Here is a 55681-nt window from a genome sequence, read left to right as displayed (position 1 = left end):
AGGAAGTTCCCGCGGCCATCGCGAAGGGCGTCGAAGAGGCCAAGAAGTCGTTCTTCCGCGTCCCCCGCGTCGGCACGACTGTCCCGCACCGTGTGCAGGGTGAGGCCGCTGCAGGCGTCGTCATGCTGCGTCCGGCTGCCCCGGGTACCGGCGTTATCGCCGGCGGTCCGGTGCGCGCCGTCCTCGAGTGCGCTGGCATCCACGACGTGCTCTCGAAGTCCCTCGGTTCCTCGAACGCGATCAACATCGTCCACGCGACGATCGAGGCGCTCAAGGGTCTCGAGGAGCCGCAGGCTGTGGCTGCCCGCCGTGGTCTCCCGCTCGAGGAGGTCGCCCCGGCTGCCCTGGTGCGCAACATCGAGAACCAGAAGGCAGGTGTTTGAGTCATGGCGAAGAACCTGGCTCCCTCCGACGCCACGTTGGAGATCACCCAGATCAAGGGCGTCATCGGCGCCAAGCAGAACCAGCGCGAGACGCTGCGCTCCCTGGGCCTCAAGCGCATTGGCCACACTGTCGTCCGCAAGGCCGACGCTGTGACCGTGGGCATGATCAACACGGTTCCGCACCTCGTGAAGGTTGAGGAGGCGAAGTAATGGCTGAGAAGGAAACCGAGCAGAAGGCTCACGCCCTCAAGGTTCACCACCTGCGTCCGGCCGCCGGCGCCAAGACCGCGAAGACCCGTGTCGGTCGCGGTGAGGGCTCCAAGGGCAAGTCCGCTGGTCGCGGTACCAAGGGTACGAAGGCCCGCTACCAGGTCCGCGCAGGGTTCGAGGGCGGGCAGCTTCCGCTGCACATGCGTCTCCCGAAGCTCCGCGGCTTCAAGAACCCCTTCCGGGTCGAGTACTCCGTGGTCAACCTCGAGCGGCTCGTCGAGCTGTTCCCCGAGGGTGGCACAGTGGGTGTCGAGGAGCTCATCGCGATGGGCGCCGTTCGCAAGAACCAGCCCGTCAAGGTGCTCGGCAACGGCGACCTGGCTGTGAAGTTCGACATCACCGCGCACGCGTTCTCCGCGTCCGCGGCTGAGAAGATCGCCGCAGCGGGCGGCTCCACGACCGTCCTCTGACGATCCCCGGAGCCCAGCCGAGGCTGTGAGCTGAAGGCCCCTGCCGCCGTCGTGTGCTCTAGCGCACATGACGCGCGGCGGGGGCCTTTCGCGTGCGCCGGCAACGGGCGTGCAACCCCGGAATTATCCTCCGGGGACGGCCAGCCGGTAGACTCGGTAGCTGTACTCGCTCGCGCAGCAGTCTGCGCGCGAGCCCTGACCCTACGTTCCTCGTGATCGGGGAGGAGAAGCGTGCTCTCTGCCATTGGCCGGGCATTCCGAACGCCGGACCTGCGGCGCAAGCTGCTGTTCACGCTGGGCATCATCGCGATCTTCCGTCTGGGCGCGTTCATCCCCTCACCAGGGGTCAACTACAGCAACGTCAAGACGTGCCTGTCGCCGCTCGTGAGCGGCCAGGACCAGCAGCAGGGCATCTACCAGCTCATGAACCTGTTCAGCGGCGGCGCGCTGCTGCAGGTCTCGGTATTCGCGCTGGGGATCATGCCCTACATCACGGCCAGCATCATCGTGCAGCTGCTCCGTGTGGTGATTCCGCGGTTCCAGGAGCTGTACGAGGAGGGCCAGGCGGGGCAGACGAAGCTCACGCAGTACACGCGGTATCTGACCATCGCGCTGGGCCTCCTGAATGCGACGACCCTCGTCTCGCTCGTCCGTTCGGGCCAGCTGTTCCCGAACTGCCAGCTGCCGATCATCCCCGATCAGAGCATCATCACGACCCTGCTCGTCATCATCACGCTCACGGCGGGCACCGGGCTCATCATGTGGATGGGCGAGCTGGTGACGGAGAAGGGCATCGGCAATGGCATGTCGCTGCTCATCTTCACGTCGATCGCCGCGAACTTCCCGGCGTCGCTCGGCGCGATCTGGTCCTCGAAGGGCCCGGGCACGTTCTTCATCGTGCTGGTGATCGGCCTCGTCACGATGGCTCTGGTGGTGTTCGTCGAGCAGTCCCAGCGGCGCATCCCTGTGCAGTACGCGAAGCGCATGATCGGCCGCCGCACGGTCGGCGGAACCACCACCTACATCCCGGTGAAGGTCAACATGGCCGGCGTCATCCCGGTGATCTTCGCGTCGTCGATGCTGTACCTGCCGGCGCTCGTGGCCCAGTTCAACACTCCGAAGGACGGCTCGAACATCCAGCCGTGGGTCGAGTGGATCAACAACAACCTCACGCGCGGCGATCACCCGGTCTACATGGTGATCTACTTCGTGCTGATCCTCTTCTTCACATACTTCTACGTCGCCATCACCTTCAACCCTGAAGAGGTTGCCGACAACATGAAGAAGTACGGGGGCTTCATCCCGGGCATCCGGGCCGGGAAGCCGACTGCGGATTACCTGCAGTACGTACTTTCGCGCATCACGCTGCCGGGCTCGCTGTACCTCGGCATCGTGGCCCTCATTCCGCTGATCGCGCTCGTGCTGGTGCAGGCCAACACGAACTTCCCGTTCGGCGGCACGTCGATCCTCATCATGGTGGGCGTGGGCCTCGAGACGGTCAAGCAGATCGATGCACAGCTCCAACAGCGACACTACGAAGGACTACTGCGATGACGAGAATGCTGCTCATTGGCCCCCCTGGCTCCGGCAAGGGCACTCAGGCCGAACGGATCTCCCACGGACTCGGCATCGTCGCCATCTCGACCGGGGACATCTTCCGCTTCAACGTCAAGGAGGAGACTCCGCTCGGCCTCGAGGCCAAGAAGTACATAGACGCAGGCGACTTTGTCCCGGACAGCGTGACGAACAGCATGGTGCGCGACCGCCTCGCGCAGGACGACGTCCGCGACGGCTTCCTCCTCGACGGCTACCCGCGCACCGTGGCGCAGGTGGAGTACCTCGACGAGATCCTGGCGGAGTCGGGCCTGAGCCTCGACGTGGTCCTGCAGCTCACCGCGGACGACGAGGAACTCGTCAAGCGCCTCCTGGGCCGCGCCCGGGAGACGGGCCGCAGCGACGACAACGAGACGGTGATCCGTCACCGCCTCGAGCTTTACCACACGCAGACCGAGGCGGTCGTGTCGCGCTACGAGGAGCGCGGCATCCTCACCAAGGTCGACGGCATCGGCGCCATCGACGAGGTCACCGAGCGCGTTCTGGCCGCCATCAAGAACGGCGCGCCGGATCCCGCCTGAGCCAGATCTGCACAGCAGCAATTGACGACGACGGCGCCACTCGCCTTGAGCGGGCGGCGCCGTTGTTCTGCGGGGAGAGGAATCCTGTGATCGGACAGCGCAAGATCGAGTACAAGAACAACGGACAGCTGCGCATCATGGCGGAGGCCGGGGTGCTGCTGAGCCGGGCTCTGGACGCGGCCGTGGCTGCTGTGGCCCCGGGCGTCTCCACTGACGAGCTGGACGCGGCGTTCGCCGAAGTGGTCGATGCGGCCGGCGCCCAGTACAACTTCCTCGGCTACTTCGGCTATCCGAAGCACATCTGCGTCTCCGTCAATGACGAGGTGGTGCATGGGATTCCCGGCCAGCGGAAGCTGCGTGACGGCGACATCCTCTCGATCGACGGCGGCTGCATCGTCCGGGGCTGGAACGCGGACTCGGCCCGCACGGTGATCGTCGGCGAGGGCGACCCCGAGGACGTGCGGCTCTCCGAGGTCACCCGTCAGGCGATGTGGCACGGCATCGCCGCGTTCGGCCGTGGCACGCACGTGGGCGACATCGGCGACGCCATCGACGATTTCGTGACCGCCCAGCCCGGCGCACCGCTCGGGATCCTCGAGGACTACGTGGGCCACGGGATCGGCTCCCAGATGCACATGGCGCCGGATGTGCTCAACTACCGCACGGGCCATCGCGGCGCGAAGATCAAGCCGGGCCTGGCCCTGGCCATTGAGCCGATGCTGGTCCGCGGTTCCATCGATACGAAGGTGCTCGATGACGAGTGGACCGTCGTGACGACCGACGGCGCGCGTTCGTCGCAATGGGAGCATTCGGTCGCCCGCCACAGTGATGGCATCTGGGTGCTCACCTCCGAGGACGGCGGGGCCTCTGAGCTCGAGCCCTTGGGCGTGACCCCGGTACCGATCCCCGCCTGACGGCCTAGACTGTCCGGGAGGCAGGCCGAGGGGCACGAGGGGGCACCGTGAGGCGTGAGCTGGACGCTGTGGGGGAGGTCCGCGAGGGGGCCACGCCGGTGGCTGGGTGGGCCTCGGAGGTGGCTGGATGGTTGGTCGCCGTGCTGCTGGCGCTCGTCGTCGTCGTGCATCTCACCGCAACTGACCGCTCGTGGATGCTCTACTACGATTCCGAGACTGTCCTTCCCGCACTCGTCCGCAGCTCGGTCGTCGCGGGCCAGCCTCAGGACTGGGCCCTCTCTGCGGTCCTCTTCATTCCCGAGATGGGGCTGTATTTCGCGATCGCGGCGCTGGGGCTCGGGATCAAGGGTACGTTCGCCGCCGTCGGGGTGGCCAACTTCCTCCTGCTGTACGGTTCGCTTCGGCTCATGAGCGGCCTCCTTCGGCCCGAGTGGGCGCGCGGCCGCCGCATCGCCGGGGCCCTCGCGGCGTTCGGCCTCGTCGTCCTCCTGACGCTGTTCGAGGACTCGTCGCGGTGGGACTCGTTCGAACTGGCGTCCCTGCTGGCCACGAGCACGTTTTACAGCATGACCGTCATCGCGTCCGTGCTCTCGACGGCCCTCGCCGCTCCGCTTGCACGGGTGGCCACGCGACGTCGCCGTACGTTTCTCGAATTCGGGCTCCTGGGCGTGGCTGCTGTTTCGACCCTGACCAACCCCCTCTATCTGGGGTGGGAAGCGATTCCGCTCGTGCTGGTCTTCGGGCTTCTCGCGTGGAGGCGGGCCGTGCCGTGGCGCTCCTTCGGTCGGGTCGCGACGGTCCTCGCAGTGGGCGCGGCCTTGGGCCTTCTCGGGAGGATCCCCTTCGCGCCAATGATCACGAAGGACGGCCCGGCCTATGCGAATCCCGGCAATCCCTCGGGAACCCTGATCTACTATGCCCGGCTTCTTCTGGACCGGACGTCGAACCTCCTGGGCTCCCTCGAGCTGATTGCTGTTCTGGTGCTTCTCCTCGTGGCGATCTTCGTCTTCCGCCGTTCGGTGGCAGTTGCGGACGGTCCGGCCGGAGTCGTTGCCGGGGTGGCGTGGGTGGCGCCGCTCGTCGTCGTCGTGGGGATGGTGGCACTGGGCGGGGTGGGAACGCGCTACTTCCAGCCGGTGTTCTTTGCACCGCTCGGCGCCGTGGTCCTTGCGCCCGGGCTGTTCTCCGAGGGGAGCCTTGTTCGGAGGCTGCCGCGACGGGTGCTGACGGTCTTGGTTGCGGTGGTCGCCGCGGCGTCCCTCGGAGCATCGGCCTTGGCGGCCCTCGCCGTGCGGAGCTCGGCCGAAGCGATGGATCCCGACGTCCGCTGCGTGGACACGTGGATCACAGCGAGCCACCGGACAGGGGCCGGCCGATTCTGGACGATTCGCGGGCCGAAGGCATATCTCGCGGATCCGCGGCAGCTCGTCCAAGTCGACAACTCGTTCGGAGCCTATCCCTGGCTCACCGATCGGTCCGACTACCGCTCGCAGAACGTCTCTTTCGTGCTGAGCGACGCCCAGTACCCTGCCCCGGCTCTCCCCGCCGCAGTCACGGATGCGCCCCGCCAGACCGTGCCATGCGGTCGGTACACCATCACTGACTTCGGCTCGGAGGTGCTGACCCTCGGGGCGGTCAATCCGAACGCCACCCCCTAGGGAATTCTCGTCAGGGAATTCTGCCCGTTGACTGCACGTTCGGGACACATGTGAAGGCGATAACGTACGAACGCTTCGGCGATGCAGACGTTCTTGAACTGAGGGAAGTCCGGGATGCCCATCCAGGCTCGGATTCCGTGCTCGTGCGGGTCAAGGCCGCCAGTCTCAATCCCGTTGACTACAAGATCCGGCAAGGTCACCTCAGGGGTCTCATGGATGCGGTGTTCCCGGTGATTCCCGGATGGGATGTGGCGGGGGTCGTGGTGAAGACCGGGTTGGACACGCCGGAATTCGAAGTGGGCGACGAGATCCTTGCCTATGCCCGCAAGGACGTCGTCTCAGGCGGCACTCTCGCTGAACTTGTCGAGGTCCCTGTCCGGACGGCAGCCCACAAGCCGAAGGAGTTGAGCTTCGAGGAGGCGGCCGCGCTGCCGCTTGCGGGCCTCACCGCACTTCAGGCGGTGCGGCGCGCCGACGTCTCTGCTGGCCAGACCGTGCTCGTCCACGCCGCGGCGGGGGGAGTGGGCTCGTTCGCGACCCAGCTCGCCGTGCTCGCGGGTGCGCGGGTGATCGGCACTGCCTCCGAGCGGAACCACGAGTACCTGCGCTCATTCGGGGCCGAGCCGCTGGCGTACGGACACGGTCTGGTCGAGGCGGCCAAGGCGCTCGCGCCGGAGGGCTTCGACGTCATCCTCGACTTCGCGGGCCACTCCGCACTCGACACGGTCCATGCTCTTCTTCGCGACGGCGGCATCGTCGCGTCCATCACAGACCACAGGGCTCGGGATGTTTACGGCGGCCAGTACATCTGGGTCCGTCCCGATCGCGCCAACTTGGCCGAGCTCGCAGGCCTTGCCGCGCGGGGGAAGCTCAAGGTCGAGATTGCCGAGATCTTCGACCTCGCCGACGCGGCCCAGGCCTATCGGAAGCTTGAGAGCGGGCACGTTCGCGGCAAGCTCGTGGTTCGGGTCTAGCTAGCTAGCGACAGACGACGACGGCGCCGCTCGCCTCTGAGGTGAGCGGCGCCGTCGTGCTTAACCCAGGCGGGCTAGGCTCAGGCGGACTGGGCTTGGGCAGACTCGGTTCAAGCGGTCAGCTTCGGCCTGACGTCCTTCTCGTAGATGCCCGTGAGGGTCTTCTTGAGGTCCGCCATGATGGCCTTGACGTCACCCTGCTGGGTCACGATCTTGGCGACCGACTTGGCCATCTCCTGGTCGGCGCCCGGCAGGAACACGCGCGCGTTGTCCTGGACCTTGGTCACGGCGAGCTGGTCGATTGCGGTCTGGATCTGCGGGGTCTTCGCGAGGACGGCGGTCATATCCGCGGACTTGCGCACAGGCATGTAGCCGGTCGCGGCGGAGAAGGCGGCCGTGTTCTCCGGCTCTCCGACGAACTTGATGAACATCGCCGCGGCAAGCTGCTGCTCCTTGGTGATCCCAGACGGGATGCCGAGGCCGGCGCCGCCGGTGGGGCAGACGTTCGTGGACGCCTTCGGGCCGCCCGGGAGGAAGCCGACCCCGACGTTGAACTTGGCGTTCTTCAGGATGCCGACGAGCGAACCGGTCGAGGAAATGGTCGCTGAGGCGATGCCCGCGGCGAAGTCATCGGCCGACTCCTTCGAGGAGACGCCCGCCCACTTGTCCTTGTACACCGAGTCCTGGACCCACTGCATCGCAGCGACGGCGTCGGCGGAATCGCAGGTGATGTCCCAGCTGTTGGACCAGCCGGAGCCCCAGCCCCACAGGTTGTTCTGGAGCGTCCAGCCGGCATAGCCGGCGAGGGCCGGGTACATGTAGGCGTACTGGGCGCCCGAGGCTGCCTTGAGCTTGGGGGCCCAGTCGTCGAACTCGTCCCACGACTTCGGCGCGCGGTCGGGGAGGCCGGCGGCCTTGAAGTGGTCCTTGTTGTAGTAGAACAGCGGCGTGGAACGGCCGTACGGCAGGGCCCACTGCTTGCCGCCGTACTGGTAGTCCTTGACGAGCGAATCGCGGTAGTCGCTCAGCTGGACGCCGAGCTGCTTGGCGAGCGAGTCCAGCGGAATGATGTTCCCGTTGACGTAGTAGCGGAACCACCAGACGTCGGAGAGGACCACGACGCCCGGCAGACCCGACTTCGCGGCCTGCGCCGTCTGGAATTTCTGGGCGATCTCCTCGTAGTTCGCGCCCGCGGTGACGAGGTTGACCGTGATGCCCGGGTTCGCCTTCTGGAACTTTTCGATGATCTGCTGCTCGACAGCCTGCGACTGGCCGGGGTGGTTCGTCCAGAACTCGATGCTCGAAGCGGGCTTGACGTTGGAGAAGTCGGTGTCGGGACTGGCGCCCGCTTTGGCGGCCGTACCGCCGGAGGTGTCCGGGCCGGCGCAGGCGGCCAGGGCGAGGGCGCCGGCCCCAGCTCCGGTGAGGGCGAGGAAGCCGCGACGGTTGACGGGGAATGCCATGGTGGGGCCTTTCGTGCGGTGGGTGCGGGTGGGTTCAGTTGGAGACGCTGCCCTGCGTGAGGCCCGCGACGATGTAGCGCTGGAGCATCGCGAAGACCACGAGGACGGGGAGGATGACGAGGACGGCGCCGGCCATGAGGATTCCCCAGCCGGAGCCCGTGTTGCCCTCGGAGTTCTGGAGGAGCGTGAGGCCCACGGGGAGGGTCATCGTCTCGGGCCGGTCGGTGATGATGAGCGGCCAGATGTAGTCGTTCCACTCGTTGACGATGGTTACGAGCGCTACGGTCGCGATGGACGGGAGCGAGACCGGGGCTACGATCCGCCAGAGGCGCCGCCAGTGGCCGGCGCCGTCGAGTTCCGCGGCCTCGAGGATCGAGGCGGGAAGCGTCTTGAAGTGCTGGCGCAGGAGGAACGTGCCGAACGCCGTCCCGAGGCCGGGGAGGATGATGCCCCACAGCGTGTTCTTTCCGCCCATTCCGGCGATGAGCACGTAGTTCGGGAGGATCGCGACCTGTGGGGGCACCATCAGTGCCACGAGGATGAGGACGAAGATGGCGTTCTTGAAGGGGAACCGCACGAACACGAGGGCGTACGCCGTGAGGATCGCGAGCGCCACCTTGATGGCCGAGCCCACGAAGGTCACGATCGCGGAATTGAGGAAGAACCTGCCGAACGGCACGGTGGTGGTCGCCTCGGCGTAGTTCTGGGTGTAGAGCTGCTGGGGCAGGATCCTCAGATCGGTCGTGACGATCTCGCCCGGCGTCTTGAACGAGCTCAGTGCCATCCAGGCGAGCGGGAGGAACACGATGAGCGTTGCGAGGACGAGCGGCACATAGCCGCCGGCCAAGGTCTTGACCAGATTGGATCGCGAGAAGGCGCTTCTCATGAGTAGTGGACCTTCCGCTCGACGAACCGGATCTGGACCACCGTGACGATGAGCAGGATTGCGAACAGGATCACCGAGATCGCTGCGGAGTAGCCTGCGCGGTTGTAGGCGCCGAACGCCTGGAGGTAGGCCTCGTAGATGAGGGTGCTGGTCCCGGTGCCCAGCGGCGTCATGATGCGGATGAGGTCGAAGGCCTGGAGGCTCGAGAGGATCGTGGTGATGAGGAGGAAGAAGGTCGTGGGGGAGAGGAGCGGGAGCGCGATGCTCCAGAACCTCCGAGCGGATCCCGCGCCGTCGAGTTCCGCCGCCTCCATGACGTCACCCGGAAGCGACTGCAGCCCGGCGAGATAGACGACCGCGCAGTACCCGAGGTTCTTCCAGACGTAGACGATCGTGACCATCGTGAGCGCAAGCTGTGGATCGTTGAACCACTGAGGGCTGCTCTGGCCGAGGCCCCGCAGCACCCAGGCGAGTACGCCGTAGCCGGGGTCGAAGATGAACATCCACACGAGTCCGACGCCCACTCCCGAGAGCACGTACGGCGCGAAGACGGCGGAACGGGCGAACGTCGTGCCCCGCACCTTCGAATTGAGGGCCAGGGCCACGAGAAGGCCCAGCACCATGGAGAGGCCCACGGTGAACAGGGTGAAGGCGGCCGTCGTGCCCAGGACCCGGGGTGCGTCGTCGCTCGTGAAGAAGTCGACGTAGTTGGCGAGGCCGACGACCCGGGCCGTCGACGCGCCGAGCGTCCAGTCGAGCGTCGAGTACTGGAGGTTCGCGAGGAGTGGCCGGTGGGTGAACACGGCGATGAGGGCCAGATTGGGGAGTGCCATCGCGAGGAACACAAGGAAGTCGCGGCGGCTCCTGAGCGACCAGCGGGGGCGCGTCCGGGGCGCACGGGCAACGACCGCGGGCTGCGGTCTGTCCAGATCGAGTTTGGTCATAGCGGCATTAGTCGACCACGCCGTACCGTCGCCCGGAGGCGGGAAAGGGCGTTCTGAGAGAGAGTTCCCGATTGGTTGCCCAAGAGTTAACTCTCTGTTGGAAGAGCGGCCATCCTCGCTGAGAGGTACGGCACAATGTCCCCATGGGTTCCCTCCTCGACGTCCCAGGGATACGCGTGGGCCATGCCCAGCGCGTCGGCGATGGCTGGCTCACGGGCGTGACGGCCGTGCTCGCGCCTCCGGGCTCCGCCGGCGGGGTCGACGTGCGGGGCGGGGGCCCGGGGACAAGCGAGACCGACGCCCTCGACCCCTCCACGCTCGCCCAGAACGTGGACGGCGTGGCCCTCTGCGGCGGGAGCGCGTACGGCCTCGCCGCAGCGGCCGGCGTGCAGCAGTTCCTCGAGTCGGAGGGGCAGGGCTTTGCCGTCTTGGGGGGCGTGGTGCCGATCGTGCCCGCGGCCGTGATCTTCGACCTTGGCCGCGGCGGAGACTTCGCGAAGCGCCCCGACACCGCGATGGGTTTCGAAGCGGCGGCCGCTGCCGTGCCCGCGGGGGAGGCCGACGACGGCGCCCTCCGCGGCTGCGTCGGCGCCGGCACCGGGGCGGTCTTCTCGCGCGGAAGGTACAAGGGCGGTGTGGGGATGTCCTCGGTTTCCATCCCTGCCGGTCCGATGCAGGGTCCCCCCGGCGCTCCCGAAGTCGTTCTTCCGGAAGGGCTCGTGGTCGGTGCCCTCGCCGTCGTCAACGCGGCGGGGACCCCGGTGTTCCCCGGCGAGCCCCCGACCGGCCTCAGCCCGACCGTCGTCGGTGGGGCGGCGCCGTCGTCCGCCAACACGACGCTCGCCGTCGTCGCCACCAACGCCGCGCTCACGCCCGCGGAGTGCAAGCGCATGGCAACGGCCGCTCAGGCCGGGCTTGCGCGTGCCCTTGACCCGAGTCACACCCTCGTGGACGGCGACACGGTCTTCGCGCTCTCGACGCGCGCCGTCGAGTTCGAGCGGGAGCCTGACTTCGCACGGCAGTTGGGGCTGTTCGTGGTGCAGACAGCCGGGGCGGAGGCGGTGCGGCTGGCGATCCTGGACGCCGTCCGCTCGGCGACGGCCGTCACCACCCCGGCCGGGAGCTGGGAGCCCTATCCGGCGCCGCCGGCGGGCTGACGCTCCGGGTCATCCCGCCGTCGGACTTTCACCATCTTCAGCGGGCCCGTCACGGCGTGCCCTCGAACGCGCCGGCGATTCGCGCCGTCGTCCTCCCGAAAGTCGGTGAGTCTCCGACCGCAAGTTGTCCACATAGCTCGCCACGGGCCGGAATCAACGGCTCTCGTCCCGGCACGATGACCCAGTGGACTCTGTTCAGCGCCTGCATCGCCTCGGCGGCGTCGCGCGCACGCGGCAGCTGCTCGCGGCAGGTGCCTCGGAGCGCGAGCTGTCGCGGGCGGTGAAGGCCGGCGTCGTTGAACGCCCGAGGCCCGGCATCTACGCGCTCCCGGGAACGGACCCGCTCCGCCTCCGCTGCGCCGCCACCAACTCGCGCCTCACCTGCGCCTCCGCGGCGGAGCACCACGGGTTATGGGTGCTGCGCCGCCCGAAAGAAGTGCACCTACTGCGAGCGGACGGCACCTTCTCCTCCGAGCGTGCCGTCATCCATCGCCGGAGCTGGCTCCCGGGGGAGCCGGACGGATGGATCGCGTCAAAGGCGGACGTCCTGCTCCACGCGCTGCAGTGCCTTCCCGAGCTCGAAGCCCTGGTCATGGTCGAATCGGCTTCGCAGCAGGGATTCTCGATGGAATTCCTCCGCGATCGCCTGTCGGGCCGTCGCAACGCCCCCGCCCGGCGCATCCTCGATCTCGTCGATGTCGGGGCCGAGTCCCTCCTGGAGACGCTCGCGCGCACACACCTTCGCCGTGCGGGCCTTCGCGTGCAGCCCCAGGTCGATATCCGTGGGGTCGGCTCGATGGACTTGCTCGTGGAGGACTGCGTCGACGTCGAGACCGATGGCAGGGAGCACGAGGCGCCGAAGCGCCGCCTCAAGGACTATCGACGCGACAATGCTGCCCAGACACTCGGCTTTGCCGTGGCGCGTTTCGGCTACGCGGACATCGTGCATCGGCCGGAGGAGATGGTGAGGCAAGTCCGGGCCATGGTCGAGGCGCGACTCGCGCTCGGCGGCCTCCCACAGCTCGATTTGCTCTAGGGTTTCGCGCCGGACTTTCACCAGCTCTTGAGCGGACGACGGCGGCACTCGTCGGCGCGGCGGGGGAACCCGCCGCAGCGGAGCGGCAGATGATGGTGAAACTCCGACGTCCGGGACCTGTATGGGCCAAGGCCGTGTACGATAGGCCGATTTAACTTCCGGACCGAATCGGCGTACAGTTATCTGTTGGCTGTCGGCCCCGCCGTGCCCATTTCGGGGCGGCTGTCGCCGGTCGAATCAACCATAGACGACCACCGGGCGCAACCGTGCCCGGCGGCACAACAGATAGCGGAGGCTATGGCCAAGAAGGACGGTGTCATCGAGATCGAGGGCGTCGTGACTGAAGCGCTGCCCAACGCGATGTTCCGCGTTGAGCTGACGAACAAGCACGTCGTGCTCGCACACATCTCCGGGAAGATGCGTCAGCACTACATCCGTATCCTCCCGGAGGATCGCGTGGTGGTGGAGCTCAGCCCTTACGACCTGACCCGCGGCCGGATCGTCTACCGCTACAAGTAAGCAGCGCGGCCGGGGGCACCCGGCCGGACATGCTGACCACCTGCAGAACACGCAAAGGAATGCCATGAAGGTCAAGCCGAGCGTCAAGCAGATCTGCGACAAGTGCAAGGTGATCCGCCGTAACGGCCGGGTCATGGTGATCTGCGAGAACCCACGCCACAAGCAGCGCCAGGGCTGATTCCTCCTTCCGAGGAACCAACCCGGGCGGCGCCCACGCAATAACTAGAGAAGGCAGCACAAGCTGCGCTGGGACGAACAGGGCCCGGACAGCTAACCCCCGGCCCGGAGGCTGGGGCCGCACGGACAGTGCGGGTGTACTGCCTACGACCTCCGGACAACACAAGGAGAACCGCCACTATGGCTCGTCTCGCTGGCGTTGACATTCCCCGCGAAAAGCGGCTGGAAATCGCGCTCACTTACATCTACGGCGTGGGTCGCACCCGTGCGAAGGAGACGCTCGCTGCCACTGGCATCAGCCCGGACGTCCGCGTGAAGGACCTCTCGGACGCTGAGCTCGTCCAGCTGCGTGACTACATCGAGGGCAACTACAAGGTTGAAGGTGACCTTCGCCGCGAGGTGGCCGCCGACATCCGCCGCAAGGTCGAGATCGGCAGCTACGAGGGCCTGCGCCACCGCAAGGGCCTCCCGGTCCGCGGCCAGCGCACCAAGACCAACGCCCGTACCCGCAAGGGTCCGAAGCGGACCGTCGCCGGCAAGAAGAAGGCCGGCCGCTGATCGCGGCTAGCGTCACCAAGAAGTAGGAGTACTCATGCCCCCGAAGACTCGTGCGACCTCGGTCCGCAAGCCGCGTCGCAAGGACAAGAAGAACATCGCGCTCGGTCAGGCGCACATCAAGAGCACGTTCAACAACACGATCGTTTCGATCACGGATCCCTCGGGCGCTGTGATCTCGTGGGCCTCGGCCGGCGAGGTCGGCTTCAAGGGCTCGCGCAAGTCGACCCCCTACGCCGCGCAGCAGGCCGCCGAGGCTGCCGCGAAGCGCGCGCAGGAGCACGGCCTCCGCAAGGTCGACGTGTTCGTCAAGGGCCCGGGCTCGGGCCGCGAGACCGCAATCCGCGCTCTGCAGGCCGCCGGCCTCGAGGTTGGCTCCATCCAGGACGTCACCCCGAGCGCGCACAACGGCTGCCGCCCGCCGAAGCGTCGCCGCGTCTAACTGGTTGTCGAAGGGCCGGGCCGGCCGGGGGAGACCCTTGCCGGCCTCTGGCCCGTACTTAGTCAGACCGTTTTCCATCCATCTGTGTTGCGTCATATAGCGGATGCTCGCTGAAAGGAAACTACGTGCTTATTGCACAGCGCCCCACACTGTCTGAAGAAGTGGTGTCCGACAACCGCAGCCGATTCGTCATCGAGCCGCTGGAGCCCGGTTTCGGATACACGCTCGGCAACTCGCTGCGCCGCACTCTGCTGTCCTCGATCCCTGGGGCTGCAGTCACCAGCATCCGAATCGACGGCGTGCTGCACGAATTCACCACGGTTCCTGGGGTCAAGGAAGATGTCACTGAGATCATCCTGAACCTCAAGAGCCTGTCCATCTCCTCCGATCAGGACGAGCCGGTCGTCGCCTACCTGCGCAAGCAGGGCCCGGGTGTCGTGACCGCCGCGGACATCGCTCCGCCGGCGGGCGTGGAGATCCACAACCCGGATCTGCACATCGCCACCCTGAACTCGAAGGGCAAGTTCGAGCTCGAGCTCACCATCGAGCGCGGCCGCGGCTACGTTTCCGCGGCGCAGAACAAGTCCGCCGACGCGGAGATCGGCCGCATCCCGGTCGACTCGATCTACTCGCCGGTCCTGAAGGTCACCTTCCGGGTCGAGGCGACGCGTGTCGAGCAGCGCACCGACTTCGACCGCCTGATCGTGGACGTGGAGACGAAGCCGGCCATCAAGCCGCGCGACGCCGTCGCGTCTGCCGGCACCACGCTCGTTGAGCTCTTCGGCCTGGCCCGCGAGCTCAACACGGCTGCCGAGGGCATCGAGATCGGCCCGTCCCCGACGGACGCTGCGCTCGCCGCGGACATGGCCCTTCCGATCGAGGACCTGGACCTCACCGTGCGCTCGTACAACTGCCTCAAGCGCGAGGGCATCCACACCGTGGGTGAGCTCGTGGCGCGCTCCGAGGCCGACCTGATGGACATCCGGAACTTCGGTGCCAAGTCCATCGACGAGGTCAAGGCCAAGCTCACCGAGCTCGGCCTCTCCCTCAAGGACTCGCCTCCAGGCTTCGATCTCGCCGCTCGCGCTGCCGCGATCGACGAGGACGAGGCCCCGTACGGCGACGACGACCTCTAAGCCACCATGAATTGACCGCTTCCGGGCCAACCCCGGAAGCGGCTCACCCGAGGAGAAACTACTATGCCTGCACCCGCCAAGGGTCCGCGTCTGGGCGGAGGCCCGGCGCACGAGCGCCTCATGCTCAACAACCTTGCCGCCGCGCTCTTCGAGCACAAGCGGATCACGACGACCGTGACGAAGGCCAAGCGCCTCCGCCCGGTCGCCGAGCGCCTCATCACGTTCGCGAAGCGCGGCGACCTCGCCTCGCGCCGCCGTGTCCAGGCCGCCATCTCGGCCCGCACCAACACCAACAAGGGCATCATCCACGAGCTCTTCACGGAGATCGCGCCGCAGCTGTCCGACCGCGAGGGCGGCTACACCCGCATCACCAAGATCGGCAACCGCAAGGGCGACAACGCCCCCATGGCGGTCATCGAGCTCGTGCTCGAGCCGATCTCGGCGAAGCAGGCTGTCGTCCGCGAGGCCGAGGGCGCCGCGGAGCGCGCTGCCGCTCCGAAGGCTGAGCCGGTCGTTGAGGCGGAGGCCCCCGAGACTGAGGTCGAGGAGACTGAGGCTGAGGTTGCCGAGGCTCCTGAGGCCGAGGCCGCTGAGACCGAGGCTCCCGCGGTTGAGGAGACCGAGGAGGCCCCTGAGGCCGAGGCCAAGGACGACGACGCCAAGTAAGTCGCGCTGCCGGCGCCAGTAGAATTCGGCGCCGGTAAAGTTGGGCTTATGACAGCTGAGAAGACCCCCGTTCCCGCTTCTGGGAACGGGGGTCTTTCTGTGCCCGAGACAGTTCGGGTGCGGTTGGATGTCGCGTACGACGGCGGTCCCTTCAGCGGGTGGGCGGTCCAACCGGGACTGCGGACGGTGCAGGGCGCGCTCGAGGGGGCGCTCGCCCTGATCTTGCGCCGTCAGATCCGCGTGGTGGTGGCGGGACGGACGGACGCCGGCGTGCATGCGCGCGGGCAGGTCGTGCATGTGGACCTGAGCACGGACGAGTGGGAGGCTCTCCCGCGACGTTCGGACGCGGGTCCGGAAGATGTCCTGGCCCGTCGGCTCCGCGGCGCCCTCAGCCGGGTACTCGGAGAGGAGACGGGCGCGCTCGAGGTGCGGGGCGTCGTCGTGCCTCCCGCGGGCTTCGATGCGCGGTTCTCCGCTCTGTGGCGCCGCTATTCGTACCGGATCGCGGACCGCCCCGAGCACTGGGACCCCACGCTCCGCGGCATCACGCTCTGGCACAAGGCGCCGCTCGACGTGGGCCGGATGAACGGCGCCGCCGCCCAGCTCCTGGGGCTGCAGGACTTCCTGGCGTTCTGCAAGCCGCGCGAGGGCTCAACCACAGTGAGGGAGCTGCAGGAGTTCGCGCTCGAACGCACGCATGAGGGCGTGGTGGTCGTGCACGTGAAGGCGGACGCGTTCTGTCACAACATGGTGCGTGCGCTCGTCGGCTCTGCGCTGCGAGTCGGTGAGGGCCTCGAACGGCCCGAGTGGCTCCACGAGCGGATGCTTGCGCGGGTCCGGGACGCGAAGACGCGGCTGGCTCCGGCACATCCGCTGGTCCTCGAGGAGGTCGGCTATCCGGCGACGGCGGAGGAGCTCGCCGCTCGGGCGGAGCAGACCCGGGCGCTGAGGGACCCGGCCTGAGCACCGTCCGCTAGACCGGGGCAGACTCGGGCGCCGGCAGCAGGAGCGTGAAGACGCTGCCTTCGCCGGGTTCGCTGTCGCATTCGAGGCGCCCTCCGTGTCGCTCGGCGATCCAGCTGCTGATGGCCAGGCCGAGGCCGACGCCCGGGATGTCGGAGCGCCGGGCCTGCGAGGTCCGGAAGAAGCGTTCGAAGACGAGCTCGCGCTCGTGCGGTGCGATGCCCATGCCGCTGTCCCGCACCTCGACGCGGACCCAGCCATCGTCCTGGCATGCGCGGAGGGTCACAGTTCCCCCGTCAGGCGAGTACTTGATGGCGTTCGAGAGCAGGTTGTCTACGGCTTGGCCGATGCGCAGCGGGTCGACGCGCACCCAGAGCGGGCCTTCGACCTCGAGGCTGAGGCGGACGCCGGCGGCGACGGCGGCCAGACGGGCTGCGTCGACACGGGCGCTGAGGATGCTGCCGAGCTCGGCGGCCTCGAGGCGCACGGGGATCGCGTTGGAGGACGAGGCCACGAGATCGGACGCGAGGTCGAGGAGGCGTTCGGCGCTCCGCTGCGCGACTTCGAGCCGGAGGCGATCGCTCTGCGGGATAGCCTCGGATTCGAGGACGAGGTCGAGATTGCCGAGAACCGCGGTGAGCGGCGAGCGGAATTCGTGGGCCACGGTGCGCACGAGTTCGGCCTTGTCCTCGACGGCGCCCGCGAGGGCCGTGACGTCGCCGAACGCGACGACGGCTCCCCCTTCGGGACCCGCGAGGGGGCGCGCCACGACCGAGAGGGCCACGGCGTCCTTGCCCTGGCCGAGCCAGAGGACCTCGCCGTCGATCCGCTCGCCCGCGGCGGCGCGCCGGAGCGGTCGCTGCTCGGGAGGGATCGGGGTCCGCCGGTCCTCCGCGAACACGGGCAGTGCGGCCTCGCCTGCGTCCCCCCGCGAGGACAGTTTCCAGCCGAGGGGTTCCACCAGTTCGCCGAATCGCCGGTTCCAGCGACTGGGCACGGCGTCCGGGCCGACGGCGACGATGCCCACATGGACGGCGTCGAGCGTGGCGGTCAGCAGCCGCTCGGTGGAGAGCGACTCGACGAGGAGGTCCCGCAGCGCTGCCTGCTGTGAGCGCAGCAGGCGTTCCTGCAGTCGGAGGCCGGCCGTCGCGGCCCGGATCGCGACGGCGACGATGAGCAGCAGGATCGGCAGGAGGAGCGCGCCGTTCGCTCCGGCAGGTACGCGACGCGCGATCGAGTCGATGAGAGTGGGGGAGGCGATGATCAGCGGAGCCACGAAGCACACCGCCAACGCCCACGCGCCGGACCGCATCGACGCCGCGATCCAGATGACCGGGAAGACGCTGAGTGTGCCGAGACCTTGGAGCAGGCCGCCGGGGGCATTGCGGAAGAGGCCGATGGAGACGAGGTCGAGCAGCGGGATCGCCAAGGCGACCTGATCGGAGTACTTCTCCCACGGGACCGCCAAGCATGCGACGCACGCGACGCTCTGCACCACCAGGCCGGCGAGGACGAGTGGTCGGTCCGGCGCGGTCTCCCATCCTGCGGGAGAAGCGAGCGCTGCGAGGACGATGGCGAGGACGAGCGGCAGCTGCCAGAGCGCTATTCTGGCCCGTGGTCCGGCGCGATTGAGGTACCGATGAGCACGGTCGAAGACAGCCTGTTCCTGGGATGACACGCGCAGCTCCTTCCCCGTATCCCCCAATTACAGTGCCGACAGTGTGATATTCGTGCCCGTAATGAGAATATGACAACGTCAAAGCTTCAATGACAAGACTGTCGATAGACATGTGCGTTAGGGGTGGCGGAGATGGACGAGCTTGGTCTTGCCCTGGTTGTCGAGGATGACGACGACGTTCGGCACCTTGTGGAGGACGTCCTGCGGCAGGCGGGATTCGAGGTGCTGAGCGCCGCGACCGGCCGCGAGGGCGCCGAAATCGCGCGGCGAGAGGACCCCGCGGTGGTCACCCTTGACCTCGGTCTGCCGGACATCGACGGCTTCGAGGTACTACGGCGGATCCGTGCGTCCAGCGACGCGTACGTGGTGATGCTCACGGGCCGCGACGAGGAGCCGGACACGATCCTCGCGCTGCAGTCAGGCGCGGACGACTACCTGACCAAGCCGTTCCGGCCGCGCGAGCTCCGTGCGCGCATCGCGGCGATGATGCGCCGTCCCCGGGCCGGAAGCGGCGAGCCTGCGCTCGCTCGGACGGGAGCCCGTGTGCAAGCCGCCGCCCCTCCGCCTCAGGAGGCCCCAGCCCCGCAGAGGCATCCGGAGATGCTCCTGCGCCACAGCGGCCTGACCTTGGATCCGAGAACCAGGACGGCGTCGCTCGCTGGCAGGACGCTTGACCTGACCCGCACCGAGTTCGACCTCCTGCACGCCCTCCTCCGCGCGGGCGGCGCCGTGATCCCGAGGGCCGAGCTCGTCCGGATTGCGCGGGGGGACCGCTACCGCGAGGACACTTACGTGAGCGAGGCGGACGAGCGCGCCGTCGAGGTCCACCTGGGCAACCTGCGCCGCAAGCTCGGCGATGACCCGCGGCAGCCCCGCTGGCTCGTCACGGTCCGGGGCGTGGGCTACCGGCTCGCGCCGGCCGCCTAGGCTCCGCCCCCTGGAGGCACCTAGGCAGCGTGCGGCGGGGCGCCGCCGTCGTACTCTTCGAGTTCGACGATGGTCAGCTCGCCGCACGCGTTCACCGCGGGGACGAGCGCCGCTGCGGCCACCGGGCCGTCGGCGCGCAGGCGCCGTTCGAGTTCTTCGGTGAGGGCCGCGAGCCGCGCCGCCCCGACCATCGTCGAGGACGTTCGCAGGCTCAGAGCGGCGTCGAGCGCGACGGTGAGGTCCGTGCCGGCGAGGGCGGCGGCGAGCGCCTCCCGTCGGCGAGGCCAGATCCGGGTGAAGTCCCGGGCGAACGACGACGCCGAGCGCGCCCCGACATCCTCGGCGAGGAGGCGAAGGGCCGTGGGGTCGACGAGCGGCAGGAGTCTCCCGGTTTCTTCGGGGACATCGGGTGCCGTCATGACCGTCTCCTTCTGGTTCATGTGACCCCTACCGTCCTGACAATGTAGCAATTGTATTGATCACGGCGGGCCCCAGAATCGCGATGAACAACACGGGGAAGATGAAGAACAGCAGGGGGAACAAGACCTTCACGGGAAGCTTCATGGCCTGCTCCTCGGCGCGCTGACGGCGCTTGACGCGCATCGCCTTCGCCTGCACCCGCAGGACGCGGGCGATCGCGATGCCGTAGGCGTCCGCCTGCACCACGGACTGGACGAAGCTGCGGACCTCGGGGGTCGTGGTGCGTTCGGCGAGGCCGAGGTAGGCCTCGCGGCGAGACCGGCCCACCTGCATGTCCTGCAGCGTGCGGACGATCTCCTCGGCGAGCGGGCCCTTGCCCGTGGTGCTGGCCCGCGCCAGGGCTGCCTCGAACCCCAGTCCGGCCTCGACGGAGATGAGCAGCTGGTCGAGCGTGTTGGGGAGGTCCTGCTGGATGGTCTTCTGCCGTTCCATGCCCTTGCTGAGCAGCATGAGGTCCGGAACCATGTAGCCGAGTCCCACGAGGAAGATCGCCACGAGCCGCAGGGTCGGCGCGGCTCCGGCGGAGAGCATGAGTGCCCCGAGTGCTGCGCCGAAGAGCCCGAGCGCGGGCTTGGCTGCGAGGAGTCGGCCGAGGGGCATCGAGGACGGGCGCCCCGCGAGGGCCAGGAGCCGGTCGAGGCGGCGCACGTACGACTCGGGGGTGAGGCGGCGCGCCACTGCCTCGAGGGCGCGGAGCAGGCCGGAGGGCCCCCCAGGTGCTTGGGCGGTCGCAATGCCGCGGCCGAGGTTGGCGCGGATCGCGCGGGCTTCGCGGCGGTCAACGGAGAGGAGCGTCCAGCAGAGGAACGCGAGGGCGGCGGCGACGAGCGCTGCGGCGAGGAGTGGAATGGTCATGGTTCCTGCCTGGACGAGATGGCCTAGAACTTGATGGCGATGATCTTGCGGAGCCAGAGGCCGCCAATGGTCATGAGGATCGCTGAGGCCGCGATCATCGCCCAGCCCAGCGGATTGGTGAACATCGGGGTCATGTACTCCGGGTTGATCATCATGAGCATGACGACGATCCCGACCGGCAGAGCCATGAGGATGTAGGCGGACATCTTGCCTTCCGCGGCGAGCGCCGAGATGTGGCCCTTGATCTCGCTGCGCTCGCGGATGGTCTCGTTGACCTGATCCAGCACGTCCGCGAGATTGCCGCCGACTTCACGGTTGATCTGGATGGCCTGAGCCACCCAGACGAAGTCCTGACTCGCCATCTTGGTGGCGGTGTCCTCGAGCGAGGCCAGCAGATCCCGACCGAGCGAGGTTTCCTGCACGATCCGGCGCATCTGCTGCGCCGTCGGTTCGGGGCTCTCGGCGGCCGCGGCGTCGATGGCGCGCAGGATGCTGTGGCCCGCGCGGAGGCCGCCGGAGAGCAGGTGCAGGCTGTCGCCCAGCTGGGCGTCGAACTTCTTGCGCCGTGAGGAGATCCGGAAGCGGACGACGACGTGCGGCACCAGGGGTGCGATGATCGCCAGGAGCAGGCCGAGGCCAAGGCTCCCGGCGACGAGGCCGAGCACGATCGCGAGGGCCGCGCCGCCGAGGACGAGCAGCAGGAGGTCCGCCTGGCGGATGTGCAGCCCGGCGAGTTCGAGCGAGTCCTGCGAGACGATGCGGATGCGGTGGCTCGTGACCCATTCCTGCAGGCGGTCCGTCATGCCCGTCGCGGCGCGGCCAAGAGCCGACTCGCGGTCCGTCGTCGTCGGTCGCCGCCGAGATGCCGGGAGCGAAGGGTGACCGGGCCGCAATGCGAGGACGGCGCCCGTGGTGCCTGCGCCCAGGATGAGGGCGGAACCGAGGATCACTGCTTCCATGGATGCTCCTGGTGTGCGGAGGCCGGCGTCTGGAAGATGCCGGGGCGGACGTGGATGCCGAGGTCCTCGAAGCGTTCGAGGAAGCGCGGGCGGACGCCGGTGGCCACGGCGCTGCCGAGGAAGCGGCCGTTCGCGTCCACGCCTGCGCCGTAGTCGAAGACGAATGCGTCCTGAAGCGTGACCACGTCGCCCTCCATGCCCTGCACCTCGGTGATGTGCGTGATGCGGCGGGTGCCGTCGCGGAGGCGCGAGATCTGCACGATGAGGTTCACGGCGGAGGCGATCTGCTCGCGGATGGCGCGCAGCGGCAGGTCCATCCCGGCCATGAGCACGAGGGTCTCGAGGCGCGCGATAGCGTCGCGAGGCGAGTTCGAGTGCACGGTCGAGAGCGAGCCGTCGTGGCCGGTGTTCATGGCCTGGAGCATGTCGAGCGATTCGCCCGAGCGGACCTCGCCGACCACGATGCGGTCCGGACGCATACGGAGCGAGTTGCGGACCAGGTCGCGGATGGTGACTTCGCCCTTGCCCTCGGTGTTCGGCGGCCGGCTCTCGAGACGGACCACGTGCTCCTGCTGGATCTGGAGCTCCACGGCGTCCTCGATCGTGACGATGCGCTCGTTGTCCGGGATGAACGCGGAGAGGACGTTGAGCAGCGTCGTCTTGCCGGTGCCCGTACCGCCCGAGACGATGATGTTGAGCTTGGCCTTGACGCAGGCCTGCAGGAGCTCGGCCATTTCCAGCGTCAGCGTTCCGAAGCCGATGAGGTCGCGCACCGTGAGCGGCACCTTGCCGAACTTCCGGATGGTGAGCGAGGAGCCGCCGACGGCGAGCGGTGGGATCACGGCGTTCACACGGGAGCCGTCGGCGAGGCGCGCGTCGACGAGGGGGGAAGACTCGTCGATGCGGCGGCCAACGCGGGAGACGATCCGCTCGATGACTGTGCGGAGCTGGGCCTCCGAGCTGAACCGCAGGCCCGAGAGCTGCAGCCGGCCCTTGCGCTCGATGTAGATCTGGTCGTGGCGGTTGACCATGATCTCGGTGACGTCGTCGTCGTCGAGCAGGCGCTGGAGCGGCCCGTAGCCGAGGACGTCGTCCTCGATCTCGCGGAGCAGGCGCGAGCGCTCGGGGCCGCTCAGCGGAACGCGCTCCCCGTCGATGACATGGGTGAGCTCGTCGCGCGCGGCGGCGCGGAGCTCCTCCTCCGTGGCGCCCGAGTCGCCGAAGCGGGCGCCCATGCGCTCGAACAGGGCCTCGGCAGCGCGCTGCTTGAGGCCGGAGAGCGCGTCCGAAGCCAGGGCGGCCGGGGCGGCGGGAGTGCTCAGCAGCCCGGCTGCGGCCGGGGCGGGCTCGGCAAGGTCGACGGCGCTCGCGGTCGCCGCGGGAGCGGCAATCGGGCGGCCTTCGGCGAGTTCGACGCGCTGGGAGAGCTTCATGAGACCACAACCCTTCGGTGGACACGGCGGCGGGTGCGAGCCGCGCCGTCGGGGGTGAACCGATCGACCACATCGCCGAGGGCGTTCGCGGCCTTGTCGCCGCGCCGCGGTGCCTGGAGGACCGGGACGCCGCGGTTGGTCGAGTAGGAGACGAGTCGCGAGCGGGGCACGCTCACGTCGACGGGAACGCCAACGGTGGCCTCGACATCGCGGACGCTGAGGCCCGACTTGGGATCCGCCATGTTGAGGACGAGGTGCCGGGTCTCCGGGAGCAGGCCGAGCCGGCCGAGCACGTCGAGGCTCGAGCGCAGGCCCCGGACTCCGGGGACGTCCATGCCCGTCACCCAGACGCCGTCGGTGCACTCCTCGAGGGCCGAGAGCGTGCACTCGCCGAGCCCGGGCGCCGTGTCGACCACGACGTAGTCGAACTGCTCGGCGAGCTGGCGGATGAGTCGGCTGACCTGCTCGGGCGTGATCATGTCCGCCTCGACGGGGTCCCTAGGGGCGCACAGCGCGTAGATCCCCGCGGGGTGGAGGGTGAGGAACGCCTTGAGGACGAGCGCGTCCTGGGCCGCGGCGCGGGACACAGCGTCGGTCACCGTGTGCTCGGGGGAGAGGTCGAGGCCCGAGGCCACGTCGCCGAACTGGAGGTCGAGGTCCACGATCACGACCTTCATCGGCGCGGTCTTGCCCAGCCCGACGGCGATGTTCGTCGCGAGGGTGGTCTTGCCCACGCCGCCCTTGGGGGAGAACACGCCGATGACGCGCCCGCGGTGGCTCTCCGCCGTGGTCGGCTCCGCCTCGCGCCGCCGCCCCTCCGTCGCCTGGACCGAGCGCTGCAGCACGATGCGCAGCTGCTCCGGCTCGACGCCAGGGGAGACGACGTCGCGCACGCCGGCACGCATCGCCTGGAGCATGAGTTCCGCGTCGGCGTCGGCCGCCAGCAGCACGGCAACGTCGGGGAAGCGGACATCGAAGACCGTGGCGAGGCGCAGCGCGCCGTCGAGCGGCACGTCGGGGCCGAGGACGACGACGGCGGGCCGGGTGCCGCCGAGGTGCTCGAAGATCTGCTCGGGCTGCTCGGGTAGTTCCGCGGTGGCGACCGTGTGGAGGCCGCCCGGGAGGGCGCCGTCGACCGCGCCCTTCATGCGTTCGGCGAAGTCCTGGTTCGGCGTGATGAGGACGAACCGGCTCACTGGTACACCTTCCCTCGGTCGATCGTGGTCGTGGGTCCCTGCGCGTTCTGCTGTTCCTTGCTCAGCCAGATCGTCCCGAACTGCGCGGCGAAGACGATCTTGGTGGCCTGCGCGTCCGTGACGGCTGCAGTGATCAGGAGCGGTGCCGTGGCCGGCTTGCCGGAATTGTCGGAGGAGGGGGCTTGGCCGCCCTGGACCGACGTGATGAGCACGGTGTGGTACGTGAGCTGGGTGCTCTCCGGGCCGCCCGAGGGCAAGGCACCGTGGTCGAACGAGAGGAAGATTCCCACGACGTCGCCGGCCTGGATCCGGCCGCCGACCGCCCGGTCAGGGCCGAGCTGGAACGAGACTTCCTGGAGGCCCGCCGGCACGGGGACCGTGCCCGGCGCTGAGAGCGAGTTCGGGGCCACGAGGCGGTCCGAGAGGACCTGCTCGCCTGGCTGGAGCGCCGTCGAGACGACCTTGCCCGAGGTTCCGTCGAGGGAGTGCAGGGCGGTCGAGGCGATAGCGCTCGCGGGGAGGGTCTTGAGCTGGACGAAGTCCCCGAGCTGTTCCGCCGTCGTGCCGGCGGGGACCGGCTTGGCGACGACCAGGACGTCGGTGGGCTTCATCCCGGCCTGGGCGCGGGCGTCCGCGCCGCCGGCGTAGGAGATGACCAGGGCGACGCCGATGATGGCCGCGACGAGCGCGGCAGCGCCGGCCACGAGTCGTGACTTCATGCGATTGCTCTCCTGGATCTACTGGGTCATGCGCACGATGGTGGCGCCGAAGTTGTTGGGAGCCCCGACTTGGTACGTGCTGTCGAGGGTGACGAAGGTGATGAACTTGCCGATGATGCCGCGGCATCCTGTGCTGCAGGCGACCAGCGGCTGCCCGACGGGCTGGTTGTTATAGACGTAGTACGGCGGGGTGGTCGTCGAGTTGCCGCCGCTGAACTTCCAGCCGAGGACGCTGAACGCCGCGAAGCCCTTGAGCGTGTAGATCGCTGAACTGCCGGTCCCGCTGACTGCCGTGAACACCGGGAGGAGGACCGTGGGCGACTTGCCGCTCTGGAGCGAGGTGTACCACTGCGCGAAGACCGAATCGCAGTTCGACGGCGGGTTGTTGCCCGGGTCGCTGCCGCCCTCCGACTGAGCGATGTTGATCGTGGCGCCGCACTGGCCCGTGTCCTGCTTGAGCCAGCCGAAGCCTCCCGGGACCAGCAGACCCGAAGTGCCCCATGTGCAGCCGAGGTTGTAGCCCGTGCCGTGGTCTTGGAGGAGCTGGTACGCCCCGTCGATCAAGTTCTGCACCTGGCACACCGAGATGGCGAGCGGGAAAGGCGCGATGCCCGTGCTCGGGCTGCCCCACGCCGCTTGGGCCGTTGCCCCGAGGCTCACGCTCGAGATCCCGAGCGTTTGTGCGAGGAACGTGGACACCGAGCCGGTCTGCACCCCGGGCTGAAGCGGTTGGGTGGTGGCCGTGACCGTACGAGCCGTCGTGTCCACCGCGAGGGAGGCGATGCCGGCTTGGGCCGCAGCCATGTTGCCCTGGGCCAAGGTGCTCGCCAGGGTGGAGGTAGTCGAGCACAGAGGGTCCGTGAGGCTCGCCGCGCACTTCTGCGCTACTGCCAACGCTGCGGCGTCGGCCCCGCTCTGCAGCTGGGCGCGCTTCGCGTAGAGCATGCCGCCGTCGACGGCAAGCGCGCCCGCCGCAAGCAGCACCACCATGAGAAGGGCCACGACGACGGCGACGGCTCCGCGCTCGCGGTGCTGCCCGCCGTCGTGCCCTAAAGTGAGGTACCGCCTTAGCCGCCGCATAGCATGACCCCCTTGGCCGTCAGAGGAAAGGTGCCGAAGAAGCCGGTGGTCGGCACGGTGTAGGTCACCGTGACGGTCACCTGCACCCCCGACGTGCAGGTTGAAGGCGAGACAGTGAAGGCGGACGATGCGATCTGTCCGAGGGGCGCGGCCGCAGTCTGAGCCGCGCTGATCGCCGCGGTCTGATTGTTCTGGATCGCCATGACTCTGGCTCCGGCGCGGGTTGCGTAGGTGAGGGTCTGCTGGGCGTTGAACACCCGGCCGAAATCGATGATCCCGAGCACCAGAGCGAGGAGCACCGGCAGCACGAGGGCGAACTCGACTGCGGCGGCTCCGCGTTCGCGGTCCTGGCGGGACATAGGACACTCCTGGTTGATCAGATCAGGTCTTCGGCGCATTTGTGCCCGGGCCGGCAGAATGCCTGGCCCGGGCACGGGCGCGGACTCACGGGTTGGTCGTGGGGACCTGGGTGGCGACGTTGTTGAACATCGCTTGGAGATTGCCGCCAAGAAGGGTGACGGCGACGATGATGACGACGGCGATGAGGGCAACCATGATGCCGTACTCGACGGCGGTGGCACCCTTCTCGCCCGAGAAGAGGCGGCGGATCATGTCGCGGCTCACGGGTTGGTGGTGGGGACCTGGGTGGCGACGTTGTTGAACATCGTCTTCAGGTTGCCGCCGAGGAGGGTCACCGCGACGATGATGACGACCGCGATGAGGGCCACCATGATGCCGTACTCAACAGCGGTGGCGCCGCGCTCGTCGGACAGGTAGCGTTCCTTGGCCTTGATGCCGAGGACGTGGAGGGAGGCGATGAGAGAGAGCATTGTGTCTAACTCCTGTATTCGGGTGGGCGGTTCGCTGGCCCGTCTGCCAGCTCCACTATCGAAGTTACGGGCGTGCACAATGCCGCGGGGGCGATCTCGCGGAAGCCTTGGGGAAGGCTCACTGAGGTCTGGGGAATGGGGGAATTCTTGAGGGTTTCTTGAGGGTTTGATGGGGATTATGCCGCTCTGGACTCCAGCATCTTGCTCTCGCGTCGGGAAACCCACCGCTTCCGCCACCGCTGTGCTGGCTGTTCAATGAAGACGCAACTCAGGAGTCCCAGAGGCGCCACGGCGACGAGCGCTACGGCCGCGTAACCGAGGGGTGGGAGGACTGAGGGCAGGTGCACTGCTTCGAGGAGCTGTTGCACCGGCCAGCCGTAGATGTAGACGCCGTAGGAGATGTCGTACTTGGAGCCGACTCGGGAGAAGGTTTTGAGGGAGCCGGCGCAGAGGATGAGGTACGTGAGGGGGAGAGGGGCCAGCGCAGGGCCGAAGCCCGAGGCGAGGGCGGCCCATGTAGCGGCCGCCGCCGCGGCAACGGGAACGAAACCTACAGGGATGTGTCCGCGGAAATGCGCGACGACGGAGCCTGCAAGGAAGCAGGCCATGAGGGGCATCGCGAAATCAACAAGGCTCAGAACGGGCCCTCCTTGGAAGATCCGCGCTGCGACCTGAGAGCTTACTGCCACGAAGAGGAAGGCGCCCGCAACTGGAGCGCTTTTGGCGTTGTCGGTGCGGCGTGCAGCGATCACGACTACTGCGAGGATCAGGTAGCCAAGCGCTTCCCAGGTAAGCGTCCACAACGGCGAATCCCACTCGCCCGCGTTGGGATTTCCTTGCAGAGACGTGCCGATTGGAGGCGTACCGATGACTCCAACTGCAAGTGTTAGTACTGCGGCGAGGAAGGCGAGCGCCCCACAAACGTCGTATTGGCCGGCGGTGATAATTGCCCCGATGGGAGCAGCTACTACGGATATGAGGAGTGCCGCCATGGCCAGTGCCGGGTACACCCGAATAAAGCGAGCGAGCAGGTAGTCTTGGACGAATCGCGCTCGCTGGGCGCTGATAGTGATGAGGTAGCCAGAGATGCCGAAGAACCCCATCACTCCGGCGCGCCCCAGATTGATGCCAAAAAGGCTTGGTTCAGCGCCGTAACCTCCAAGCACCCACGCATGGGACACGATGACAGCGGCCGCAAGAAGAAGCCTTAGAGCATTGAGGGAGTTTCGTGAGGGATCGAGTGCGACAGCGATCGAGAAGTTGGATTGGAGTCCTCTCCTGGCTCTGGGTACCAGGAGAGGACTCCGGTCATTGGGGTTCATCTAGGGCAGAACCGATGTGATGTTGCTAGCCAGCGACACATAGTAGCTGTTGAGCGCACTCCCGAAAATGGTGACCGTTGAAATGAGCGCGAGCGCGACGAACGCGACAAGCATCACATACTCGGTAGCTGTTGCACCTATTTCGTCAGGAGCCGTATGGTTCGGATCATCAGCAGAGCCTGTTAGTTTCATGAGAACATCCGAATCACGTTGAGGACGGGAGGGCCAAGAATGATCACGAACATGGCTGGAAGAATCGTCATAACGAGCGGGAAAAGAACCTTCACAGGGATCTTCATAGCGTGCTCTTCTGCCTTCTGTCGCCGCTTGAGGCGCATCTCCTTTGCCTGAGTCCTGAGAACATTGGCGATCGCAATGCCATACTGATCTGCTTGCACGACGGCACGAATAAAGGACCGTAATTCAGGAAAACCGGAACGTTCCGCGAGATCGAGATAGGCTTCGTGTCGAGACCTGCCCACTTGGATGTCCTGGAGCGTCCGCACGAACTCGTCCGCCAGCGGACCGCTCCCGTTGTCCGCTGCCTTGGCCATGGCACCCTCGAAGCCGACGCCCGCCTCAACTGAAATCAGCATCTGATCAAGCATGTTCGGGAGAGCGAGTTGCATGGCCTTCCGCCGCTTCTGGGCTGTGTTATTCAGGAGGAGGTCCGGCAGAAAATACGCGGCCGCACCCAGGGCCAGAATCACCAGAAAGAGCTGGGGATTCAGTATCCTTCCGAAGATGAGCAGTTCCAGCGCAACGAAGCAGAGAGCTATGGCTGGCTTGATAACCAGTACTCGTTCCATCGGCCAGCTCTTCGGGCGCCCGGCCCCCGCTAGCTTTTTGTCTAGCCAAACCACGTATCCGCCGGGGAGGAACCTTCGTGAGATCCCGACAAACATCTCAGGAACAGACGAGGGCGCCTTCTTGGCAGCAGCTTTGGCGATTCCGAGATTCAGATGGATGCGTTTGCGAGAGGAGCGGTCGGTTGATACTAAGCTCCACGTCAGATAGCTAATGGGAGCCATGATAGCGACAATCGCGGCAAGCGGAATTAGTGACATGTGGCGCTCCTTCAGAACTTCGGCTTGATGAGCCGGCTGAGCCAGAATGATCCGAGCCCGAGCATTGTTCCCGCGCCTGCCAGCATGAGCCAGCCTGGAATAGTCCCGAAGAATGTAGGACCATAGGTTGGATTGATCAGGCACAGGATGAAGAGCATGATGATGGGCAAACCGACAAGAACGTACGCGGAGACGCGCCCTTCGGCACTCAGCGATCGCACTTGACGGATGAGTGCTGCTCGTTCCCGAATCGTCTCATTGACGTTTTCGAGGACCTCGGCGAGATTTCCGCCGATCTCGCGCTGGGTCTCGATCGCCTGGGCGGTCCACAAGAAGTCTTGGGACTTCATCCGGGCTGCGGTATCGATCAGCGAATCATTGAGGTCACGGCCGATTCGAGTTTCGTTTACAACCCTTCGTAGCTCTTCACTCATGGGCGCCTCGGCTTCATCGGATGCTGCGTCCAATGCCCGCATAAGGCTGTGTCCGGCACGCATGCTTCCAGCCAGCATCTGAAGGGTGTCGGGAAGCTGTTCACCGAACTTGGACTGCCGTCGCGAAGCCTTCAAGTGTAGCCAAAACACCATCCCCGCAGGCGTCAGGAGTCCAAAAAGAAGTGCCAATCCGACTCCCGCAAGAATGAAACCGACGATGCCCGAGACGAGGAATCCCGCCCCACACATGAGGACGAAGTCCGCGGCACGGATCTTCAGGCCAGCTTGCTCGAACTTGTCCGCCCTAATAAGCCGGAGTTGTCTCCCTCTAAGGCTCTTGTTGATCGCGCCGAGGGCAGACTCAGTTACCTTGGTGAGCGCTGACGCCGAAGCAGTAGCCTCGGGCCGTCGTCGATTGAGGGGTACGACGCGACGGGACTTTAACAGGATGAGTGCGGCAACGCCAATAGCTGCATAGACGCACACAAGGCCCAAAGCCAAGATGATGGGCGAGTCCACGACCCTCACCGCTTCCCGGCCTGGAGACCGAATATCGAAGGGCTGATCTTGATTCCGAGATCCGCGAAGCGCTCGGTGAACCGGGGCCTAACTCCCGTCGGCACGGGCTTCCCCAAGAACCGGCCGTTCGCGTCGATTCCCGCCCCAAAATCGAATACGAATGCATCCTGCAGCGTCACCACGTCGCCTTCCATCCCCTGCACCTCCGTGACGTGCGTGACCCGACGAGTGCCGTCGCGAAGACGGGTGAGCTGCACAATTAGATTGACTGCGGAGGCAACCTGCTCGCGGATGGCGCGCAGCGGAAGGTCCATTCCGGCCATAAGAACCAGGGTCTCAAGGCGAGCGATGGCGTCACGCGGTGAGTTGGCGTGCACGGTCGAGAGCGAGCCGTCGTGACCGGTATTCATCGCCTGAAGCATGTCGAGCGTCTCACCGCCGCGAACTTCACCGACAACGATGCGATCAGGGCGCATGCGGAGGGAGTTGCGCACCAGATCGCGAATCGTGATGGCGCCTCGTCCCTCGATGTTAGGCGGCCGGCTCTCCAGTCGGATCACGTGATCCTGCTGGAGCTGAAGCTCCACGGCGTCCTCGATGGTCACGATGCGCTCGGATCTCGGAATGTATCCGGACAGCACGTTCAAGAGAGTTGTCTTGCCCGTGCCCGTGCCGCCCGAGACGATAACGTTCATACGCGCTTCGACGCAAGCTTGCATGAGTTCAGCCATCTCTGGATTGAGAGTGCCGAGCTGGATGAGTTTCTCGACGCTCAGGGCTTCACGCGAGAACTTACGGATTGTGAGCGCGGCGCCGTTGACGGCGAGCGGGGGAATGATGGCGTTGACACGCGATCCGTCTGCTAGGCGAGCGTCCACCAGCGGCGACGATTCGTCGATACGACGGCCGACCCGCGATACGATGCGGTCGATGACTCGCCGCAACTGCTCTTCCGATGTGAACGTGGTTTCCGTAGCGAAGAGCTGACCGTGCCGTTCAACGTAGACCTGATCCGCCCGGTTCACCATGACCTCAGTGACGCTCGGGTCATCTATATAGCGCTGAATCGGACCGAGGCCCAGCACGTCGTCCATAATCTCGTCGATAAGGCGATCACGTTCGCTCGACGTCAGCGGAACCTGCTGCTCTGATACCACTGTGCGAAGCTCACCGCGGACAAAGTCAGCGAGGTCAATTTCGCTCAGGCTGGAGTCGGTGATCCGGCTGCCGACGCGCTCGAAGAGTTCCTCAGTGGCTTTCTCTTTGAGCTCTCGGAGCGCCTGGCTTGCCCGCACGCTCCCGTGAGTCGGTTCGTTCTCCGTGAGGCGGGCCTCCGCCTCTGCCGCTATTTGGGCTGTCAGGCGGACGCCTAGTGTTGCGGATGGCGAGTCGCCGGAGGTGTTATCAGCTGGGGCGGAAATTGCGGGTACAACGACAGAAGAGTCGCTGGATTGCGATGTGCCGGCAGACTGACTTGCGCCTCCCTTTGCGGCCTGAAGTCGTTCGATGAGGCTCACTGGAACACCACCCTTCGGTGCACGGCCTTCCGGTCGCGATCTTGCCATGTGGGCTTGAAGCGTTCGACCAGTTGGCGGAGGCCCTTGACTGTTGCATCTCGGAGGCCATCCTGGAGGGCTGGAACGCCGCGGTTGGTCGACATCGGGAGGGCCCGAGATCGTGGAAGGACAATGTCCACTGGAATGCCCACTGTCGCTTCCACGTCTTGCACCGTGATCCCCGACTTTCGATCCGCCATGTTCACTACGACATGCCGACGTTCGGGGAGCATCTGCAGCTCCGAGAGGATTTCGAGGCCCGACTTGAGCCCCCTTACGCTCGGGATGTCCATCCCGCACACCCAGACGACATCCGTGGCTTGGTCGAGAACTGCAAGCACATGTTCGCCAAGGCCAGGTGACGTATCAATGACGACATACTGGAACTCGGCGGCTAGACGGGAAACGAGCTCACCGACCGCCGGGGCGGATATCCGGTCTGCGTCGGCAGGGTTCCGGGGAGCGCACAGCGCATAGAGGTTGGTGGGATGCGGACTCAAGTACGTCTTAAGAGAGAGCGCGTCCATGGGTCCGTTCACGGCGTCAAGCACCGTCCGCTCAGGATCCAACATCAGCCCGCTCGCAACGTCACCGAACTGCAAGTCCAAGTCGACGATTACGACGGAGAGAGGTGCAACTCTCGCGAGTCCTACGGCGATGTTCGTCGAGATCGTCGTCTTTCCCACGCCGCCCTTGGGAGACATGACAGCAATTACTCGACCCCGCCCCTGATGGGGTGCGCCGCCGTCGTCGCCTTGAGGGGACGCGGAGAAGCGGAACACCGCGGACGCTGCTGCCTCTTCGAGCCGCAACCTGAGGCTTTCGACGGAAGTCTTCGGCGAAAGGATGTCTCTAACTCCGGAGCGCATGGCAGCGATGGTCAGTTCTGGCGTGGGCTCTGCGGCGTAGACGAGGCTCACGTGCGGGAAGCGAGCATCCACTGCGGCGGCAAAACCAAGGACGTCCTCGGACCGGAGATCCGGGCCAAAGACCAGCACCTCGAGCGGCTCACCAACCAGTTGATTCAGTACGTCATCGATCGAGGCCGGAAGGTAGTCGGCCCGAAAGACCTGGATGCTGCCCGGAAGGCTGGCCGCGGCCAGGCGAACGTCGTGATCGAATTCTGCATCGGCGGTGATAAGAGCAAAGCGGCTCATCGGAAAACCTTCGTCCTGTCGATTGTGCCTGAGGCGTTCTCCAAGGCGTTTCCGGGCTCCTTGGTCAGGTAGACCTTCCCGAACTCAACGGAATAGACAATCCGCTGGGCATCCGCGGCAGGCAGGGCGAAGGTGACTAGATATTCACCGGCGCCAGCGTTGTTGCTGCCCGTGGCGATACCCCCGGATCCGCTGTTCGCTGCCGACTGCGATGTCGACGTATCCTGCGCATTCGCGCCTGACGACAGCTGCACCGCCGTGATGAGAACTTTGTTGTACGTGAGCTGCGTCTGAGCCGGTTGTGCGTCCTGGGCGGCAAAGGAGAGGAGGATTCCGACAGTGTCACCCGGGGCGAGAGCGCCCCCAACGACGCGTTCGATGGGCAGCTTGATCGACACTTCCTGCATGCCAGCTGGGACGTTGGCGCGCCCAGAGCTCTTGACGGCGGTCGGATCAACAAAGCGATTGGCCAGAAGCTGCTCGCCAGGCTGAAGATCGACAGAGGCTACCTTCCCCTGTACGGATGACAGGTCGGCCATCGTGTTGGCAGCGATCGCCGCCTTGGGAAGGGTCTTCTTGACGACGGAATCTCCCAGGCTTGCCGCAGCAGTGCCGGCGGGAATCGCCTTCTGGACGACATAGACGTCTTCGGTCTCGACGTTAGCGAACGCACGGCGGTCGGCGCCGTTGACATAGGTAAGTAGAAGTACGGTGCCGACGACTGCGACAATCAGTGCGGCCACGCCTCCCAGTAGGCGGGTTCTCACAGTAGGTCCCTTCGTAGTGCTATTTGATCAGGGTCGGAGGCAATGTTGCGCCCCCGCCGGTGTATCCGCCGCCTCCGTATTTCGTTGCGTCGGCGACGTATTCGATGAAATGTCCTTGGATGCCGTTGGCCGCTTTGCCGGAGGTATCGACGATGAGGTTGGTCGACCCGCCACTCTTGGGCGAAACTGCCGGGAAGATGTACCCGTCGAGGAAGAACGCCGCGAATCCCTTGATGTAATACCGCGTGTTGCCACCGGGTAGGAGGTTCGTGTGATCCCACACGGGGAAAAGGACAACTTTGCCTAGGTAAGACGAAACGTCATTCTTGCAACTGTTAAGATTGGCGCCAGTAGAAGTGTCCAGATAGGGGTCGATTCCTGACGTGGACGGGTCGTCGGGATGGACAGTCGCGCTGCACGTTCCAGGATCTGACTGCACAATCGAAAAGCCCCCGGGTATCACCGCGCCCGATGGGCTATCGCTAACGCAAGTGGGTGTGCCCGTCCCTTGCGTCAAGATTGCCTGTTCTTTGCCGGTAAGGTCGAACTGGCACGGTGCGAAGGTCAGCGGGAGAGCCGCCGGCCCGGAGCCCGGGCCGCCCCAACTGGCGGTGGCCGAGGCTTGGACCTGCGTTGAGGTCATGCTGAAGGCCTGCGCAAGAGTGAGGATCAAGCCGGATGCCGGCGTCGAGGTTTGGACCGTAACAGTCCCCGCGTTAGGAAAAGTCACAGAGGGAACGACGGCAGACCCGTCGTTGGAGTTTGCGGTCGCATATTGATTGGCCAGGCCGGGACCGTTGCTCTGGCAAGTACCAGTGTTGGCGGAGCAGTAGCTAGCTATGGCCAGAGCCGAGGCGTCAGCCCCATTCTGAAGTTGTGCCTTTTCGGCTGCGACACGACCGATGTCGACCGCCATTGCCCCCATTCCAATCAGGGCGACCATGAGAATCGCGACAATAACAGCAACCGCTCCCCGCTCGACGTCGGATCTGGTTCGGCGAATGGCTAACCACCGCATCGCATCGCCCCTACTCCTGTGATATGAATGGAGGACCCTATTCCGAGCCAGCTGCCTGTCAAGAGGCTGACGTCGGAGGCGACATTCGAAGAAACTTGATTCCCAGCGCTGCACGTGGTTGGAGCGAATGTGACCGTTATCGAGTACGGTGAAGCCACCTGAGATGCGGCGGTCGTAGCAGCGGAAGAGTCGTTAGTGATCGCCATCGTCCTAGCGGCTTCTCGGGCAGCGTTCGTGATGAGGATCTGCGCGTTGTAGATGCGGGAGAATTCGACGATCCCTACCAGGAGCGCCAAGAGCAGGGGTGCGATGATGGCAAATTCGACAGCCACCGCACCGCGCTGTCTTTGTCGTTTGCTGTGTCGCACGTTAGCCCCCGTCCACTTCTTCTTTGACTTTCAGAAAAAAATGACGATGGCGGGCGGCGAGATTCGCCGCCCGCCGCCATCTCGATCAGGCCGGAGCCTTGGCCCAGCTGTTGATGTTGGTTCCCAGATCCGAGAACCAGCCGCTGAGCGCGGTCCCGAAGACGACCGCCCCGCCGATAATCGCCAGGGCTACGAATGCGATCAGAAGCGCATATTCTGTTGCCGTTGCGCCCTTTTCGCCGCTCGCGCGGTCCTTGAGGTCGTTCCAAAAGGTCAGAACTGAGACCAGGAATGCGTTCATGGTGATGTCCTTTGCTCGTGATTGCTTGTGTTAGCCGGCCCCTTTTGCGACGACCCCCCATATCAAGCGGCGTCGGGAGCTGACAAATCAAAACTCTCACTAAGGATCCTGAATGGCCATCCGTATTGGTACTCGTCTTTTTCCCGAGGTGACACGCGAGGGGTACTTGCGGGGCTCTAGGTAGTACTCGCTCAGTACTGGCACCCCTGACCTCCTGCAGGAAACCCGCTCGAGAGGGTCAGTTTTTGACCGGCCAAGGTCCGGCAGGTACTCTTGATAGCTGTTGTGCGTGTCCTACCTCGATAGCCGCGCGCCGAGTGGGTGTCCAGTTGCAGGACGTACCAGCCCACCGACGTTTTTCGAGGCTCAGGGATGACTGGTCGGTAGAGCCCTCACCTCTTCTCCGGTAGCGCACGAAGAAACAGGTGCGCCTCACGGCGCCTACCAAGACCGAGAACGAAGGCAATAACTGTGCGTACGTACACTCCGAAGCCCGGCGACGCCGACCGTCAGTGGCACGTCATCGACGCTACTGACGTCGTCCTTGGTCGTCTTGCCAGCCAGACCGCAACACTGCTGCGCGGGAAGCACAAGCCGACCTACGCCCCCCACATGGACATGGGCGATTTCGTCATCATCATCAACGCCGACAAGGTGGCCCTGACCGGCTCCAAGCTCACGCAGAAGCGTGCATACCGTCACTCGGGCTTCCCGGGCGGTCTGACCAGCGTCAGCTACGCGGAGCTCCTTGAGAAGAACCCGATTCGTGCGGTTGAGAAGGCCGTCAAGGGGATGCTTCCCAAGAACAAGCTGGCCGCCCAGCAGCTGTCCAAGCTCAAGGTCTACGCGGGACCGAACCACCCGCACCAGGCGCAGCAGCCGAAGACCTTCGAGATCAACCAGGTTGCCCAGTAGTCCTGGCCACGACCCAAGAATTTAGCAAGGAGAAAACTGTGGCTCAGAACGACGAGCTGAACACGGCCGCTGAGGCCGAGGAGAACCTGACCAGCTACACCTCGGAGAGCGCGCCTGCCGCCACTGAGACGGCTAGGCGCGAGCGCCCTGCCCTCACTGTCTCTGGTGCGGCTGTGGGGCGCCGCAAGGCTGCTGTGGCGCGCGTGCGCGTTGTGCCGGGCTCTGGTCAGTGGACGATCAATGGCCGCTCGCTCGAAAACTACTTCCCGAACAAGCTGCACCAGCAGGAAGTGAACGATCCGTTCAAGCTCCTCGATCTCGAGGGTGCTTACGACGTGATCGTCCGCATTCACGGCGGTGGACCCTCGGGCCAGGCCGGGGCGGTCCGCCTTGGCGTGTCCCGCGCCCTCAACGGAATCGACGTTGAGAACAACCGTCCGTCCCTGAAGAAGGCCGGCTTCCTGACCCGCGACGCCCGCGTCGTTGAGCGCAAGAAGGCCGGTCTCAAGAAGGCCCGCCGCGCGCCGCAGTACTCTAAGCGCTGATTTCGCCGCGTCAGGCGGGGCCGTCACACTCAGGACGGTTTTGACGGTCGTTGTCGCTCCCACGGTCTGTGGAAGCTGCAGCGACCGTCTTCGCATTCTGGAACGAGACTTTGCCGGCCATCATCGCATCTAGCTACACCCGCAATCAGAAGGGTTTTGGCAGCCAGCGGATGGACTTCCACGGATGCCGCGATTCGATAAGGGCTATTTTCAGGGGCAGCCAGAGGCGCGCCTTTATCGTGCAGAAGAACGCGGCGAGCCTCTCAGAGGTGGGCGGTACGCAATGTCGGAGAGCAGTTATTCGGAGCGCTGCCGGAGATCGTAGACCGTAGGTTCTCCACGGAGGACTACCGGAAAAGTGGAACTGACCCAAGCAGCTATGGCCTTGGCCTGAGGCCCCAACTGGCCATTCCCATCGCGAACTGCGGCGAAGTCGGCGAAGTAAGCGATACGCCCCTCATGGACAAGCGTCTCAAACTGATCCTTTGTAGGCGCCGGATCTGTGCCGAGCCAACCACCGATAGCCATCACCGGAGTGCCCGAAGCCAGCTGATATTGAGCCATGTTTTGGGCACTGTAGGTGGCTAATGTCCAGGTGGACGACGAAGAGGCCGCGCGCATTAGGGTCACGAGCCCCGGGTCTGGTGGAGCCCCAAAGCCAACGTCTTTTTCGAGAGAGAGCTCTGGAGACGAATGAACGCTGTCGAGGATCGACTTGAGCGTCATTGGGTCTCGCTTCGCCGGTCCAGACGTTGGATTCGTGCCCTCTTGCGGCTGCAACATGGTGAAGACGTTGCTTGCTGCTGGCGCGGCGCTGAGAGCAATTACGGTCAGCATGGCGGCTGCGGCTTGCGTTGCTCGTCGCGGAGGGGCGGCGGCGAACTGGATGATTGCAGCCAGCGTGCCGAGGCATCCCAGTGCCCACGGGACCCACGCTGCCCACTCGCTCCCGTAGTCGATAATTCGCAATTGGCCGTAAACGCCGGCTCCGACGATCACACAGGCCAGAGCTCGTTGCGCCCATCGCGCGGATGCCTCTCTCAAGTGGTACAGCGCCGCTGCCACGGTGAGTGCTTCCCAAGGGGCAAGGGCGTGAGTGTAATACGCGTGGAGCATCGTACCCATGAATGACAGCGTGATGGCCACGGTAAGGAACGCAGCCGCGGATGTGACCGCGAGGAACTGCTGTCCCCGACTCCAACCGCTCCACGCGTAAATGAGGACCAGCGCGGCACCCATGAGCGCCGGGAGTATGAGCCAGCCAGCCTCGGGGGCAAGATCGGCGTTGAATAGCCGCCAAGGGCCCCCGTCGTATTGCACGCCGGGTCCGTTTACTTGCAGAAAACGGGCCAAACCGTTGTAGTCCCAGGTCAACTCGAACGCACTGTTTCCGACTGAGCCGCCCATGTAGGGCCGGTTCTCAGCGGGGACTGCGTCAACAAGAAGGATCCACGCGAGGCCGATTAGGACCATACACGTCCCGGCAGCGAAAACTCTTCGCCATCGTTGGCCCGCCGTTCCCTCTGCAAAAACGAGGAGCCCAATCGCGATCGCAGGCACAGCAACCCAAGCTTGGAGCTGTTTGGCCATGAAACCTAGGCCAAATGCCGCTCCGCACAGCAGATATGGTCCCCACTTCGTGCTGGATCGAGCGCGGACAGCGAAATAGAACCCGAGGGAAACCAGAAAGCCAGTAGTAGCCTCCGGATTATTGAACCGAGCCATGAGGAGAATGACTGGAGTGGTCCCGTAGAGGACCGCCGCGGTAACTGCAGTCCACCGTGGGAATGCTCGTCGTACGGCCAGGTAGAAAATAGCCACTGCGGCAGCGCCGAGGATCGCGTGAGGTGCGAGGATGCTCCACGAAGACAAGCCGAAAACGCGAACGACTATTGCAGAGGGCCAAATTGCCAATGGAGGCTTGTCAACCGAGACTGAATTTCCCCAGTCGAGAGAACCAAAGAAGAATGCTTTCCAGTCATGAGCACCAGCCTGCGCGGCTGCGGCATAGAACGGGTTTCCCCACCCGTTGAGGTCCAACCGGTAGAGATATAGCGCCAGCGTGGCCGCTACGAGCGCGCTGACGATAGCCCATTCTGGAACACTAGGCGCGTACGTGCGATGTCGATGGGGAGACGTAGTCGCTGAAGGCGGTCGCGGTGGGGAGATCTGGGTGGTCATCGCGTCTCCGTGAAGGAATAGTAGGTAAGGGAGCCGTACGTGTCACCGGAATAGTGCCGCTCTACCCAATCGACGATGCGTTGGCTTTCGGTCCCGGCCCCTGCTCCGCTTGGGAGTGCACCGAGCACCAGACCCCCAATCCGTCCCTCGGCAACAAGATGTTGGAAGACTTCGAGCGTCGGCGCCGGATCTGATCCATCGAAACCGCCGAGAGGGAGAACGGGTGAAGCGCTTGCAAGGGCAGCGAGAGCAGCGTTCTGCCCGCCGACCGTGGCCGCACCCCAGTTGCGCGACTCTGATGCGGATTGAATATGACTTGTGAGATCACGGTCGGGGAGAACCCCGAGCACCACCGATTCGTTGGCCGGGCTCATCGATGGCGCCAGCCCTTCACTATTTGGTGAGTCCAGTACGCCGATGATGCTCGATGGGCCGGCACTGGGCGAAGAGCCAGCATGACCCGTCAGGGCTGTTGCCACAGACCACACAGACGGGCCTGTGAGTAGCGCAACGACGGCCAGCCCCCTCATGGCACCGGAGATCGTCGGCGGTGGCGTATTGATCACCACACCGGCGCACGCAACGGCTCCTGCGATGATGATCGCGCTGAGGAGTTGCCCATAACCCGGTGTGTAGAGGCCCATGATGACGATGTTGACCAGCAGGGCCCCGAGCAATCCGGCACCTACTAGGCCGCGAGTACCAAGTTTGGTGCCTGGTGAAATACCGGTTTTCATTGCCCACGCGGCCAGAATCGCTGTCGGCGGGACGATAACGAGGGAATAGTAGGGGTGCACGATCCCGCCCATATACGCAAGGATCGGCACGCTGGTCCACCACCACAGGGCAGCGAACACGACGGGTGCAGGGACCGAGCGCGCATTCCGACGGAACACCATGACGAGCATGCAGGCCGTGGCTACCAGCACAAGCGGCAGCAGCCACGATACTTGGCCTGCATAGTTGGGGTAAATAAATCGGATGAATCCGGTGGCTGGAGCGCCTTCTCCAGTTGGCGATCCGGTAGTGCGAACCGCATCCTGGCCAGTGAGTCGATCTAACCCGTTGTACCCAAGGGTGAGCTCCCAGATGCTGTTTGTTCTCGAGCCACCGATGTACGGTCGAGATCCCGACGGAACCAAGCTCACCGCAACGAACCACGTAACGCCTGTTACGAGAGCCGCCGCGGCGGCTGTTGCCGCATGTTTGATCTTCGCGGGCCAGGAGAGACGGACTGAACCGAGAAGGCACAGGGCCGCGGCCGGCACGATTAAGAAGACCTGCAATTGCTTGGTCATGAAACCGAGACCGACTGAGGCGCCAACTAAGAGTGACCAACGGAACGACGGTTTGCGCAGCATGCGGAGCGACGACCACGCGCAGATTGTCATGAGCAGCACGAGCAGGGCGTCCGGATTGTTATACCGAAACATGAGTGTGGCTACAGGCATCACTGCTACTGCCGCACCGCCGAATAGCGCATAGACCGAGGGAAGGAAAGATCGGCAGATTGCGTACACGAGGAGCACTGTGCCAACGCCCATGAGCGACTCGGGGATGAGCATGGACCACGCGTTGAAACCGAAGATTCTCGCCGAGAGCGCCATAGCCCAGATGCTCAGTGGCGGCTTGTCGATGGAGACGAAGTCCCCCATATCAGCGCTTGCGAACCAGAAGGAAGTCCAGCTGCGTGAAGCGGCCTGAACAGCGGCCGAGTAATACGCGTTCGCCCAACCATTCTGGTCGAGTCCTGGCATATAGAGTGCCGCTGAGAGTGCGGCAAGAACCAGACGGTGCACCCGGTCGCTTTGAACCCATCTGTTGGCGAGATGCGTTCGCGGCCTGTCATTAGGGCTAGATCCCACGGGGGGAGCGGCTAAGCTGCTCATGCTGCGGAGGCGTGGCTTGGCACGGTGATCTGGTCGCTAGAAGTTCGCGCAGCCGTCCGCGACCGGAAGACCCAAGCCTTGAGGAGCGCGAATCGTAGGATCGTGGCGACGACATTTGCGGCCGTAAGGGTGATGAGCTCAGCAGCCGCGCCCGGCTGCGTCACCATGGCGTGCAATCCCAGCAGCGACGACGAGGTGAGCGCCCAGGCAAGACCGAACACGATGAGGCCTTGGAACTGTTGCAGCCCGTAATGCTCCGGCCCGCGAATTCCGAAGGTAAAGCGTCGGTTGGCAGCAGTATTGAGGACCGCGGTGATGAGCAGCGCTGCGAAGTTCGCGGCCTGAGCGCCGGCCATTGGCTGAATCAGGAGATACAGCAGGGCAAACGCCGCGGTGGAGAGAGCTCCGACGGCTCCGAAACGAAGTACCTGGCCGAAGAATGACGGCGGGACGCTGGGAAGGAGGGGGCGTCGGCCGAGCTCGGCGTAGATGGCAGGCAACGGAACTTTGCCTTTCGCAAGAGATCCCGCGACGCGGATGATGCCTCGCATGTCATCTAGCGCGGTTTGCTTGATGTTGACGCTGCTCGTGGGGTCGTCCGTCCAGTCCACAGGAATCTCGTGGATCCTGAGACCTGCGCGCTCGGCGAGAACCAGAAGCTCCGTGTCGAAGAACCAAGCGTTGTCCTCAACGTGCGGCAGGAGCGCCTTTGCAGCGTCCGCACGAATCGCCTTGAAGCCGCACTGCGCATCGGAGAAGCGCACTCCGAGAGCACCGTGGAGCATTGCGTTGTACGTGCGGGAGATGAATTCACGCTTCGGGCCGCGAATCACCCGTGAATCTCGCCTGAGCCTCGTACCGATCGACAGGTCGGAGTGGCCAGACAGCAGTGGGGCGAGGAGTGGTGGCAGGGCTGCCAGATCGGTTGAGAGATCGACGTCGAGATAGGCGAGAACCTCTGCCTCAGATTCTGACCATGCCGTTCTAAGGGCATAGCCACGGCCTTTCGTCTCGAGGCGGCGATATTTCACCCCCTTGAGCTCAGAAGCGAGCGCCTCGCCGATGTCCCGAGTGCCATCGGTACTCGCGTTGTCGGCGATGGTGACCTGCCAGGGAACCTGAAAGGCGTCGTCGAGATAGGCGACGACACGGCGCACACTCGCCGCGAGGCTCGCCTCTTCGTTGTAAACCGGGATGACGAGCTCGATCGCCAGGCCCCCGCTGCTACTGGTCATGCCGAAAAGGTAGGTCGCGCCGATCTAGGCTCACCAGAGGCCCAGAGAAAGACGAGTACCCCTTCGGATAAAGTCAGGTACTCGCCCGAAACGTGTGCTTTTGCCCTAGAGTCGGGGCGGAAAAGTCGAGTACTCATCACTCGCTTCCAAGTGGTGCACTCAAGCGCGGAACTCGTTAGCGTGATGCGTTCGGCCGGGTCACGAGCACGCGAGCTGCGACAGAGACCTGATTGCCCATCGGGCCGAGACTAGGCGGGAGCGAGGAATCCGCGACGGAGTTCCTGAAGCTGGCTCTCAAGATCTCGAACTCGCCGAATTTCGCGCCGGACGTTGACGACACTCCTCGTGGCCACCAAAGCGTACGTAACAGAACTGGCGCAGAAGAACCAGCCGTCCTCAGGGTCAACGAACGAGTCATAGGCGTTTAGAGCCACAACACCAGCCAACCAAGCCGGGGCTTGGCAGAGGGCAAGCACCAAGTCCCGCCTCCGTTTGGTGAGCGCCGGTCCCCAGTCGGCAAAGAGACAGGCGAGAGAGAGTACGCCAGTGTGCACTGCGCGGTCCATCGACGCTGTCTGCTCGTCGCTTAGCCTTTCATCGTGCTTGAGGGGACCCCGCATAAGAGCCAGGGAAAGGAAATCGAACACCGTGAAGACAAGAGCAAAGACCCCCGCGGAGACCCAGATTTGACTCCCTAATGATGTTCTGGGGGCAAAAGCGACCTGAAAAGCGACCCAGAGTTGGCCCGCCACAACGAACTGCACACACACGGATAGCCAAAAGGCTCGGTGCGTCAGCGATCGGCTCATCTTCTTCATGTGATTCCGGCCCCACGGATCATCGGACGGCCTCTCGCGCGGGCCTGCAATGTGTCGCCGCTCCCGAACGCGCGAGCTTAGATGCGACCTCTCGAAATGACTGGTGCTTCAAGAACATGGGGACTGCTGGACCAATGGGTGGCATGTTCTCGCATCGACGGTAGAGAGGCCAGAAAAGCCTCTGCGAAGACCTGGCCCTTCCTGCCTTGGGGGAGCACCTCGAAGTAATCCGCGTAAGGCGACGCATTGGCTCCGAGCGCGAAGACGAGCTTCGGCCGCGTCCCAGCACTACCGAACTCCTCCAGGTGCACGTCTCTGACGGCACTCCAAGGAATCGTTCCGAACGAGGCGTGCCGCAGTGGCCGGCGCACTTCGAGGCCGTTCTCGTCGGCGATGACCTGGATGAAGTATCCGCGGCCCTTTGCCTCCTCCGCGAGGCGCCCGGGCTTGAGGAAGGGGGCGGTGCTGTTCTCGGCCCAGTAGCTGGTCAAGACGACTGCAGTGGGACGTTGGGCTCGAATCGCGGCCGCCGACCGTCGCGCACGGACAGCCGGGACCACGATCAGGACCAGGAACGAGGCCACCATCGCGGAAACGGCGCAGACGCCGATGAGCCAGCCATCCGTCTTGCCCATGTCACTGCGATATCGAATGAGCCGTGCGAGCACCACAGCGGCCGCAACGAGGAGAAGCGCAAAGTGGAAACGATGAAGGCCCGATTTCCCTGGCTGGTCGTTCATGGAGAGACTGTAGGACCCGCCAAAGGGAAAGGTGAGGGCCGAGAGCAAAGACGAGTAGTCAAGGGGGCAAAGACAAGTACTCCCTGCGCTCACTCACACCCGGTAGCTGAGGGGGCGAGTCTGCAGCGACGAGAGCGCCTCCCAGGCGAGCGCCTGATGACACACGACGGATAGATCGACCTCGTCCGCGAGCTGCTCCAAGCGGACCCGAGAAGGCGTGCCTTCGCAATAGAGCGACTGGGCTTCCTCGCGTGGCACCTCGGAGAAAGTCACCGCCAACTCGCCCTGATGAGCGACGCGGATACTGACGGGCCGGATCTTGCCGTAAACGGCAGCGAAGGCCCGAGATGCCGTAATCGCATAGGCCTTGAGGAATTCGTGGCGAACATGATCCCGTTCGAGCCCGGCACCGCGGGCTGCTTCCCGGACAATCTTGTCGATGTGACGGCTCAGGGAACTCTGACTGAGGGAGACTTCCCAGGACCCGTCGGAGGACTCACAGCTTCCCTCGAACTCGGCTTTCCGCGCCGCGCGCAGGGCAGACTGCGCCAATTCCGCGATCTGGAAACCCCGCAATGCCTGCCGGAGCACCTCCGGGCATATCATCTCGCGCGCCAAGAGATGCTCAAAATGGTCTCCGACTCCGGAGATGCGGAGTGAAAGCTCCAAGCAGCCCGGATTGTTGCGCGAGGCGCGAGTAACGGATCCGACGACCTGCCCGTCCGCGCGGGAATCCTCCACCAAGGTGTTGACGCGGGCAGCCAAGAGCTCCTTGACGCCGTTCTCGCAGGCCACAATCTCCTGCGCGCTCGGCTCAAGCTCCGTGAGCGCGGCCCTAACGGACGCCTCGATCTCTTCTGTGGAGAGGAGCTCCTCGAACGTCTTCACATTGCCTGCCGTGGGAACTTCTGGGTTCACGCTGACCCCCGTCGTCGTGTCGTGAAATCAATGCTTGAACCCACGCGTTACCGCCGCGTTATCGCTGTCCTCTTTCTCGGAGCCCTTCAGCAGTAACGCAGCAGTAACGCCGGCATAACGCAGGGTCGCTTGACTCTCTTCAACGGCCGTCTCCGGTTCGTCATTCACCACAAACAAGGAGTTGAGTTCATGACCAAGCTGACCATCGCAGATCTGACCGCCGAGACCGTCGAGATGCTCCCGAGCCGCGAGACGCTGTTCTTCAACTTCAATGGCGCCCTGGTGCAGGCGACCAACGTCTCCTACGCGGTCAACGCAGCCACGATCCTCTCGAGCGCCAACAGCGCCGCTCTCCAGGGCATCAGCATCTCTCAGCACTGACGGTGGGCACCGGGACGGTTCGGCTGACACCAAGAAAGGCTGGCGGGGAGGGGAAAGATGGGTCGGCGGACAGCACGACGGCGGTGGCTGCTCATGCGCCACGTGGTCCTCGCGCTTGCCGTCGCCTTCGCCGTGGGGGGCGGAGGCCTTCAGCTCGCAGATGCTGCACATGAGCAGGATCGGGCCGCCGCGGCTGACCGCTTGGCAGCCGAGACGAGGTCCCCTGGTCCGACAGCATCAGCCGCGCCCAGTTCTGTCGGGCCCACTCCTCCTGCGCCCACTCCTCCTGCGGCCACTCCTCCTGAGAGCACACCTGTCCCAGCGCATGCCGCTCTTGCCCTCCCGCCCACCAAATTCGCGTGGCCGGCGGCAGGCATCTCGGTCAACGTGGCACCGCTCGCGTGGTCCCAGGGTGAGACCGTCGACCCACCCCTTGACGCCAATGGTTTCGACCCAGTGGCCCACTGGCTCGTAGGAACGGGCACAGCAGGCGCAATTCGCCCGGTTGTCCTTGCCGCTCACTCATGCCACGAAGGCGTTGCCCTCTGCAACGACTCGACCTTCCCGTTCAACCGACTCAGCTACGCGGGTTGGGCGCTCGGGCAATCGGCCACCGTGACCGGCGCCGACGGGCTCGCGGTGCCGTGCACCCTCGCGGACAGAAGGCTCGCGGACAAGTCGCGCGCTTTCTCGTTCGCCAACGAACCCTGCACCGTCGTGGTGTTCTCCTGCAATTTTGAGAACCCGGACAGCCAGGTGGTCCTCCTGACATTCCGATGCGGACAGTGCACCTGAGAATGCCAGCCAGTTCTCCTTGTCACTTTGTCGAGGGCATTGCGCCCTTCTGAAAGGAGGCGGCAAGCATGCCGCTGATCTCAAAGCCGCGTCGCAAGAGCGTGAGGATGATCTTCACGCTGAGTGCCTGTGCCCTCATGAGCGCGGGCGTCGCAACGAATCCCGCGTGGGCGGGCCAAGGAAACCTCGGCGGCGTGAACGGTCTCCCCGGGAGCGGAGTCACCGTCCCGTCGACAGGGACCGGGGACATCCTCGGGGGAAGCGTTCCCGGAGTGGGGGACATCCTCGGTGGAGGGCTGCCAACCGGTCTGCCCGGCGGTGCATCCGGAGACTGTGGGTGCCAGGGCGGGCCCACGTCGAGCCCCTCTCTGCCGGGAACAGGCGTTCCTATCCCCAGCATTCCGGTTCCCGGCGTCCCTGTCCCCACGGAAACGCCCACTGACTGCGGATGCCACCACCCGAGCCCCAGCCCAACTCCCAGTGAGACCCAGACGGGCACGCCGACTCCGACTCCCACGGGGACGCACACGGTCACCCCAACGCCGTCGTCCACCACCTCCAGCGCGTCGCCGAGCGGCGCCGCGGCGGGCGGCACCACCACGACGTCGACGTCGGGCACGGTCGCCGTGGCCCAAGCGGCCGGCGGTTCGGCGGTAGGAGGTTCGGCCGTTGGCGGTTCCACCGTCCAGCAGGGTGCAGGAGCCGGGGCTGCCGGGCAGGGTGAAGTGAGCATGACGGCCCAGACCGGCGCCGGCGCTCCGGGTCCGGACGCCACCCTCGCAACGTCGCTCTTCGCCTCCGGTTTCATCCTGCTGCTGTGGTCGCTGTTCAGCCCGCACCGTTCGCGGCGCGGCACGCGCGCCCACCGCGCCCACTGACGCCTCAGAGGAGGGTTCGCGGTTCCGGCGGTCCGCTCCGTGCAGTGACGCCGGAACCGCTCCTCTGTCCGCGACCCGTAGACTGGTCCCGATGACTAGGCTCTTCGGAACGGACGGTGTCCGCGGGTTGGCCAACGGCCTGCTGGACGCGCAGCTGGCACTCAGGCTCTCTCAAGCGGCTGCGGTCGTGCTCGGGCACCGCGAGGTCCCTGACGGTACACGACCGCGCGCCGTTGTGGCCCGCGACCCCCGCGCAAGCGGCGAATTCCTGAGTGCCGCAGTGGAGGCGGGACTCGCAAGCGCGGGCGTGGACGTGTACAACGCGGGCGTGCTGCCGACGCCGGCCGCCGCGTACCTCGTGGCCGATCTGAACGCAGATTTCGGCGTCATGATCTCCGCGTCGCACAACCCCGCGCCGGACAACGGCATCAAGTTCTTCGCCCGCGGCGGCCACAAGCTCCCCGACGAGGTCGAGGACGCGATCGAGGCCGAGCTCGCGAACGAGCCGGTCCGTCCGACGGGCGACGGCGTGGGCCGCGTTCGCCGGTTCGCCGACGCCGAGGACCGCTACGTCCTCCACCTGCTCACCACCCTTCCGCACCGGCTCGACGGCCTCACGGTCGTGCTCGACTGCGCCCACGGCGCGGCCTCGGGCTGCTCGCCCCAGGTGTTCAAGGACGCGGGCGCAAACGTCATCGTGATCGGCGCGGAGCCGGACGGCATCAACATCAACGAAGGCGTTGGGTCCACCCACCTCGAGGCGCTCCAGGCGGCCGTGGTCGCCAACGGGGCCGACCTCGGGATTGCGCACGACGGCGACGCCGACCGCTGCCTCGCCGTGGACCACGAGGGCAACGTCGTGGACGGCGATCAGATCATGGCGGTGCTCGGCTTGGCCCTCAAGGCCGACGGGCGCCTGCGGGACGACGTCCTCGTCGCGACGGTGATGAGCAACCTCGGGCTCAAGATCGCGCTCCGCGAGGCCGGCATCACCATTCGGGAGACCGCGGTCGGCGACCGCTACGTCCTCGAGGAGATGCGTGCCCACAACTACTCGATCGGCGGCGAGCAGAGCGGCCACGTCATCTTCCTGGACTACGCGACCACAGGCGACGGCGTCCTGACCGGCCTCCAGCTCGCGGCGCAAGTCGCCAAGACGGGCAAGAGCCTCAAAGAGCTGGCCTCCGTGATGACGCGGCTTCCGCAGGTGCTCATCAACGTCAAGGGCGTGGACAAGTCGCGCGTTCGAGAGGACGACGGCGTGTCCCTCGCCGTGGCCGAGGCGGAGGCAGAGCTCGGTGAGACCGGGCGCGTCCTGCTCCGCCCGTCGGGCACCGAGCCGGTCGTCCGCGTCATGGTCGAGGCCGCGGACGAGGAGACCGCCCAGCGAATCGCCGAGCGCCTCGCCGGCGTGGTGCAGAGCAGGCTTTCCCTTGCAGGCGAGGCAGAACAGGTGAGCCCCGCATAGGCTAACCGCATGCGTCCGCCGCCACCCGCCGTCGTCCGTCTGGTCCAGCGACTCAGCGGCGCGCTGGGGCGGGTGGGGCTGGCTCTCCAGCCCCCGCAGGCGAGGTTCCTCCAGCTCACGGGCGGAGTCGCCTCCATCATGCTCATGCGGGCGGCGCTCGAGACGAAGCTCGTGGAGCCGCTCGCGGACGGTCCGCTGACCGCCCAAGCACTCGCGGATCGTCTGGGCCTGCATGCCGATACGGTCCATCGTGTGCTGCGCGGCCTCGCCGTCTACGGGCTGACGCGCCTGGATTCGCGGGGACGCTTCTCGCTCACGTCCACGGGGCGCCTTCTCCTCGACGAGAGCCCGCATTCGATGTCCGGCTGGATCCGCTACCTCACGTCGCCTCTGGTGATTCAGGGGTGGTTCCGCATCCCGGAGTCGCTCCGGGATGGCCTGCCCGCCTTCAATGCGGCCACCGGGAAGACGATCTGGGAGCACCTCGCCGAGAACCCGGAGGAAGAGGACGGCTTCGCCCGCACCATGCGCGAACTCACGCTCATGGCCGCGCCGCTCATCGTCGCGGCGTATCCGTGGCCCGAGACGGGCACGGTGTGCGACGTGGGAGGCGGTGTCGGCTCCATGCTCGCTGAAGTCCTGAGGGAACGATCCGGGCTGCGGGGGCTTCTCGTCGACCAAGCCGGGCCCCTCGCAGGCTCCCGGGAGTACCTCGCCTCGCGCGGGGTGGCTCACCGCGTTACCGCTGTAGAAGGCGACCTCTTCACCGGTTTCCGTGCCGACGCGGATATCTACCTGCTCAAGGACGTCCTGCACGACTGGAACGATGCGCAGTGCCAGCAGATCCTGCGCACGGTGCGGGCTGCGGCCCGCGTGGGGACTCGGGTGCTCGTGCTCGAATGGCTGCAGGAGCCGAACCGTGCGGAGTTCCCGGTGTCCGTCTCCGACGTCATGATGCTCGCCCAGACGGAGGGCCGGCAGCGTTCGGCCTCGGAATTCTTCGCGCTGGGAGCCGCCTCGGGATTCGAGCCCGGACGCGTGATCGACACCGGCGCCTACGGAATCGTCGAGCTCGTCGCCGCCTAAATGCGCTTAAGGCGCTCACCGCGCAGACGTGACGGCGCAGCGATTAGCTGCCGGCGCCGGAGAGGATCATGAGCGGGATCGCGGCGATGGCCGCGGCGAAGATGATCACGAGGAAGACGATGGCGATGGCGTTGAGCAGCTTCCCATTGACGTGCTCGCCGAGGTACTCGGGGTCGTTGGCGATGATGAGGATCGGCACGTAGGTCAGGGGAAGGGCGACGGCCGAGAAGACGACCGACACCTCCGTGAGCTGGATCGGGTCAACCCCGGTCAGCAGGATGGCCCCAGCGAGGAGGATTGCCAGGATCATCACCACGTGGAACTGCGCTGCTCGGGCGGGCGCCCTGAACTTGCCCCAGGACCATCCGAAGAACTGGGCGATCATGTAGCCGCTCGAGAGCATCGTCTCCAGCCCGGCGCCGAAGACGGCGGCCACCACGCCCACGATCCCGAACGCCAGAGCAATTTTCCCGCCCGCTTCCGCGAGCGGGAGGACCACCTGAGACAGCGCCTCGACGTGGATTCCCGCTGGCAGGAGCACGACGGCGGTGCACGCCGCGATCGAGATGGAGAGCACCCCGCCGAGCGGGAAGCCGACCAGGACGTTGAGCCGAGACTCGGACAGGTCCTTCGTGCCCCAGTGCTCCTCGACGGCGCCGGACGAGAAGAAGAACACCTCGTAGGGGCTCACCGAGGATCCGAACAGCCCGACCGCGTAGTACCAGTAGCTCGCCGTTTCGTCGCCCGAAGGCGGCACCTGCAGGAGCGCTTGCCGGCCGAGGTCGGGCCACTGAGGGTGGAGCATGAAGAGCGCTACGGCGAAGACGATGAGGCACAGGCCCAGCAGACTCGTGACGTTCTCCATGATCTTGAACTTCACCCGCCAGACCACGAGCCAGACCGCGAAGGCCGCGAGCGGAACCCAGAGCAGGTAGTTCACGCTGCTCGCCAACTGGAGGGCGAGGGCGATGCCGCCGACTTCCGCAGCCAGAGTCAGAAGGTTGATGACGAATGATGCGGCAAGGTTTGCCACCGCCGCCCGTGGCCCGAGCCGCTCCCGGATGATCTGGAACGCGGCCATTCCGCTGACCGCAGCGACGCGCCCGGACATCTGGGCGAACAGGCAGATCACCACGACCCCCAGCAGCACGACCCACACGAGGCTGAGCCCGAAGCGGGACCCGACGACGCCGTTGACCACAAAGTCACCGATGTCGACGAAGCCGCCGATCGCGCTCAGGATGCCCAAAGCCACGCCGAGGAGCTTCTTCATGACCTTCGAAGCATGTTCCCGCTCGCGGGCGGGGGCAAGGGTTCGCGAAGGAACCCTGCCAGGGGATCAGTCTCGGCTGGTTGCCTTCAGCGCGTCGCGGATTTCCGTCAGGAGCGCGATCTGGGGATCCACGGCTTCCTTCTCCGTCTTCTCCTTGATGTCGAGCTTCCGGTTGCGGCGCTCGATCAGGACGTTCATCGGCATGACGATGACGAAGTAGATGGCCGAGGCGACCAGCAGGAAGTTCACCAGAGCCGTGAGGAACACCCCGATCTTGATGTCCCCGAACGCGAGGAAGTTGTCGAAGTTCGGTTCGCCCACGAGCAACGAGATGAAAGGCATGAGGACGCTCTTCACGAGCGCATCGATGACCGCGCTGAACGCGGCCCCCATGATCACGGCGACGGCAAGGTCTACGACGTTGCCCTTCATGATGAATCGCTTGAATCCGCTCAGCATGCGGCCCAGACTAGCGTGCCTGCTTCAATACGTAGGCGCCGCGGGCAGCCCGAGGTACTCCTCGAGAGTGGGGACGCCCCTGCGGACCATGTCCGTTGCCGCCTCGATGCCGATGAACCGCAGGTGCCACGATTCGTAGTAGTAGCCGGTCGTCCCTTGCTGCATCCACGGATAGCGGACGATGAACCCATACGCGTGGGCATGCGCCGCCGCCCAGTGAGCGGCGGGGGTGTCCATGAAGCACGGCTGGAAGGTGCAGGCATCGTCCGCTGCGCCGACGTCGAGCGCCCAGCCGGTCTGATGCTCCGAGTAGCCGGGGCGGGCCGAAGTTACCTCTGCCGCGTCCTGGCCCTGGACCGCCACGAGCTGGGCATGTGCGGCGGCTTGCGTTGCGTACGAGCGATACCCGCTCGCGAGAGTCATGTCGACGCCGGCCGCCGTGGCCGCAGCGAACATCGCCTCCGCCGCACGGGCCGTGGTCGGATTGAGCAGGGATCCCTCGCCCGACGTCGCGAGGGGAACAGAAGGCCGTACGAGGTCGGGCGTGAAGTCGGCTGGCTGGAGTGGCCGACGCTTGTTGACCACCACCCACGGGCTCCTCGGGTCGGACAGGGAGAAGCCCGAGGCTGTCGGGGTTGCGGTAGGTGGTGACGACGGGGTGTTCGGCGATGGCGACCACGGCGTCGGGGGAAGGGACGACGGCGGGGCGGCCGCCGTCGTCGTCCGCTCAGGGGCCGCCGGACTCACCGGAGTACAGGCGGCGAGGCCCAGCGCCATCGCGGCGAGCGCGACGGTCCGGCGGGTGGGAAGCCCGCGCTCGGGAGGATGACCGTCGTCGCCCACGCCCGCTCACACCTTTCTGAGGAGCATCCGCCTGATGGAATGATCGGCGTCCTTGGTGAGCACCAGCTGCGCCCGGCCCCGGGTGGGCAGGACATTCTGAATGAGGTTCGGCTCGTTGATGCTCTTCCAGATGCCCTGGGCCGTCTTGATGGCCTCGCCGTCGGAAAGCGACGCATAGCGGTGGAAGTAGCTCTCCGGCTGGGCGAACGCGCCCGAGCGAAGCTTGAGGAAACGCTGCACATACCATTCTTCGATGTCCGCGGTCCGCGCGTCCACATAGACCGAGAAGTCGAAGAAGTCGCTCAGTGCGAGGCCGGTCGTCCCATCGCTGCGCGACCGGGCAGGCTGAAGGACGTTGAGGCCCTCGACAATGAGAACGTCCGGCCGCCGCACCACGACTTCCTTGCCGGGAACGATGTCGTAGGTGAGGTGCGAATACCACGGCGCCCGCACCTCTTCGGCACCCGACTTGATCTCCGCGACGAAACGGAGGAGCGCCCGCCGGTCGTACGACTCCGGGAAGCCCTTGCGCTCGAGGAGCCCGCGCCGCTTGAGCTCGGACAGGGGGTAGAGGAAGCCGTCGGTCGTGACGAGCTGAACGTCCGGCGTGGACGGCCAACGGCGCAGCATCTCGCGGAGCACACGCGCGATGGTCGACTTGCCGGCTGCGACCGAGCCAGCCACCCCGATGACAAAGGGGGTGCGCTGGGTCTTCTCGCCCAGGAACGTCTGAGTGGCGCTGTGCAGCTCGCCCGAGGCCTCGACGTAGAGCGACAGCAGGCGGCTGAGCGGAAGGTACACCTCGCGGACTTCGCGCATGTCCAGCGGGTCGCCGAGGCCGCGCAGACGGAGGATGTCCTCCTCGTTGAGCGGCTGTTCCATGCGGTTCGCGAGCTGTGACCAGCGGGCACGGTCGAGTTCGACAAAAGGGGTGGCGCCATCGCCGTCGAACTCGCTCCTGGGCAGACTCACTCACGTGATTCTGCCAACACGGTCGCCCAGAGTGAAATGGGCGGGCGAAACGCCCCCGGTAGGATGTTGGGCATGTGTGGAATCGTCGGTTATGTCGGCAGGGCCCAAGAGCGTAGTGCAGCGGGCGGGAATGGCGCTCATGATGCCCTAGATGTCGTCATCGAGGGTCTGCGGCGCCTCGAGTACCGCGGCTACGATTCGGCGGGTGTCGCCGTCGTGGCCGATGGGGCCGTGGAAACTCGGAAGAAGGCCGGCAAGCTCGGCAACCTGGTGGCCGAACTCGAGCAGCGCCCGCTGCCCGAGAGCCTGACCGGGATCGGGCACACCCGCTGGGCGACCCATGGTGGGCCCACCGACGCGAATGCCCATCCGCATCTCGCCGACAACGGCCGTCTCGCCGTGATCCACAACGGCATCATCGAGAACTACGCCGAGCTCAAGCAGGAGCTGCGCGCCAAGGGCGTCACCTTCGCATCCGAGACGGACACCGAGGTCGCGGCCGCGCTCATCGGCGACATGTACCGCGGCGCCGCCGGCGGCGACATCACCAAGGCCATGCAGCTCGCCGCCCAGCGGCTCGACGGGGCGTTCACCCTCCTGGCAGTCCACGCGGATCAGCCCGGCGTGGTCGTCGCCGCCCGGCGCAACTCGCCGCTCGTCGTCGGCCTCGGCGACGGGGAGAACTTCCTGGGCTCGGACGTCTCCGGGTTCATCGACCACACCCGCCGCGCGGTTGAGCTGGGCCAGGACCAGATCGTGACGATCACCCCTGATTCCTTCGTGATCACCGACTTCTACGGCCGCCCCGCCCAGGGCAAGGAGTTCGAGGTGTCCTGGGACGCCGCCTCCGCGGAGAAGGGCGGCTTCCCGTCCTTCATGGAGAAGGAGATCCACGACCAGCCGGCCGCCGTGCACGACACCCTGCTGGGGCGCTCGGACGCACAGGGTCGCCTCATCCTGGACGAGCTGCGCATCGACCCGGCCGAGCTCAAGCAGGTCAACAAGATCATCGTGCTCGCGTGCGGCACCGCCGCGTACGCGGGTCTCGTGGCGAAGTACGCGATCGAGAACTGGTGCCGGATCCCCACCGAGGTCGAGCTCGCGCACGAGTTCCGCTACCGCGATCCGATCGTGGACAAGAACACGCTCGTGGTCTCCATCAGCCAGTCCGGCGAGACCATGGACACGCTCATGGCCGTCCGCTACGCCCGCGAGCAGGGGGCGAAGACGGTCTCGATCTGCAACACCAACGGCTCCACGATTCCGCGTGAGTCGGACGCCGTGCTCTACACGCACGCAGGCCCGGAGATCGCCGTCGCCTCCACGAAGGCGTTCCTGGCCCAGATCACTGCCGCGTATCTGCTGGGCCTCTACCTGGCACAGCTGCGCGGGAACATCTTCTCCGGCCAGATCAAGGATGTCCTCGCGGATCTGGGCAAGATCCCCGAGAAGATCCAGCAGGTCCTCGACAACGCAGAGCCCCTCCGCGAGCTCGCCCGCAGCATGAAGGACGAGAAGTCCGTGCTGTTCCTGGGCCGCAACGTCGGCTACCCGGTCGCGCTCGAGGGAGCCCTCAAGCTCAAGGAGATCGCGTACCTGCACGCCGAGGGCTTCGCGGCCGGCGAGCTCAAGCACGGCCCCATCGCGCTCATCGACGAGGGCCAGCCCGTCTTTGTGGTGGTGCCGTCCCCGCGGGGACGCGACTCACTGCACTCGAAGGTCGTCTCCAACATCCAGGAGGTGCGCGCCCGCGGGGCCCGCACGCTCGTGATCGCGGAGGAGGGCGACGAAGCCGTGCGCGAGTACGCCGAGTACGTCTTCTACGTGCCTGAGACCCCGCCGCTGCTCATGCCCCTGCTCACCACGGTTCCGCTGCAGATCTTCGCCGCCGAGCTCGCGCAGGCGAAGGGCTTCGACGTGGACCAGCCGCGAAACCTGGCCAAGTCCGTCACGGTCGAGTAACCCTCCTCATTCCTTTCGGGTACAGATAAGGACGCCCAGACGCGTCTCGGGTGCAGATACTGCTTGAGCCATGAAGCTGTGGCGTCGGTATCTGTACCTGAGACGGTTGGGGAGGGGAGTTGGTGTACCCGAAACGTCAGGGGTGGGGCGAGAGCAGCCCCTTGACGTAGGCGGCCTGACCGACGTGCTGCGTAGCGTCGTTCAGGATGCTCATGAGCCGCACCGCGGCAGTCACCGGCGGGTCCCAGCGGTAGTCGACGACCGTTCCGAAGTCCTCGGGCCTGAGACCCCGAAGGATCTCGAGCGCCCTTTCGTGGACGGCGGCGTGGTACTCGCCGAGAAGCGACGGTTCGAGATGCGGAAACGCGGCCACCTGTTCGGGCGTGTGACCATAGCCGGTGCTGGCCTCCGGGTAGGGCGTGCCAAGGCGGTTCCGCCAGTCGATCCACACTTGCCCTAGCGGCATGGTCCGCTCGCGCCCCCGTGGCGCGTCGCCGCCGTCGAGCACCTGCGCGAGGGCCGCGAAATGGTCGTCGGTGATCCGTGAGAGATGCCACACGAGCCACCCGACTGAGTTGGCCGTCGGCGAGGGTTGCGCCGCAGCCCGTTCCGGTGAGAGGCCCAGCAGCACATGCTCGACGCTCTCCCGCACGCGACCAAAGCCGTCCTCGAGGATGCTGATGGCCCAGTTCTGCTGTTCCATGAGGCCCACCCTAGCCCTCGCCGACCGATACAGTGGGGCCCATGGCTATCGTCGGCATCGGAGTGGACGTCGTGGACGTCGATCGGTTCGAGCGTCAGCTCGAGCGCACCCCGGGACTCAGGGACCGCTTGTTCGTTCCGGCTGAGCGCGAGCTCAACACTCGCTCGCTGGCAGCCCGATTCGCCGCGAAGGAAGCGGTGGCGAAGGTCCTCGGCGCTCCGGCAGGAATGAACTGGCAAGACTGCTGGATCGGCTTGGACGCCTCG

General features: G+C 65.8%; 61 protein-coding genes and 1 pseudogene (2 of these 62 cut by a window edge). 28 read left to right on the top strand and 34 right to left on the bottom strand.

The window, feature by feature from the left end:
* From rpsE to E5679_RS06350, 8 genes are all read left to right on the top strand, one after another.
* Positions 1 to 383 carry the 3' portion of a 30S ribosomal protein S5 gene (rpsE, locus tag E5679_RS06385; RefSeq protein ID WP_171042270.1) on the top strand. Its footprint begins 268 nt before the window's first position, so only the last 383 of its 651 coding nucleotides appear in the window; its start codon lies beyond the left edge, outside the window; the stop codon is at positions 381 to 383.
* 3 nt (positions 384 to 386) lie between these two features.
* Positions 387 to 593, top strand: a complete 207-nt coding sequence (gene rpmD, locus E5679_RS06380; RefSeq protein ID WP_043119375.1) for a 50S ribosomal protein L30 — start codon at positions 387 to 389, stop codon at positions 591 to 593.
* Positions 593 to 1063, top strand: coding sequence for a 50S ribosomal protein L15 (rplO, locus tag E5679_RS06375; protein ID WP_138414223.1), 471 nt, complete (start codon positions 593 to 595; stop codon positions 1061 to 1063). The genes rpmD and rplO overlap by 1 nt, the downstream gene beginning before the upstream one ends.
* Positions 1064 to 1294: 231 nt before the next feature.
* Entirely contained in the window at positions 1295 to 2617 is a 1323-nt protein-coding gene (gene secY / locus E5679_RS06370) for a preprotein translocase subunit SecY (RefSeq protein ID WP_138414222.1), read from the top strand.
* On the top strand, positions 2614 to 3198 hold the full coding sequence (locus tag E5679_RS06365) for an adenylate kinase (RefSeq protein ID WP_138414221.1): 585 nt from the start codon (positions 2614 to 2616) through the stop codon (positions 3196 to 3198). Before secY ends, E5679_RS06365 begins: the two co-directional genes overlap by 4 nt.
* Before the next feature lie 86 nt (positions 3199 to 3284).
* The gene (map, locus tag E5679_RS06360) at positions 3285 to 4112 is read left to right on the top strand and encodes a type I methionyl aminopeptidase (protein WP_138414220.1); all 828 of its coding nucleotides are present in this window, start codon (positions 3285 to 3287) and stop codon (positions 4110 to 4112) included.
* Positions 4113 to 4159: 47 nt separating this feature from the next.
* Positions 4160 to 5770 (top strand): hypothetical protein, encoded by a 1611-nt coding sequence (locus tag E5679_RS06355; protein ID WP_138414219.1) that lies wholly within the window; start codon positions 4160 to 4162, stop codon positions 5768 to 5770.
* Positions 5771 to 5820: 50 nt separating this feature from the next.
* Positions 5821 to 6744: an NADP-dependent oxidoreductase gene (locus E5679_RS06350; protein WP_138414218.1), complete on the top strand. Its 924-nt coding sequence runs from the start codon at positions 5821 to 5823 to the stop codon at positions 6742 to 6744.
* Between the two features lie 110 nt (positions 6745 to 6854).
* Here the strand turns inward: E5679_RS06350 and E5679_RS06345 are convergent, their stop codons facing one another.
* Genes E5679_RS06345 through E5679_RS06335 form a run of 3 tightly spaced genes read right to left on the bottom strand, consistent with a single transcriptional unit; the run spans position 6855 to position 10037 of the window.
* Positions 6855 to 8207 (bottom strand): ABC transporter substrate-binding protein, encoded by a 1353-nt coding sequence (locus tag E5679_RS06345; RefSeq protein WP_138414217.1) that lies wholly within the window; start codon positions 8205 to 8207, stop codon positions 6855 to 6857.
* 34 nt (positions 8208 to 8241) lie between these two features.
* Positions 8242 to 9093, bottom strand: a complete 852-nt coding sequence (locus tag E5679_RS06340) for a carbohydrate ABC transporter permease (RefSeq protein WP_138414216.1) — start codon at positions 9091 to 9093, stop codon at positions 8242 to 8244.
* Entirely contained in the window at positions 9090 to 10037 is a 948-nt protein-coding gene (locus E5679_RS06335) for a carbohydrate ABC transporter permease (protein ID WP_171042262.1), read from the bottom strand. The genes E5679_RS06340 and E5679_RS06335 overlap by 4 nt, the downstream gene beginning before the upstream one ends.
* Before the next feature lie 143 nt (positions 10038 to 10180).
* Between E5679_RS06335 and E5679_RS06330 the strand changes: the two genes are divergently transcribed.
* From E5679_RS06330 to truA, 9 genes are all read left to right on the top strand, one after another.
* Complete coding sequence (locus tag E5679_RS06330) at positions 10181 to 11194, top strand: P1 family peptidase (protein ID WP_138414215.1); 1014 nt, start codon at positions 10181 to 10183, stop codon at positions 11192 to 11194.
* A 184-nt stretch (positions 11195 to 11378) separates the two neighbouring features.
* Entirely contained in the window at positions 11379 to 12230 is an 852-nt protein-coding gene (locus E5679_RS06325) for a type IV toxin-antitoxin system AbiEi family antitoxin domain-containing protein (protein ID WP_138414214.1), read from the top strand.
* A 297-nt stretch (positions 12231 to 12527) separates the two neighbouring features.
* Positions 12528 to 12749, top strand: coding sequence for a translation initiation factor IF-1 (infA, locus tag E5679_RS06320; protein WP_011775571.1), 222 nt, complete (start codon positions 12528 to 12530; stop codon positions 12747 to 12749).
* Positions 12750 to 12813: 64 nt separating this feature from the next.
* A complete protein-coding gene (gene rpmJ / locus E5679_RS06315; protein WP_011775570.1) occupies positions 12814 to 12927 on the top strand; it encodes a 50S ribosomal protein L36 in 114 nt (37 codons plus the stop codon).
* Positions 12928 to 13106: 179 nt separating this feature from the next.
* On the top strand, positions 13107 to 13484 hold the full coding sequence (gene rpsM, locus E5679_RS06310) for a 30S ribosomal protein S13 (RefSeq protein ID WP_077491066.1): 378 nt from the start codon (positions 13107 to 13109) through the stop codon (positions 13482 to 13484).
* Between the two features lie 34 nt (positions 13485 to 13518).
* Positions 13519 to 13923 carry a 30S ribosomal protein S11 gene (rpsK, locus tag E5679_RS06305; RefSeq protein ID WP_138414213.1) on the top strand — a complete coding sequence of 135 codons (405 nt, stop codon included), beginning with the start codon at positions 13519 to 13521 and terminating at the stop codon, positions 13921 to 13923.
* A gap of 125 nt (positions 13924 to 14048) precedes the next feature.
* Complete coding sequence (locus E5679_RS06300) at positions 14049 to 15059, top strand: DNA-directed RNA polymerase subunit alpha (protein WP_138414212.1); 1011 nt, start codon at positions 14049 to 14051, stop codon at positions 15057 to 15059.
* A gap of 63 nt (positions 15060 to 15122) precedes the next feature.
* Complete coding sequence (gene rplQ / locus E5679_RS06295; RefSeq protein ID WP_138414211.1) at positions 15123 to 15725, top strand: 50S ribosomal protein L17; 603 nt, start codon at positions 15123 to 15125, stop codon at positions 15723 to 15725.
* A gap of 48 nt (positions 15726 to 15773) precedes the next feature.
* Complete coding sequence (truA, locus tag E5679_RS06290; RefSeq protein WP_138414210.1) at positions 15774 to 16688, top strand: tRNA pseudouridine(38-40) synthase TruA; 915 nt, start codon at positions 15774 to 15776, stop codon at positions 16686 to 16688.
* Between the two features lie 10 nt (positions 16689 to 16698).
* Here the strand turns inward: truA and E5679_RS06285 are convergent, their stop codons facing one another.
* A complete protein-coding gene (locus E5679_RS06285) occupies positions 16699 to 18366 on the bottom strand; it encodes a sensor histidine kinase (RefSeq protein WP_138414209.1) in 1668 nt (555 codons plus the stop codon).
* Between the two features lie 132 nt (positions 18367 to 18498).
* Between E5679_RS06285 and E5679_RS06280 the strand changes: the two genes are divergently transcribed.
* Positions 18499 to 19293 carry a response regulator transcription factor gene (locus E5679_RS06280; RefSeq protein WP_138414208.1) on the top strand — a complete coding sequence of 265 codons (795 nt, stop codon included), beginning with the start codon at positions 18499 to 18501 and terminating at the stop codon, positions 19291 to 19293.
* A gap of 20 nt (positions 19294 to 19313) precedes the next feature.
* On the opposite strand, the gene E5679_RS06275 is transcribed toward E5679_RS06280, so the two are convergent.
* The 19 genes from E5679_RS06275 to E5679_RS06180 all read right to left on the bottom strand — a co-directional run bounded on the left by E5679_RS06275 (position 19314) and on the right by E5679_RS06180 (position 35354).
* Positions 19314 to 19712, bottom strand: a complete 399-nt coding sequence (locus E5679_RS06275) for an Hpt domain-containing protein (protein ID WP_138414207.1) — start codon at positions 19710 to 19712, stop codon at positions 19314 to 19316.
* A gap of 28 nt (positions 19713 to 19740) precedes the next feature.
* Positions 19741 to 20628, bottom strand: a complete 888-nt coding sequence (locus E5679_RS06270; RefSeq protein ID WP_138414206.1) for a type II secretion system F family protein — start codon at positions 20626 to 20628, stop codon at positions 19741 to 19743.
* Between the two features lie 23 nt (positions 20629 to 20651).
* Positions 20652 to 21587, bottom strand: coding sequence for a type II secretion system F family protein (locus tag E5679_RS06265; protein ID WP_138414205.1), 936 nt, complete (start codon positions 21585 to 21587; stop codon positions 20652 to 20654).
* Positions 21575 to 23020 carry a TadA family conjugal transfer-associated ATPase gene (locus E5679_RS06260; RefSeq protein WP_138414204.1) on the bottom strand — a complete coding sequence of 482 codons (1446 nt, stop codon included), beginning with the start codon at positions 23018 to 23020 and terminating at the stop codon, positions 21575 to 21577. Before E5679_RS06260 ends, E5679_RS06265 begins: the two co-directional genes overlap by 13 nt.
* The gene (locus tag E5679_RS06255) at positions 23017 to 24216 is read right to left on the bottom strand and encodes a CpaE/TadZ family protein (protein ID WP_138414203.1); all 1200 of its coding nucleotides are present in this window, start codon (positions 24214 to 24216) and stop codon (positions 23017 to 23019) included. The genes E5679_RS06260 and E5679_RS06255 overlap by 4 nt, the downstream gene beginning before the upstream one ends.
* Positions 24213 to 24935: a Flp pilus assembly protein CpaB gene (gene cpaB / locus E5679_RS06250; protein WP_138414202.1), complete on the bottom strand. Its 723-nt coding sequence runs from the start codon at positions 24933 to 24935 to the stop codon at positions 24213 to 24215. The genes E5679_RS06255 and cpaB (E5679_RS06250) overlap by 4 nt, the downstream gene beginning before the upstream one ends.
* An 18-nt stretch (positions 24936 to 24953) precedes the next feature.
* A complete protein-coding gene (locus E5679_RS06245; RefSeq protein WP_138414201.1) occupies positions 24954 to 26015 on the bottom strand; it encodes a pilus assembly protein TadG-related protein in 1062 nt (353 codons plus the stop codon).
* A complete protein-coding gene (locus E5679_RS06240) occupies positions 26003 to 26374 on the bottom strand; it encodes a TadE/TadG family type IV pilus assembly protein (RefSeq protein ID WP_138414200.1) in 372 nt (123 codons plus the stop codon). Before E5679_RS06240 ends, E5679_RS06245 begins: the two co-directional genes overlap by 13 nt.
* Before the next feature lie 85 nt (positions 26375 to 26459).
* On the bottom strand, positions 26460 to 26639 hold the full coding sequence (locus tag E5679_RS06235) for a Flp family type IVb pilin (RefSeq protein ID WP_249335989.1): 180 nt from the start codon (positions 26637 to 26639) through the stop codon (positions 26460 to 26462).
* A complete protein-coding gene (locus tag E5679_RS06230) occupies positions 26636 to 26845 on the bottom strand; it encodes a Flp family type IVb pilin (protein ID WP_138414199.1) in 210 nt (69 codons plus the stop codon). The genes E5679_RS06235 and E5679_RS06230 overlap by 4 nt, the downstream gene beginning before the upstream one ends.
* 176 nt (positions 26846 to 27021) lie before the next feature.
* Positions 27022 to 28167 (bottom strand): acyltransferase family protein, encoded by a 1146-nt coding sequence (locus E5679_RS06225; protein ID WP_138414198.1) that lies wholly within the window; start codon positions 28165 to 28167, stop codon positions 27022 to 27024.
* Between the two features lie 188 nt (positions 28168 to 28355).
* Complete coding sequence (locus tag E5679_RS06215) at positions 28356 to 29234, bottom strand: type II secretion system F family protein (RefSeq protein WP_138414196.1); 879 nt, start codon at positions 29232 to 29234, stop codon at positions 28356 to 28358.
* A gap of 11 nt (positions 29235 to 29245) precedes the next feature.
* On the bottom strand, positions 29246 to 30187 hold the full coding sequence (locus tag E5679_RS06210; RefSeq protein ID WP_249335988.1) for a type II secretion system F family protein: 942 nt from the start codon (positions 30185 to 30187) through the stop codon (positions 29246 to 29248).
* Between the two features lie 5 nt (positions 30188 to 30192).
* Positions 30193 to 31704 (bottom strand): TadA family conjugal transfer-associated ATPase, encoded by a 1512-nt coding sequence (locus tag E5679_RS06205; RefSeq protein WP_420821051.1) that lies wholly within the window; start codon positions 31702 to 31704, stop codon positions 30193 to 30195.
* Positions 31701 to 32900 (bottom strand): CpaE/TadZ family protein, encoded by a 1200-nt coding sequence (locus tag E5679_RS06200; RefSeq protein WP_138414194.1) that lies wholly within the window; start codon positions 32898 to 32900, stop codon positions 31701 to 31703. The genes E5679_RS06205 and E5679_RS06200 overlap by 4 nt, the downstream gene beginning before the upstream one ends.
* Positions 32897 to 33643 (bottom strand): Flp pilus assembly protein CpaB, encoded by a 747-nt coding sequence (cpaB, locus tag E5679_RS06195; protein WP_249335987.1) that lies wholly within the window; start codon positions 33641 to 33643, stop codon positions 32897 to 32899. The genes E5679_RS06200 and cpaB (E5679_RS06195) overlap by 4 nt, the downstream gene beginning before the upstream one ends.
* Positions 33644 to 33686: 43 nt before the next feature.
* The gene (locus tag E5679_RS06190) at positions 33687 to 34685 is read right to left on the bottom strand and encodes a pilus assembly protein TadG-related protein (protein ID WP_138414192.1); all 999 of its coding nucleotides are present in this window, start codon (positions 34683 to 34685) and stop codon (positions 33687 to 33689) included.
* Positions 34673 to 35017 (bottom strand): TadE/TadG family type IV pilus assembly protein, encoded by a 345-nt coding sequence (locus E5679_RS06185; RefSeq protein WP_249335985.1) that lies wholly within the window; start codon positions 35015 to 35017, stop codon positions 34673 to 34675. The genes E5679_RS06190 and E5679_RS06185 overlap by 13 nt, the downstream gene beginning before the upstream one ends.
* Before the next feature lie 121 nt (positions 35018 to 35138).
* The gene (locus E5679_RS06180) at positions 35139 to 35354 is read right to left on the bottom strand and encodes a Flp family type IVb pilin (protein ID WP_138414190.1); all 216 of its coding nucleotides are present in this window, start codon (positions 35352 to 35354) and stop codon (positions 35139 to 35141) included.
* A 471-nt stretch (positions 35355 to 35825) separates the two neighbouring features.
* Here E5679_RS06180 and rplM point away from each other — a divergent pair, with 471 nt between their 5' ends.
* Positions 35826 to 36269 carry a 50S ribosomal protein L13 gene (gene rplM, locus E5679_RS06175; RefSeq protein WP_138414189.1) on the top strand — a complete coding sequence of 148 codons (444 nt, stop codon included), beginning with the start codon at positions 35826 to 35828 and terminating at the stop codon, positions 36267 to 36269.
* A 38-nt stretch (positions 36270 to 36307) separates the two neighbouring features.
* Positions 36308 to 36814 carry a 30S ribosomal protein S9 gene (gene rpsI, locus E5679_RS06170; protein ID WP_138414188.1) on the top strand — a complete coding sequence of 169 codons (507 nt, stop codon included), beginning with the start codon at positions 36308 to 36310 and terminating at the stop codon, positions 36812 to 36814.
* Between the two features lie 297 nt (positions 36815 to 37111).
* Here the strand turns inward: rpsI and E5679_RS21190 are convergent, their stop codons facing one another.
* From E5679_RS21190 to E5679_RS06145, 6 genes and pseudogenes are all read right to left on the bottom strand, one after another.
* Positions 37112 to 38221: a mannosyltransferase YkcB-related protein gene (locus tag E5679_RS21190; RefSeq protein WP_249335984.1), complete on the bottom strand. Its 1110-nt coding sequence runs from the start codon at positions 38219 to 38221 to the stop codon at positions 37112 to 37114.
* Between the two features lie 63 nt (positions 38222 to 38284).
* A pseudogene (locus E5679_RS21580) lies at positions 38285 to 38995 on the bottom strand (ArnT family glycosyltransferase); the annotation flags it as partial.
* Positions 38992 to 40752, bottom strand: a complete 1761-nt coding sequence (locus E5679_RS06160; RefSeq protein ID WP_171042261.1) for a glycosyltransferase family 39 protein — start codon at positions 40750 to 40752, stop codon at positions 38992 to 38994. The gene E5679_RS06160 and the pseudogene E5679_RS21580, both read right to left, overlap by 4 nt.
* A 128-nt stretch (positions 40753 to 40880) precedes the next feature.
* Positions 40881 to 42119, bottom strand: coding sequence for a bifunctional glycosyltransferase family 2/GtrA family protein (locus E5679_RS06155; protein ID WP_138414185.1), 1239 nt, complete (start codon positions 42117 to 42119; stop codon positions 40881 to 40883).
* 895 nt (positions 42120 to 43014) lie between these two features.
* The gene (locus E5679_RS06150) at positions 43015 to 43677 is read right to left on the bottom strand and encodes a PH domain-containing protein (protein WP_138414184.1); all 663 of its coding nucleotides are present in this window, start codon (positions 43675 to 43677) and stop codon (positions 43015 to 43017) included.
* 93 nt (positions 43678 to 43770) lie between these two features.
* The gene (locus E5679_RS06145) at positions 43771 to 44595 is read right to left on the bottom strand and encodes a hypothetical protein (protein WP_138414183.1); all 825 of its coding nucleotides are present in this window, start codon (positions 44593 to 44595) and stop codon (positions 43771 to 43773) included.
* Positions 44596 to 44784: 189 nt separating this feature from the next.
* Between E5679_RS06145 and E5679_RS06140 the strand changes: the two genes are divergently transcribed.
* From E5679_RS06140 to E5679_RS06120, 5 genes are all read left to right on the top strand, one after another.
* Complete coding sequence (locus tag E5679_RS06140) at positions 44785 to 44976, top strand: hypothetical protein (RefSeq protein ID WP_138414182.1); 192 nt, start codon at positions 44785 to 44787, stop codon at positions 44974 to 44976.
* 57 nt (positions 44977 to 45033) lie between these two features.
* Positions 45034 to 45771 carry a hypothetical protein gene (locus E5679_RS06135; RefSeq protein ID WP_138414181.1) on the top strand — a complete coding sequence of 246 codons (738 nt, stop codon included), beginning with the start codon at positions 45034 to 45036 and terminating at the stop codon, positions 45769 to 45771.
* Positions 45772 to 45839: 68 nt separating this feature from the next.
* Positions 45840 to 46649 carry a hypothetical protein gene (locus E5679_RS06130; protein ID WP_138414180.1) on the top strand — a complete coding sequence of 270 codons (810 nt, stop codon included), beginning with the start codon at positions 45840 to 45842 and terminating at the stop codon, positions 46647 to 46649.
* A gap of 91 nt (positions 46650 to 46740) precedes the next feature.
* Entirely contained in the window at positions 46741 to 48117 is a 1377-nt protein-coding gene (glmM, locus tag E5679_RS06125) for a phosphoglucosamine mutase (RefSeq protein ID WP_138414179.1), read from the top strand.
* Between the two features lie 9 nt (positions 48118 to 48126).
* Positions 48127 to 49203, top strand: a complete 1077-nt coding sequence (locus E5679_RS06120) for a methyltransferase (RefSeq protein WP_138414178.1) — start codon at positions 48127 to 48129, stop codon at positions 49201 to 49203.
* Between the two features lie 43 nt (positions 49204 to 49246).
* Here the strand turns inward: E5679_RS06120 and E5679_RS06115 are convergent, their stop codons facing one another.
* From E5679_RS06115 to E5679_RS06105, 3 genes are all read right to left on the bottom strand, one after another.
* The gene (locus E5679_RS06115; RefSeq protein ID WP_138414177.1) at positions 49247 to 50476 is read right to left on the bottom strand and encodes an Nramp family divalent metal transporter; all 1230 of its coding nucleotides are present in this window, start codon (positions 50474 to 50476) and stop codon (positions 49247 to 49249) included.
* Between the two features lie 66 nt (positions 50477 to 50542).
* Positions 50543 to 50935 (bottom strand): large conductance mechanosensitive channel protein MscL, encoded by a 393-nt coding sequence (gene mscL, locus E5679_RS06110; RefSeq protein ID WP_138414176.1) that lies wholly within the window; start codon positions 50933 to 50935, stop codon positions 50543 to 50545.
* Between the two features lie 24 nt (positions 50936 to 50959).
* Positions 50960 to 51523, bottom strand: a complete 564-nt coding sequence (locus E5679_RS06105) for a M15 family metallopeptidase (RefSeq protein WP_338055890.1) — start codon at positions 51521 to 51523, stop codon at positions 50960 to 50962.
* Between E5679_RS06105 and E5679_RS21520 the strand changes: the two genes are divergently transcribed.
* Positions 51510 to 51764, top strand: coding sequence for a hypothetical protein (locus E5679_RS21520; protein WP_338055889.1), 255 nt, complete (start codon positions 51510 to 51512; stop codon positions 51762 to 51764). The two genes, E5679_RS06105 and E5679_RS21520, sit on opposite strands and share 14 nt — an antisense overlap.
* Positions 51765 to 51784: 20 nt before the next feature.
* Here the strand turns inward: E5679_RS21520 and coaA are convergent, their stop codons facing one another.
* A complete protein-coding gene (gene coaA / locus E5679_RS06100) occupies positions 51785 to 52750 on the bottom strand; it encodes a type I pantothenate kinase (protein WP_138414175.1) in 966 nt (321 codons plus the stop codon).
* A 72-nt stretch (positions 52751 to 52822) separates the two neighbouring features.
* Here coaA and glmS point away from each other — a divergent pair, with 72 nt between their 5' ends.
* On the top strand, positions 52823 to 54712 hold the full coding sequence (glmS, locus tag E5679_RS06095) for a glutamine--fructose-6-phosphate transaminase (isomerizing) (RefSeq protein WP_138414174.1): 1890 nt from the start codon (positions 52823 to 52825) through the stop codon (positions 54710 to 54712).
* Positions 54713 to 54848: 136 nt separating this feature from the next.
* Here glmS and E5679_RS06090 read toward each other — a convergent pair whose 3' ends face one another.
* Positions 54849 to 55415, bottom strand: coding sequence for a mycothiol transferase (locus E5679_RS06090; RefSeq protein WP_138414173.1), 567 nt, complete (start codon positions 55413 to 55415; stop codon positions 54849 to 54851).
* A 41-nt stretch (positions 55416 to 55456) separates the two neighbouring features.
* On the opposite strand from E5679_RS06090, the gene E5679_RS06085 reads away from it, so the two are divergent.
* Positions 55457 to 55681, top strand: partial view of a holo-ACP synthase gene (locus E5679_RS06085; RefSeq protein WP_138414172.1) — the 5' portion only. It continues 126 nt past the right edge of the window; only the first 225 of its 351 coding nucleotides appear in the window; the start codon lies at positions 55457 to 55459; the stop codon falls past the right edge of the window.

It is taken from the genome of Sinomonas gamaensis, from assembly GCF_005876955.1.
Lineage (GTDB): Bacteria > Actinomycetota > Actinomycetes > Actinomycetales > Micrococcaceae > Sinomonas > Sinomonas gamaensis.
The sequence above is the reverse complement of the archived record's forward strand: the minus strand, read 5'-3'. Positions and strand labels throughout refer to the sequence as shown.

Coding starts and splice junctions, on each gene's coding strand:
- E5679_RS06115 (WP_138414177.1), bottom strand. CDS start 50,476: ATGAAGAAGCTCCTCGGCGTGGCTTTGGGCATCCTGAGCGCGATCGGC.
- glmS (WP_138414174.1), top strand. CDS start 52,823: ATGTGTGGAATCGTCGGTTATGTCGGCAGGGCCCAAGAGCGTAGTGCA.
- glmM (WP_138414179.1), top strand. CDS start 46,741: ATGACTAGGCTCTTCGGAACGGACGGTGTCCGCGGGTTGGCCAACGGC.
- infA (WP_011775571.1), top strand. CDS start 12,528: ATGGCCAAGAAGGACGGTGTCATCGAGATCGAGGGCGTCGTGACTGAA.
- E5679_RS06280 (WP_138414208.1), top strand. CDS start 18,499: ATGGACGAGCTTGGTCTTGCCCTGGTTGTCGAGGATGACGACGACGTT.
- E5679_RS06260 (WP_138414204.1), bottom strand. CDS start 23,020: ATGAAGCTCTCCCAGCGCGTCGAACTCGCCGAAGGCCGCCCGATTGCC.
- E5679_RS06345 (WP_138414217.1), bottom strand. CDS start 8,207: ATGGCATTCCCCGTCAACCGTCGCGGCTTCCTCGCCCTCACCGGAGCT.
- E5679_RS06245 (WP_138414201.1), bottom strand. CDS start 26,015: ATGCGGCGGCTAAGGCGGTACCTCACTTTAGGGCACGACGGCGGGCAG.
- E5679_RS06160 (WP_171042261.1), bottom strand. CDS start 40,752: ATGCCAGGACTCGACCAGAATGGTTGGGCGAACGCGTATTACTCGGCC.
- E5679_RS06190 (WP_138414192.1), bottom strand. CDS start 34,685: ATGCGGTGGTTAGCCATTCGCCGAACCAGATCCGACGTCGAGCGGGGA.
- E5679_RS06090 (WP_138414173.1), bottom strand. CDS start 55,415: ATGGAACAGCAGAACTGGGCCATCAGCATCCTCGAGGACGGCTTTGGT.
- rplO (WP_138414223.1), top strand. CDS start 593: ATGGCTGAGAAGGAAACCGAGCAGAAGGCTCACGCCCTCAAGGTTCAC.
- truA (WP_138414210.1), top strand. CDS start 15,774: ATGACAGCTGAGAAGACCCCCGTTCCCGCTTCTGGGAACGGGGGTCTT.
- rpsK (WP_138414213.1), top strand. CDS start 13,519: ATGCCCCCGAAGACTCGTGCGACCTCGGTCCGCAAGCCGCGTCGCAAG.
- E5679_RS06225 (WP_138414198.1), bottom strand. CDS start 28,167: ATGAACCCCAATGACCGGAGTCCTCTCCTGGTACCCAGAGCCAGGAGA.
- E5679_RS06340 (WP_138414216.1), bottom strand. CDS start 9,093: ATGAGAAGCGCCTTCTCGCGATCCAATCTGGTCAAGACCTTGGCCGGC.
- E5679_RS06335 (WP_171042262.1), bottom strand. CDS start 10,037: ATGACCAAACTCGATCTGGACAGACCGCAGCCCGCGGTCGTTGCCCGT.
- E5679_RS06230 (WP_138414199.1), bottom strand. CDS start 26,845: ATGCTCTCTCTCATCGCCTCCCTCCACGTCCTCGGCATCAAGGCCAAG.
- E5679_RS06155 (WP_138414185.1), bottom strand. CDS start 42,119: ATGACCAGTAGCAGCGGGGGCCTGGCGATCGAGCTCGTCATCCCGGTT.
- E5679_RS21190 (WP_249335984.1), bottom strand. CDS start 38,221: ATGGGCGGCTCAGTCGGAAACAGTGCGTTCGAGTTGACCTGGGACTAC.
- E5679_RS06240 (WP_138414200.1), bottom strand. CDS start 26,374: ATGTCCCGCCAGGACCGCGAACGCGGAGCCGCCGCAGTCGAGTTCGCC.
- rplQ (WP_138414211.1), top strand. CDS start 15,123: ATGCCTGCACCCGCCAAGGGTCCGCGTCTGGGCGGAGGCCCGGCGCAC.
- E5679_RS06130 (WP_138414180.1), top strand. CDS start 45,840: ATGCCGCTGATCTCAAAGCCGCGTCGCAAGAGCGTGAGGATGATCTTC.
- mscL (WP_138414176.1), bottom strand. CDS start 50,935: ATGCTGAGCGGATTCAAGCGATTCATCATGAAGGGCAACGTCGTAGAC.
- E5679_RS06150 (WP_138414184.1), bottom strand. CDS start 43,677: ATGAACGACCAGCCAGGGAAATCGGGCCTTCATCGTTTCCACTTTGCG.
- E5679_RS06330 (WP_138414215.1), top strand. CDS start 10,181: ATGGGTTCCCTCCTCGACGTCCCAGGGATACGCGTGGGCCATGCCCAG.
- E5679_RS06200 (WP_138414194.1), bottom strand. CDS start 32,900: ATGAGCCGCTTTGCTCTTATCACCGCCGATGCAGAATTCGATCACGAC.
- rpmD (WP_043119375.1), top strand. CDS start 387: ATGGCGAAGAACCTGGCTCCCTCCGACGCCACGTTGGAGATCACCCAG.
- E5679_RS06365 (WP_138414221.1), top strand. CDS start 2,614: ATGACGAGAATGCTGCTCATTGGCCCCCCTGGCTCCGGCAAGGGCACT.
- E5679_RS06215 (WP_138414196.1), bottom strand. CDS start 29,234: ATGTCACTAATTCCGCTTGCCGCGATTGTCGCTATCATGGCTCCCATT.
- rpsM (WP_077491066.1), top strand. CDS start 13,107: ATGGCTCGTCTCGCTGGCGTTGACATTCCCCGCGAAAAGCGGCTGGAA.
- E5679_RS06180 (WP_138414190.1), bottom strand. CDS start 35,354: ATGAACGCATTCCTGGTCTCAGTTCTGACCTTTTGGAACGACCTCAAG.
- E5679_RS06140 (WP_138414182.1), top strand. CDS start 44,785: ATGACCAAGCTGACCATCGCAGATCTGACCGCCGAGACCGTCGAGATG.
- E5679_RS06135 (WP_138414181.1), top strand. CDS start 45,034: ATGGGTCGGCGGACAGCACGACGGCGGTGGCTGCTCATGCGCCACGTG.
- cpaB (WP_138414202.1), bottom strand. CDS start 24,935: ATGAAGTCACGACTCGTGGCCGGCGCTGCCGCGCTCGTCGCGGCCATC.
- E5679_RS06120 (WP_138414178.1), top strand. CDS start 48,127: ATGCGTCCGCCGCCACCCGCCGTCGTCCGTCTGGTCCAGCGACTCAGC.
- E5679_RS06265 (WP_138414205.1), bottom strand. CDS start 21,587: ATGGAAGCAGTGATCCTCGGTTCCGCCCTCATCCTGGGCGCAGGCACC.
- rpmJ (WP_011775570.1), top strand. CDS start 12,814: ATGAAGGTCAAGCCGAGCGTCAAGCAGATCTGCGACAAGTGCAAGGTG.
- E5679_RS06270 (WP_138414206.1), bottom strand. CDS start 20,628: ATGACCATTCCACTCCTCGCCGCAGCGCTCGTCGCCGCCGCCCTCGCG.
- E5679_RS06275 (WP_138414207.1), bottom strand. CDS start 19,712: ATGACGGCACCCGATGTCCCCGAAGAAACCGGGAGACTCCTGCCGCTC.